The organism is Dyella flagellata (assembly GCF_030160275.1).
GTDB classification, from domain to species: Bacteria; Pseudomonadota; Gammaproteobacteria; order Xanthomonadales; family Rhodanobacteraceae; genus Dyella_B; species Dyella_B flagellata.
Genome location: NZ_BSOA01000036.1, coordinates 1 through 57,671 on the forward strand (window position 1 = coordinate 1; position 57,671 = coordinate 57,671).

Annotated in this window: 42 protein-coding genes, 1 pseudogene and 1 riboswitch (1 of these 44 running past the window's edge); of the genes and pseudogenes, 19 read left to right on the forward strand and 24 right to left on the reverse strand. The window is 61.8% G+C overall.

The window, feature by feature from the left end; all coding sequences use genetic code 11:
• Positions 1 to 188: pseudogene (locus tag QQJ96_RS15500) on the reverse strand (hypothetical protein); the annotation flags it as partial.
• Between the two features lie 483 nt (positions 189 to 671).
• Between QQJ96_RS15500 and QQJ96_RS15505 the strand changes: the two are divergent.
• Positions 672 to 3,935, forward strand: a complete 3,264-nt coding sequence (locus QQJ96_RS15505) for a TonB-dependent receptor (RefSeq protein WP_284332924.1) — start codon at positions 672 to 674, stop codon at positions 3,933 to 3,935.
• 96 nt (positions 3,936 to 4,031) lie between these two features.
• Here QQJ96_RS15505 and queF read toward each other — a convergent pair whose 3' ends face one another.
• From queF to QQJ96_RS15520, 3 genes are read right to left on the reverse strand one after another with little or no spacing between them, the layout of a single operon-like run.
• The gene (gene queF, locus QQJ96_RS15510; RefSeq protein WP_284332925.1) at positions 4,032 to 4,856 is read right to left on the reverse strand and encodes an NADPH-dependent 7-cyano-7-deazaguanine reductase QueF; all 825 of its coding nucleotides are present in this window, start codon (positions 4,854 to 4,856) and stop codon (positions 4,032 to 4,034) included.
• Positions 4,857 to 4,901: 45 nt separating this feature from the next.
• Complete coding sequence (locus QQJ96_RS15515) at positions 4,902 to 5,252, reverse strand: RidA family protein (RefSeq protein ID WP_284332926.1); 351 nt, start codon at positions 5,250 to 5,252, stop codon at positions 4,902 to 4,904.
• A 6-nt stretch (positions 5,253 to 5,258) separates the two neighbouring features.
• Complete coding sequence (locus tag QQJ96_RS15520; RefSeq protein WP_284332927.1) at positions 5,259 to 6,251, reverse strand: aldo/keto reductase; 993 nt, start codon at positions 6,249 to 6,251, stop codon at positions 5,259 to 5,261.
• Between the two features lie 104 nt (positions 6,252 to 6,355).
• Between QQJ96_RS15520 and QQJ96_RS15525 the strand changes: the two genes are divergently transcribed.
• Positions 6,356 to 7,255: a LysR family transcriptional regulator gene (locus QQJ96_RS15525; protein ID WP_284332928.1), complete on the forward strand. Its 900-nt coding sequence runs from the start codon at positions 6,356 to 6,358 to the stop codon at positions 7,253 to 7,255.
• Positions 7,256 to 7,264: 9 nt separating this feature from the next.
• Here the strand turns inward: QQJ96_RS15525 and QQJ96_RS15530 are convergent, their stop codons facing one another.
• Both QQJ96_RS15530 and QQJ96_RS15535 read right to left on the reverse strand, forming a co-directional pair.
• Positions 7,265 to 8,014 (reverse strand): glutathione S-transferase family protein, encoded by a 750-nt coding sequence (locus QQJ96_RS15530; protein ID WP_284332929.1) that lies wholly within the window; start codon positions 8,012 to 8,014, stop codon positions 7,265 to 7,267.
• Positions 8,015 to 8,029: 15 nt separating this feature from the next.
• On the reverse strand, positions 8,030 to 8,443 hold the full coding sequence (locus tag QQJ96_RS15535; RefSeq protein WP_284332930.1) for an acyl-CoA thioesterase: 414 nt from the start codon (positions 8,441 to 8,443) through the stop codon (positions 8,030 to 8,032).
• 158 nt (positions 8,444 to 8,601) lie between these two features.
• On the opposite strand from QQJ96_RS15535, the gene QQJ96_RS15540 reads away from it, so the two are divergent.
• Entirely contained in the window at positions 8,602 to 10,947 is a 2,346-nt protein-coding gene (locus tag QQJ96_RS15540; protein WP_284332931.1) for a S9 family peptidase, read from the forward strand.
• Positions 10,948 to 11,074: 127 nt separating this feature from the next.
• Here the strand turns inward: QQJ96_RS15540 and QQJ96_RS15545 are convergent, their stop codons facing one another.
• The 4 genes from QQJ96_RS15545 to QQJ96_RS15560 all read right to left on the reverse strand — a co-directional run bounded on the left by QQJ96_RS15545 (position 11,075) and on the right by QQJ96_RS15560 (position 15,928).
• Positions 11,075 to 12,289, reverse strand: coding sequence for an ABC transporter permease (locus QQJ96_RS15545; protein ID WP_284332932.1), 1,215 nt, complete (start codon positions 12,287 to 12,289; stop codon positions 11,075 to 11,077).
• 8 nt (positions 12,290 to 12,297) lie between these two features.
• Positions 12,298 to 13,599, reverse strand: coding sequence for an ABC transporter permease (locus QQJ96_RS15550; RefSeq protein WP_284332933.1), 1,302 nt, complete (start codon positions 13,597 to 13,599; stop codon positions 12,298 to 12,300).
• A gap of 117 nt (positions 13,600 to 13,716) precedes the next feature.
• Positions 13,717 to 15,540, reverse strand: a complete 1,824-nt coding sequence (locus tag QQJ96_RS15555; protein ID WP_284332934.1) for a M56 family metallopeptidase — start codon at positions 15,538 to 15,540, stop codon at positions 13,717 to 13,719.
• A gap of 1 nt (position 15,541) precedes the next feature.
• The gene (locus QQJ96_RS15560; RefSeq protein WP_284332935.1) at positions 15,542 to 15,928 is read right to left on the reverse strand and encodes a BlaI/MecI/CopY family transcriptional regulator; all 387 of its coding nucleotides are present in this window, start codon (positions 15,926 to 15,928) and stop codon (positions 15,542 to 15,544) included.
• 192 nt (positions 15,929 to 16,120) lie between these two features.
• Between QQJ96_RS15560 and QQJ96_RS15565 the strand changes: the two genes are divergently transcribed.
• Both QQJ96_RS15565 and QQJ96_RS15570 read left to right on the forward strand, forming a co-directional pair.
• Positions 16,121 to 16,801, forward strand: coding sequence for a DUF2076 domain-containing protein (locus QQJ96_RS15565; RefSeq protein ID WP_284332936.1), 681 nt, complete (start codon positions 16,121 to 16,123; stop codon positions 16,799 to 16,801).
• Between the two features lie 100 nt (positions 16,802 to 16,901).
• Positions 16,902 to 17,384: a GNAT family N-acetyltransferase gene (locus QQJ96_RS15570; protein ID WP_284332937.1), complete on the forward strand. Its 483-nt coding sequence runs from the start codon at positions 16,902 to 16,904 to the stop codon at positions 17,382 to 17,384.
• A gap of 21 nt (positions 17,385 to 17,405) precedes the next feature.
• Here QQJ96_RS15570 and QQJ96_RS15575 read toward each other — a convergent pair whose 3' ends face one another.
• The 6 genes from QQJ96_RS15575 to QQJ96_RS15600 all read right to left on the reverse strand — a co-directional run bounded on the left by QQJ96_RS15575 (position 17,406) and on the right by QQJ96_RS15600 (position 24,220).
• The gene (locus tag QQJ96_RS15575) at positions 17,406 to 17,834 is read right to left on the reverse strand and encodes a GNAT family N-acetyltransferase (protein ID WP_284332938.1); all 429 of its coding nucleotides are present in this window, start codon (positions 17,832 to 17,834) and stop codon (positions 17,406 to 17,408) included.
• 16 nt (positions 17,835 to 17,850) lie between these two features.
• Entirely contained in the window at positions 17,851 to 18,867 is a 1,017-nt protein-coding gene (locus QQJ96_RS15580) for a ribonucleotide-diphosphate reductase subunit beta (RefSeq protein WP_284332939.1), read from the reverse strand.
• Positions 18,868 to 18,937: 70 nt separating this feature from the next.
• The gene (locus tag QQJ96_RS15585) at positions 18,938 to 21,340 is read right to left on the reverse strand and encodes a ribonucleoside-diphosphate reductase subunit alpha (protein WP_404649449.1); all 2,403 of its coding nucleotides are present in this window, start codon (positions 21,338 to 21,340) and stop codon (positions 18,938 to 18,940) included.
• A 303-nt stretch (positions 21,341 to 21,643) separates the two neighbouring features.
• Positions 21,644 to 21,852: riboswitch (cobalamin riboswitch) on the reverse strand.
• 117 nt (positions 21,853 to 21,969) lie between these two features.
• Positions 21,970 to 23,397, reverse strand: coding sequence for a DUF2867 domain-containing protein (locus QQJ96_RS15590; RefSeq protein ID WP_284332941.1), 1,428 nt, complete (start codon positions 23,395 to 23,397; stop codon positions 21,970 to 21,972).
• Between the two features lie 30 nt (positions 23,398 to 23,427).
• A complete protein-coding gene (locus QQJ96_RS15595; RefSeq protein ID WP_284332942.1) occupies positions 23,428 to 23,745 on the reverse strand; it encodes a metalloregulator ArsR/SmtB family transcription factor in 318 nt (105 codons plus the stop codon).
• A gap of 88 nt (positions 23,746 to 23,833) precedes the next feature.
• Complete coding sequence (locus QQJ96_RS15600) at positions 23,834 to 24,220, reverse strand: peptidase C13 (RefSeq protein WP_284332943.1); 387 nt, start codon at positions 24,218 to 24,220, stop codon at positions 23,834 to 23,836.
• Positions 24,221 to 24,577: 357 nt separating this feature from the next.
• Between QQJ96_RS15600 and QQJ96_RS15605 the strand changes: the two genes are divergently transcribed.
• A complete protein-coding gene (locus QQJ96_RS15605; protein WP_284332944.1) occupies positions 24,578 to 25,309 on the forward strand; it encodes an alpha/beta fold hydrolase in 732 nt (243 codons plus the stop codon).
• 51 nt (positions 25,310 to 25,360) lie between these two features.
• Here QQJ96_RS15605 and zapE read toward each other — a convergent pair whose 3' ends face one another.
• From zapE to QQJ96_RS15620, 3 genes are all read right to left on the reverse strand, one after another.
• Positions 25,361 to 26,467 carry a cell division protein ZapE gene (gene zapE, locus QQJ96_RS15610; RefSeq protein ID WP_284332945.1) on the reverse strand — a complete coding sequence of 369 codons (1,107 nt, stop codon included), beginning with the start codon at positions 26,465 to 26,467 and terminating at the stop codon, positions 25,361 to 25,363.
• A gap of 116 nt (positions 26,468 to 26,583) precedes the next feature.
• Positions 26,584 to 27,270 carry an alpha/beta hydrolase gene (locus QQJ96_RS15615; protein ID WP_284332946.1) on the reverse strand — a complete coding sequence of 229 codons (687 nt, stop codon included), beginning with the start codon at positions 27,268 to 27,270 and terminating at the stop codon, positions 26,584 to 26,586.
• 151 nt (positions 27,271 to 27,421) lie between these two features.
• The gene (locus QQJ96_RS15620; protein ID WP_284332947.1) at positions 27,422 to 27,943 is read right to left on the reverse strand and encodes a c-type cytochrome; all 522 of its coding nucleotides are present in this window, start codon (positions 27,941 to 27,943) and stop codon (positions 27,422 to 27,424) included.
• Positions 27,944 to 28,389: 446 nt separating this feature from the next.
• Between QQJ96_RS15620 and QQJ96_RS15625 the strand changes: the two genes are divergently transcribed.
• The 3 genes from QQJ96_RS15625 to QQJ96_RS15635 all read left to right on the forward strand — a co-directional run bounded on the left by QQJ96_RS15625 (position 28,390) and on the right by QQJ96_RS15635 (position 36,331).
• Positions 28,390 to 29,655 carry an efflux RND transporter periplasmic adaptor subunit gene (locus tag QQJ96_RS15625; protein ID WP_284332948.1) on the forward strand — a complete coding sequence of 422 codons (1,266 nt, stop codon included), beginning with the start codon at positions 28,390 to 28,392 and terminating at the stop codon, positions 29,653 to 29,655.
• A gap of 95 nt (positions 29,656 to 29,750) precedes the next feature.
• Positions 29,751 to 32,984: an efflux RND transporter permease subunit gene (locus QQJ96_RS15630; RefSeq protein WP_284332949.1), complete on the forward strand. Its 3,234-nt coding sequence runs from the start codon at positions 29,751 to 29,753 to the stop codon at positions 32,982 to 32,984.
• A 203-nt stretch (positions 32,985 to 33,187) separates the two neighbouring features.
• Positions 33,188 to 36,331 carry an efflux RND transporter permease subunit gene (locus tag QQJ96_RS15635; protein ID WP_284332950.1) on the forward strand — a complete coding sequence of 1,048 codons (3,144 nt, stop codon included), beginning with the start codon at positions 33,188 to 33,190 and terminating at the stop codon, positions 36,329 to 36,331.
• A gap of 51 nt (positions 36,332 to 36,382) precedes the next feature.
• Here the strand turns inward: QQJ96_RS15635 and QQJ96_RS15640 are convergent, their stop codons facing one another.
• The 3 genes from QQJ96_RS15640 to QQJ96_RS15650 all read right to left on the reverse strand — a co-directional run bounded on the left by QQJ96_RS15640 (position 36,383) and on the right by QQJ96_RS15650 (position 44,116).
• Entirely contained in the window at positions 36,383 to 39,619 is a 3,237-nt protein-coding gene (locus QQJ96_RS15640; RefSeq protein WP_284332951.1) for a TonB-dependent receptor plug domain-containing protein, read from the reverse strand.
• 508 nt (positions 39,620 to 40,127) lie between these two features.
• Positions 40,128 to 43,226, reverse strand: coding sequence for a TonB-dependent receptor plug domain-containing protein (locus tag QQJ96_RS15645; protein ID WP_284332952.1), 3,099 nt, complete (start codon positions 43,224 to 43,226; stop codon positions 40,128 to 40,130).
• Positions 43,227 to 43,750: 524 nt separating this feature from the next.
• Positions 43,751 to 44,116 carry a hypothetical protein gene (locus QQJ96_RS15650; protein ID WP_284332953.1) on the reverse strand — a complete coding sequence of 122 codons (366 nt, stop codon included), beginning with the start codon at positions 44,114 to 44,116 and terminating at the stop codon, positions 43,751 to 43,753.
• Positions 44,117 to 44,405: 289 nt separating this feature from the next.
• On the opposite strand from QQJ96_RS15650, the gene QQJ96_RS15655 reads away from it, so the two are divergent.
• Positions 44,406 to 46,631 carry an NADP-dependent isocitrate dehydrogenase gene (locus tag QQJ96_RS15655; RefSeq protein WP_284332954.1) on the forward strand — a complete coding sequence of 742 codons (2,226 nt, stop codon included), beginning with the start codon at positions 44,406 to 44,408 and terminating at the stop codon, positions 46,629 to 46,631.
• A gap of 114 nt (positions 46,632 to 46,745) precedes the next feature.
• Complete coding sequence (locus QQJ96_RS15660; RefSeq protein WP_284332955.1) at positions 46,746 to 47,765, forward strand: TraB/GumN family protein; 1,020 nt, start codon at positions 46,746 to 46,748, stop codon at positions 47,763 to 47,765.
• Between the two features lie 24 nt (positions 47,766 to 47,789).
• Here the strand turns inward: QQJ96_RS15660 and QQJ96_RS15665 are convergent, their stop codons facing one another.
• On the reverse strand, positions 47,790 to 48,740 hold the full coding sequence (locus QQJ96_RS15665) for an aldo/keto reductase (protein WP_284332956.1): 951 nt from the start codon (positions 48,738 to 48,740) through the stop codon (positions 47,790 to 47,792).
• Between the two features lie 376 nt (positions 48,741 to 49,116).
• Between QQJ96_RS15665 and QQJ96_RS15670 the strand changes: the two genes are divergently transcribed.
• The 4 genes from QQJ96_RS15670 (at position 49,117) to QQJ96_RS15685 (ending at position 52,598) form a co-directional block, all read left to right on the forward strand.
• Entirely contained in the window at positions 49,117 to 50,034 is a 918-nt protein-coding gene (locus tag QQJ96_RS15670) for a LysR substrate-binding domain-containing protein (protein WP_284332957.1), read from the forward strand.
• A 179-nt stretch (positions 50,035 to 50,213) separates the two neighbouring features.
• Positions 50,214 to 50,876, forward strand: a complete 663-nt coding sequence (locus tag QQJ96_RS15675; protein WP_284332958.1) for an NYN domain-containing protein — start codon at positions 50,214 to 50,216, stop codon at positions 50,874 to 50,876.
• A gap of 173 nt (positions 50,877 to 51,049) precedes the next feature.
• On the forward strand, positions 51,050 to 51,970 hold the full coding sequence (locus tag QQJ96_RS15680; RefSeq protein ID WP_284332959.1) for a class I SAM-dependent methyltransferase: 921 nt from the start codon (positions 51,050 to 51,052) through the stop codon (positions 51,968 to 51,970).
• 91 nt (positions 51,971 to 52,061) lie between these two features.
• Complete coding sequence (locus tag QQJ96_RS15685; RefSeq protein ID WP_284332960.1) at positions 52,062 to 52,598, forward strand: pseudouridine synthase; 537 nt, start codon at positions 52,062 to 52,064, stop codon at positions 52,596 to 52,598.
• A 29-nt stretch (positions 52,599 to 52,627) separates the two neighbouring features.
• Here QQJ96_RS15685 and QQJ96_RS15690 read toward each other — a convergent pair whose 3' ends face one another.
• Entirely contained in the window at positions 52,628 to 53,413 is a 786-nt protein-coding gene (locus tag QQJ96_RS15690; RefSeq protein WP_284332961.1) for a TatD family hydrolase, read from the reverse strand.
• A gap of 217 nt (positions 53,414 to 53,630) precedes the next feature.
• Between QQJ96_RS15690 and gspE the strand changes: the two genes are divergently transcribed.
• The 4 genes from gspE to QQJ96_RS15710 all read left to right on the forward strand — a co-directional run.
• Positions 53,631 to 55,364 (forward strand): type II secretion system ATPase GspE, encoded by a 1,734-nt coding sequence (gene gspE, locus QQJ96_RS15695; RefSeq protein ID WP_284332962.1) that lies wholly within the window; start codon positions 53,631 to 53,633, stop codon positions 55,362 to 55,364.
• Positions 55,365 to 55,448: 84 nt separating this feature from the next.
• A complete protein-coding gene (gene gspF / locus QQJ96_RS15700; protein ID WP_284332963.1) occupies positions 55,449 to 56,666 on the forward strand; it encodes a type II secretion system inner membrane protein GspF in 1,218 nt (405 codons plus the stop codon).
• Between the two features lie 57 nt (positions 56,667 to 56,723).
• Positions 56,724 to 57,164 carry a type II secretion system major pseudopilin GspG gene (gspG, locus tag QQJ96_RS15705; RefSeq protein WP_284332964.1) on the forward strand — a complete coding sequence of 147 codons (441 nt, stop codon included), beginning with the start codon at positions 56,724 to 56,726 and terminating at the stop codon, positions 57,162 to 57,164.
• A gap of 74 nt (positions 57,165 to 57,238) precedes the next feature.
• Positions 57,239 to 57,671 carry the 5' portion of a GspH/FimT family pseudopilin gene (locus QQJ96_RS15710; RefSeq protein WP_284332965.1) on the forward strand. The gene runs 11 nt beyond the window's last position, so 433 of the gene's 444 nt are visible here — the first part of the coding sequence; its start codon is at positions 57,239 to 57,241; the stop codon falls past the right edge of the window.

A 57,671-nucleotide genomic window follows, 5' to 3' on the forward strand; every position in this document is an offset into this window, starting at 1 on the left:
GGGTGGGCCGGCGCGTCGGCCGTGGCGCTCGGCGCCGGATGCGCGGCGGTGCCGGCGGGAGCCGGTGCGGTACTGGGGGCAGCCGGCTGGTTGGCGGGCTGCTGCTCGTTCTTGCCGCAGGCGCTGAGCGCCAGCAGGCCGGCCAATGTCATGCAATAAAAGGCGGCGGAACGTGCGGAAAGTTTCATGTAGGGGATTCCGAGAGGGATTGGTAGCGTTACCGGCAGGCGGCGTTATCGGGCAGCTGCCAAGGCTAGCGCTCGCGATCTGAAGTGCCGATGACCGGGGGCGCAGAGTGTAACCGGTCAATCGGTTTATGGACGCGACTCACGAAGCTTGTTCGGACAGCGTCTGGTCCGTCCTGCGAACCGGGGAATGTCCAGTCGTATACGCGGCCGAGCTTCTTGCCGGCCAGGTAGGGATTTACCTGCCGCCCCCGTCATGACCAGCACTGCCCGCGTGAAAAACGAGGGGAAAGCCCAGTCCATGCGGGGGCACTGACAAGCTAACGACTTTGTCATTTTCTTGCGGCAATATTTTGCGGTCCTGCGGCCGCCCACAACACCATCGGCCGCGGGTGCAGGGACCACCAGATAAGTGCTTCGCCTTTGACGCCTGTTCGCCGGGAGGGGCGCTTTCGTGGCTATTTCACCCATTACTGGAATTTTTTCATGATAACGACGGCTAGACCCAAGCGGCTTTCGCTGGCCATTGCCTGCCTTTTGCTCAGCACCCCCGTTCTTGCGCAGAACATCACCACCTCCGGCATGAGCGGCCGCGTGGTGGATGGAGCAGGTCACCCGGTGGCCGGCGCCACGGTAACCATCCTGCACCAGCCCTCGGGCACGCGTAAGGACGTCACGACCGACGCGGATGGCCGCTACACCGCGCAAGGGCTGCGCGTGGGCGGTCCGTTCGAGGTCACCGCCAGCAAGTCGGGCACCGCGACAGCGGAAGCGCACGATGTCTACCTGCAACTGGGCCAGGCTTCGTCGATCAACCTGGTGATGGGGGCCGAACAGGCGAAGGCCACGGCCACGCTGGCCGGCGTGACGGTCAGGGCCTCGGCCATGGCGCAGATCTTCAGCAGCGACAACAAAGGGCTGTCGACCAATCTGTCGCAAGGCGAATTGCAGGCCAAGCCGCTGGGCAACCGCTCGATCGACGACATCGTGCGCCTGGATCCGCGCATCAGCGTGATGGACCAGGGCGTGGGCTCGTTCTCCGCCGCTGGCATGAACAACCGCTACAACCTGCTGTCGGTGGATGGTGTGCCGCAAGGCGACCCCTTCGGCCTCAACGCCAATGGCTTGCCGTACCTGAAGTCGCCGATTTCGCCCGAGGCGATCGCCGAATACAACATCGCAACCGCCAACTTTGACGTCGGCTCCGATACCGTGGGCGCGGACGTGAACGCGGTAACCAAATCCGGCACCAACCAGTTTCATGGTTCGGTGTATTACTCCTATCGCAACGCCAACCATATGGTCGGCGACGCCGGCTGGCTGCCCAGCAACAATCCGGGCTACCACTACCACGGCTACAGCAATGACTGGACCGGCGGCTTCAATGTCGGCGGCCCGATCGTGAAGGACAAGCTGTTCTTCTTCGTGTCGGCCGAGCACGAACGCACCAACGGCATCGGCGCGGATTCGGCCAATGGCCTGGACTCCAGCCTGGGCAACGGCGCTTCCACCAGCAACAAGGTTTCGCCCGGCGATTTGCAGAAGGTCATCAATATCGCCAATCAGCTGGGCTTGAAGCCCGGCGAATTCGGCGGCACGTCCGGCTTGACCTATGACGACAAGCGCTACCTGGGCAAGATCGACTGGAACATCAGCAACAATCATCGCGTCAGCTTCGTTTACCAGCGCACGCGGGAAAGCCAGCCGGCGGTCGGTGGCAACGGTCCCAACAGCGTGGGCCTGAGCAGCTACACCTATACCAAGGCGATCAGCACGGACAACTACGTGCTGCACTTCTTCGATGACTGGAGCGAGAACTTCTCCACCGAGACGAAGATCGCCTCGCAGGAGTTCACGCAGGCAACCACGGCACCGGTGCAGCAGCCGGCGGTGGCCGTCAACCTGGCCAGCAACGGCCGTGGTCCGGTGGTGAACCTGGGCGAAGAACAGTTCCGTCACTACAACTACATCAACACCAAGAACCTGCTGCTGTACTGGGCCGGTACTTATGTAATGGGTGACCACACCTTCAAGGCGGGCTTCGATTACAACCGCGAAAAGATCGACAACCTGTTCGGCCGCACCGAGTTCGGCCAGTATACGTTCTGGGGCCTCAACAACTTCGCCGCGGGCAATTACGCGCAATACACCTTGTTCCATCCGGCGCCGGGCTACGCCTTGAACGATATCGCAGGGCGTTGGACGTATAGCCAGTTCAGTCCCTTCGTGCAGGACACCTGGCAGGTCAACGATCAGCTGTCGGTGCAATATGGCTTGCGCGCGGACATTCCGCATGCCACCGGTACGCCGGCGTACAACCCTGCCTTCAGCCAGGCTTTCGGCTACGCCAACAACAGCACCATCAGCAGCCGCAGCACCTTGATCGAGCCGCGCCTGTCGTTCAATTACTTGTTCAACAGCGAGCTGCGCACGCAGTTGCGTGGCGGTATCGGCTTGTTCCAGACCACTCCGCCAGTGGTGTGGCTGACCAATCCGTACCAGAACAACGGCGTGACGCTGCTGCAGTATCAGTCGTTCAACCCGGCGGCGGCGCCGTTCAGTCCGAATCCGTTCGGGCAGAACATTCCTGCCGGCGGCGGCGCCGGCTCGGTCGACGTGGTCGATCCGAACTTCAAGATGCCCAGCGCGTGGAAGTTCAGCCTGGCGCTGGATCGGGAGCTGCCGTGGTGGGGCCTGATGGCCAGCGCCGAATACGAGCATATCCAGGTGAAGGACGGCATTCTGTACCAGGTGCTGAATGTCGGCGCGCCCACCGGCACGCTGCCGGATGGCCGTTTGCAGTACTGGCGTACGCCGGGCGAGGCGGGCAAACCCGCCGATACGCTGGCCAACCAGAATCGCGCCTTCAGTCCGGCATCCACCTTGCTCACGAATACGAACAAGGGATCGTCCGATACGATCACGCTAGCCTTGAGCAAGCCGTTCAACGCGGATTTGTCCGGCAGCTTGTCCTTCAGCTACAACCGCGCGAAGGATGTCGATCCGGGCACCGATACGATCGCCATCAACGGCTATTCGCGCATCGCGCGCGTCAATCCGAACGATGGGGATAGTGCGCCGTCGAACTACCAGACCGGCAAGAGCGTTAAGCTCGCTCTGGACTGGCAGCACGCCTTCTTCGGCGATTACAAGAGCAAGGTGTCGTTGTTCTACTCCGGCCGCGATGGCAACACCTACACCTGGACGTTTGGCAACGACGCCAACGGCACCAATGCCCCGGGCCTGGCGATTGCCGGTTTCGAGCCGGTATACATCCCGACGGTCAACGATCCGAAGGTGGCGTTCGCGCCCGGCACCAGCGCACAGGCGATCCAGCAGTTCCAGAACTTCCTCGGTTCGGACGACTACCTGAGCCATCACCGCGGCGAAATCGCCGGCCGCAATGGGACCCGCACGGCGTGGATCAATCAGCTGGATATGAGCGTGGCGCAGGAGATTCCCGGCATCTTCCCCGGCAACAAGGGTGAGATCCGCCTGGATATCTACAACGTGCTCAATCTGCTCAATTCCAATTGGGGCCAGCAACGCACCACCGGCCTTTATCCGACACGCACGCTGGTCAACTATGCCGGCGTGAATGCCCAGGGCCAGTACCTCTACAGCTTGCCCACCGACAAGAACGGCAACTACCAGCCGCAGCCGCTGCAGACCTATGACGGCGGTTTCTATGATCCGAGTCGTGTGGTATCGCGTTGGTCGGCGATGCTGACGCTGCGGTATACGTTCTAAAGCCAGCCATCAGGACGGGCACTTTTGTATTGTGCCCGTCCTGCGATGGATGGAAGGCAGTGCGGATTGGGGTGCGCGAAATGCGCACCCCGATCATTATTGGCGAGCCCCGCGCAAGTTGCCTGGCATCGCCTGCTGGGTGCTGCGGAATGGATTGATATCCAGGCCGCCACGACGCGTATAGCGCGCGTACACGCTGAGCCGCTCCGGCGCGCAGTGCTTCATCACGTCGACGAAGATACGCTCCACGCATTGCTCATGGAATTCGTTGTGGGTGCGGAACGATACGAGGTATCGCAGCAGGCCTTCGCGATCGATCGGTGCGCCACGGTAAGCGATCTGCACGCTACCCCAGTCGGGCTGGCCGGTTACCGGGCAGTTGGATCGCAGCAAGTCCGAAACCAGCGATTCTTCGACGAGGCCGGCGTGCTTGTCGGTACGCAAATACTCCGGACGTGGCGGGCCATAGTAGTCGATGCTCACCGGCAGCTCATCGATCGACTCCCCCTCCAGATCGGCGAACACATGCTGTGCGGCACGCGGCGGACGAATCGTTACCGTTACTACGGCGCCGGCGGCTCTGGTGAGATCCTGCTGCAACAGCGCGCTCAGCGCCGCCACATTGGCCAGCGGTTCCTGTGCGAAACCGTTGAGATACAGTTTGAAGGATTTCGATTCGATGATGTTCGGCGAATGCGCCGGCACCTGGAATTCCGCCACGCCCGCCATCGGCTTGCCGCGCATGTCCAGCCAGGACAGCTCGTAGGCATTCCAGACATCCACGCCCTGGAACGGTAGCGGTGTGTGCACGCCGATCTCATCGCGCTTGGACTGGCGCGGGATGGGAAAGAGCAAGGAGGGATCGTAGCGGTCGGCGTAGACGGTGTGCTTGCCGAGGGGGGAGTGTTCGGGGGTGGTCATGCGCCTATTCTAATGCGTGCCGCGGAGCTGTCCCTAAAGGCTGCGTTATGGTGCACAAGCCGCCACCGCCTCCACCTCGATCCACACCGAGGGATGAAACAGCTTGGCCACCTGTACCGCCGTACTGGCCGGCGCATGCTCGGCGGCGATGTACTGGTCGCGTACTTCCCGATACACCTGCAGGTCGCGGGAGATGTCCACGAAAAAGGCGCTGAGCTTCATGATCCGGTCGAATCCACTCCCGCGCTCGGCAAGTACGGCGCCCAGGTTTTCGAACACCTGCTCGGCCTGGGCACGAAAATCCCCCACGCCCACCAGTTCGCCAACCCGGACCCCCGCATGGAGGCCCGGCAGGGCGAAGACTTCTTCCGGCTGAATACGCTGGATCGCGTTCATCGTTGGTCACCGTCCGATATGGGTCATGGCCTGGGGCGCATAACGCGCGCCTGCTACAGCCTGCGGCGGGAAGATGCGGTCGATCGATTCCAGCTCTTGCTGGCTGAGCTTTACATCAAGCGTGCCGATGTTTTCATCCAGGCGCGAACGCCGGCGCGTGCCTGGAATCGGCACGATGTCATGCCCTTGCGCCAGCACCCAGGCCAAGGCGAGTTGCGCCGGCGTGCAAGCTTTTTCCGCGGCCAGCATTTCCACCTGTTTCACCAGCTCCAGGTTGCGTGCAAAGTTCTCGCCCTGGAAACGGGGGTTGTTGCGGCGGAAATCGTCCGCTTCGAAATCGTCGGGACTGGTGATGGCGCCGGTAAGAAAGCCGCGACCCAGCGGCGAATACGCCACCAGGGTGATGCCCAGCTTGCGGCATGTCGCCAGCGTGTCGTTTTCTTCCACGTCGCGCGTCCACAGCGAGAGCTCGTTCTGCAAGGCGGTGATGGTGTGCACCTTGGCGGCCCGCTCGATGGTTTGCGGCGCGGCTTCGGACAGGCCCAGATAGCGCACCTTGCCGGCCTTCACCAGCTCGGCCATGGCGCCGACGGTTTCCTCGATCGGCACGTTGGGATCCACGCGGTGCTGGTAATACAGGTCGATGTGGTCTACGCCCAGGCGCTTGAGGCTGTTTTCGCAGCTGGCGCGCACGTAGTCCGGGCGGCCGTTGACGCCGCGCGCCGCAGGGTTGGCCGGATCGCGCACGATGCCGAACTTGGTGGCCAGGAACACCTGTTCGCGACGCCCCTTGATCGCTTTGCCGACCAGCTCTTCATTGGTGTGCGGGCCGTATACGTCGGCGGTGTCCAGCAGGTTCATGCCGCGCTCCAGCGCGTGATGGATCGTGGCGATGGATTCGGCATCGTCATGCGCGCCATAAAACTCGCTCATGCCCATGCAGCCGAGGCCGATGGCGGAAACCTGGGGACCGTGCTTGCCGAGTGTGCGCTTCTGCATGATGAAAGCCTCGTGGGGTGGAGAACAGGCGCATCATCGGCCGCTGCGGCTTCTCGATAAATGCTCAATAATGAGCTTCACTATTTCATTTGGATCAACAATCTGTGGATCGCCTCGACGCCATGCGCTTGTTCACGCGGATCGTGGAGCTGGGCAGCTTCACGGCCGCCGCCGATCACCTCAACCTGCCGCGTGCCACCGTCACCCATACCGTCAAACGCCTGGAAGCCAGGCTTGGCGCGCAGTTGCTGCAGCGGACCACGCGCCGGGTAAGGGCTACCCGCGAGGGTGAGGCGTACTACGGCCATTGCGTACGACTGCTCGCCGACGTGGAAGCGGTGGAGGCTGATTTCCGGCAGGCATCGGCGCAGCCGCGCGGACGCTTGCGTATCGATCTGCCGACGCTGATGGCCCGTTTGTGGCTGATTCCGGCACTGCCCGCCTTCTTCGCCCGCTATCCACTGATCGACCTGGACATCGGTACCAGTGATGGTTTCGTGGACCTGCTGCGTGAAGGCGTGGATTGCGTGGTGCGTGTGGGCCAGCTGCCCGACTCCAGTCTGGTCGGGCGCAGCATAGGAAACCTGGGCCAGGTCAGCCTGGCCAGCGCAAGCTACATCCGCAGGCACGGTACGCCGCGAACGCTGGCGGATCTGCTCAAAGGGCACTATGCCGTGAACTGGGCTTCTCCGACGACTCACCGCGTGGAGCCGCTGGAGTTCATGGTGGGACGCAAGCGACGGGAAGTGACGCTGCCCGGACAGGTTACCGTCAGCGGTGTCGAAGCGTATATGGCGTGTGTCGAGGCCGGGCTAGGTATTGCGCAGTTCCCGCGCTATCGCGTGGCGGACGGGCTGGCCAGTGGCCAGCTCAAGGAAATCCTGTCCTCGACGCCACCGCCCTCGTTGCCGGTAACGGTGCTGTATCCGCCACATCGGCAGATGCCGGCGCGGTTGCGGGTATTCGTGGATTGGCTGGTGGAGGTGATCGGCAAGCAGTTATAGGTTCCAGCCTTACCCGCGCGGCAGGCCATGCCGCGGGGCGAGAGTGCCCATCGTTTCGCGCGTAAGTGGCGCCCCTGCCGCAGCCAATGCGTTGCGTTGCTCTGCCAAGGGCAGCCTCAAGATGCTTTCTTCCAGTCGCGCTAATTTTTGGAACGGTGCCAGCGCATGCATCTTCTGAACAAACGCTGCGGTGCGTGGCCAGCGCTGCGCATCCACCGCAAAGCGCACGAACGAAGCCGTGCGGAAATAGCAGGCGATGCTGATGTCGGCGATGGACAGCTCTCCGAAAATAAAGCCTTCCGCCGGCAGCTGCGTTTCCAGGTAATCGAGTATCGCCGGAATTTCCACCTCGCGCGCACGTTGCACGATGGCTTCGTCGGTGGATTCGCCGAAGATGTATTTGCGTATGGCCAGTTGGTAGAACAGCCGCCAGATCAGTACGTCCGCCAGATGGGTGTCTGCATATTCCTCCAGCCAGCGCGCCTTTGCGCGATGGGCGATATCGGCAGGATAAAGCGAAGGCTGCGAATGCTTGTCTTCCAGGTACTGGCAGATCACCGAGGAATCATTCAGCACCAGAGTGCCATCGACCAGTACAGGAATGCGACGCAAGGGGCTGAGACGGCTGAATTCTTCGTTGCCGATAAACGGCGTGATGGGGTCGATATCGTAATCCAGACCCTTCAGGTCCAGGCACACCAGCACTTTGCGCACATAGGGGGAGATGTAGTTGCCGATGATGGTGTAGCGTTGTGACATGCCTGGTACTCCGAGCTAATCCTCGTGCAACGGCGGCACCTGCGTCGGCGAGCCATTGGAATCAAGTGCAATCATAACGAAGCGACCGGTAGTGCAGACGCGACGGTCGCCCGTGAGCGGATCCTCCGCGGTCATTTCCACTTCCACCTTCATCGAGCTGCAGCCGACGCTAACCACGCGCGCGATCAGTTCCACCAGCTGGCCTTCGCGCACCGGCACGCGGAAATTCACCTCTTCGGAGCGGGCCGTGACCACCGTGCGCCGTGCATGGCGCGAGGCGACGATGAAGGCGGCTTTATCCATCCAGGCCAGCGCTTGGCCACCGAATAAGGTACGCATGTGGTTGGTATGGTCTGGGAACACCATCTCCAACATACGTGCTTCAGGCAACTGGGTGGCTGCCAAAGCGGATTCCATAACGGTCGACATGAAGAGCCCCTGACAAAGAAATGTGCCTCACCATAGCTTCGTCTAGTGCGATGCACAATAATCACCCCGACCTTTGGCAGGGGTAGGGTATGGCTCGCCTGGATACGATCAAGGGTCATGCCTGGAGCCACCGGTTCCGCATTTTAGTGGGAGCAAACATGCATTTGATCTTCGGCACGTCGCGTCTGTACGGCGCATTGGTGTGTGGGCTGCTGGCCCTGGGGGGCGCAAACAGTGCGATGGCGGCGGGCCGCACGCTCACCGCGCAGGATTACGCGCAGGCCGAGCGCTACATGGCATACAACACCGTTCCGCTGGTCGATCACATGGTGCGCAGTGTGCATTGGCTGGACGGCACGCATTTCTGGTACCTCGATCACGACGCCAGCGGTGATCACTACCTGCGCATGGATGCCACCAATGGCAAGGCTGCACCACTGCTCGACCAGGCAAAGCTTGCCGCGGCGCTGGTCAAGGCCGGCAAGAAAGACATCAAGGCTGACAAGCTGGGTATCACCGACTACCGCGTGGCTGCCGACGGACGCGACGACATCCAAATCGGCGGCAAACACTACCTTTGCAACCTGCAAGCGGCCGGCGAATGCGTGGATAAGGCCAGCGTGGTGAAGACCGGCAAGGAGCCCGGTGTGCTATCGCCCGATCGCAAGCAGGAAGCCTTCATTCGCAATTGGAACTTGTGGGTGCGCGACGTCGCCACCGGCAAGGAAACCCAGCTCACCACCGACGGCGTGGAGAATTTCGGCTACGCCACCGACAACGCCGGCTGGAAACACACCGATAACGCGATCCTGGAATGGTCGCCCGATTCCAAACAGATCGCGACATTCCAGCAAGACCAGCGCAAGACCGGCGACATGTACCTGGTCACCACCCGGCTGGGACATCCCGAACTGCAGTCGTGGAAATATCCGCTGGCCGGTGACGAGCACGTCACCATGATCCAGCGCGTGATCATCGAGGTGCCTACGCATAAAGTGGTGCGCCTGAAGATGCCGCCGGACCAGCACCGCTCCAGCCTGTGCGACGACGTAAGCTGCGGCGACGACGGTGGTTGGGACGATGTGAAATGGGCGCCGGACAACAAGACGCTCGCGTTCGTTTCCACCTCGCGCGACCACAAGCACGAAACCTTCCGCATCGCCAATGCGAAGACTGGCGAAGTGCGCACAGTCTTCCATGAAGACGTAGCCACGTACTATGAAAGCGGCAACGGCGCGGTGAACTGGCGCTATCTGCCGGCAGCGAACGAGGCGATCTGGTTCAGCGAACGCAACGATTGGGGCAACCTGTACCTGTATGACCTCAGCAACGGCCAGCCCAAGCACCCCATTACCACCGGCGAGGGCAATGTCACTGAAGTGCTGAAGGTGGATGCGAAGACGCGCACTGTATGGTTCCGCGGCGTGGGCCGCACAGCTGGCGTCAATCCGTATTACCAGCAGTTCTGGAAAGTGAGCCTGGACGGCGGTGAGCCGGTGTTGCTTACGCCGGAACCGGCCGATCACACCATCACCCTGTCCGATGACGGCAAGTACTTCGTCGACAGCTATTCCACCACCACCAATCCGCCCGTCACCGTGCTGCGTGACGCCAACGACGGACACACTCTTGCGACCGTAGCCAAGGCCGATATCAAGCGCTTGCTTGCCACCGGCTGGCAGCCGCCCGAGCAGATCGTGGTGAAGGCGCGCGACGGCAAAACCGATTTGTATGGCCTGCTGTTCAAGCCTACGCACTTCGATTCGAGCAAGAAGTATCCGATCGTCGACTATGTCTATCCGGGTCCGCAGACCGGCTCGGTGCGTACCTTCGGCTTCAGTCCGGCGGAGGGCGACCATCAGGCCTTGGCGGAGCTGGGCTTCGTCGTGGTGGCGCTCGACGGCATGGGTACACCGTGGCGTTCCAAGGCGTTCCACGATACGTGGTTCGGCCAGATGGGCGACAACACGCTGCCGGACCAGATCACCGCCATCAAGCAGCTCGGCCAGCGCTACCCGTGGATCGATCTCGACCGCGTCGGCATGTGGGGCCATTCCGGTGGTGGCAATACCACCGCTGACGCCATGTTCCGTTATCCGGACTTCTTCAAGGTCGGCTGGGCGGAGAGCGGTAACCACGACAACCGCGAATACGAGGACGATTGGGGCGAGAAGTGGCAGGGTCTGCTGGTCACCAACAAGGACGGTAGCACCAACTACGACAACCAGGCCAACCAGCTGGTCGCCAAGAACCTCAAGGGCAAGCTGATGCTGGTGCATGGCTCGATCGACGACAACGTGCCGCCGTACAGCACGCTGCTGGTCGTGGATGCGCTGATCAAGGCGAACAAGGATTTCGACATGCTGTACCTGCCCAACCAGCATCACGGGTACGCTGCCGACACGCCCTATGTCACGCGTCGCCGCTGGGATTACTTCGTGCAGTACCTCGCCGGCGATACGCCGCCGAGGGAATACGCGCTCAAGCCCTGGCCGTGGCGGTAATGCCATGGAGGCGAGCAGCAATGCCACATACGTGGCCTGCTGCTCGCCTTCCGGCAGCGGCTCGTAGGCTGGGATGAGAATCCCAGCTTCTTTCGTGGATTCTCGATGCTGGGATTATCATCCCAGCCTACGCGGCTCGCGTTGCCACTACCGGTGGAACGGAAGCGGCTCGTAGCGCGGGACCGAGCACGGCAAGCTGGCCGAGCAGCCAAAGCGCCATGGCGCCTATCGCAAGGTAAGGCAAGGGCAAGCGGGTCTGCTCGTAGTGCCACATCAACAGCATGTTCAAGCCATAGGCGAGCACGCTACCCAATGCGATGCCGGTAGCCACGATCAGGAAATTCTCCAGCTGGAAGTAATGCAGGATATTGCGGCGCGTTGCCCCCACCGCACGACGAATGCCGATGGAACGCCGGCGTTGCTGCACCCAGAAACTGGCGAGGCCTGCAATGCCAAGCGCGGTGACGACCAGCAAGCCAGCAGCTGCGGCGACCAACAGCCCGATCATGGTGTGGTTGCGATGGAAGTAATCGGCGCGCAGTTGCTCGAAGCTCTGCGCGTGCCGAAGGATGCGATTGGCATGCAGATGGTCGAGCAGGACGGTGGCTTGCTTCAGCACGCGATCGCGGTCCTGGGGCGCGGTGCGCAACACATAGGTCACGTCGTTGGCGTCCGGCAGCAACGGCAGCACAGTGGCGTAGTCATTGTCGGCACCTTCGTGCCCCTGTGGGCGCAGCAAGTGCTCGACCACCCCGACGATGCGTACCGGCTTGTCGCCCGGATAGATGTCTTTACCCAGCGGGTCCTGGCCCGGAAACAGCTTTTCGGCCAAGGCACGTGTGACGATAGTGACGGGCACCTGGTCGATGCCGTTCCAGTCATGCGCGCTGCCCATCGGCACATATTCGTCCGGCAAAAAATCGCGTCCTTCAAGCAAATGCAGGCCGAGCGTGGTTAGTTCGCCGGTTGTGCCGTTGAACACTGTGGCGGTGTTGCGGGCGGGACCGTCTGGTACGACAGCTATGCCGTTGCTCCAATCGTGATGATTGAACGGCAACGCATCGACCGCTACCGCCGATTGCACGCCTACGATGGTGCGCAAGGCTGCCAGGTCGGCTTGGTGGCGAACCAGCGGCTTCGCATCCTGGTCGAGGTCCGTGCTCTCGATCATCACCAGTTCGCTTTCCGCCACCCCGCTGGGCTGGCGCAGCTGTTGCACGCGATCGACGATCATGAAGGCGACGTTGCAGACGATGGCGCAGGTCAGGCCGACCTGCAGCGCTAGCAGCAAGGCGGTGAGCTTGTGACGAGTAAGGCTGGCGATGAGCGGTGGCAGTGACATGGTGCGCCTCACTGGGTTTTGAGTTGCAGAGCGGGAGGGATACGGCAGGCGCGCCAAGCCGGTACCATTCCGGCGCACAGGCCAGCGATAAGTGCGAGCAGAAAAGTGCCCAGCAGCATGGCGGCATCCATCTGGGCCAGGTGTGCGTAGCCGTCTGGCCGCTGGCGCACGCTCCACAGACCTAGCTCGGCCAGACATAAGCCCAGCGCACCACCGACGAGCCCGATCATGCCGGCTTCGACACCCAATTGCGCAAAAACGTCGCGCCGCCGCGCGCCTAGGGCGCGCCGTACGCTGATCTCGCCGCTGCGGCGCAAGAACTTGGCCAGCAGCAGGCCGACGATGTTGAGCATGCACACGCCCAGAAAACCCAAAGCAAGCCATAACTGCAGGCGCAGGTCGGCAGGCACTACATGCTGGTTGCCGAGCCAGTCCATCAAGCCAAACAGGCGCGCGTTCTCCGGACGTGGGAAGCGGCCGTGCCGCTGCTGATCGCGCCAGTAATCGGCGAGGAAACCACGGTAGGCGCTCGCCTGGCTCGCGCTGTTCAATTGCACCCAGAACTGCAGCCAGGCGCAGTGATCGCTCAGGCGTGCATCACCACTGTTACCCCAGCACCACATCCGGCCGGCGATGCCGAAATTCAGCTCCTGCGCAGTCTCCAGCGGTATGAAGAACTCATCGGTGCTGCCGAAGGCGGCATTGTCGATCTGCGCATAGAAGGTGGGTTGCGGATGCCAGTCATCCAGTACGCCAACCACGCGGAAGTCGGTGTTCTTCAGGCGTACTGTATGGCCAATACCCGACGCATTGCCGAACAGCTTGCGATTCAAGTCGGCGTTGAGCACGACCACGCGCGCGTGGTTTTCATCGTCCCGCGCACTCCATCCACCGCCGGCGTGAAACGGGGTGCCGAACATGGGAAAGAAATCGGCGGTGACGTAATGCCCCGATTCGAAGAACGGCCGCACCGATCCTTGCGCAGGATGCACCGGCAGCGAGCCGGCGGCCATCGCGGCCTGTCGGTCCGCGCGCGCGGTATGCAACAGATACATCGCATCAATCCAGGTCACGGCGCCATCCACGACGTTGTCTTTGGGCTTGGCGGGACTGACCGGATGCGGATCGATCACCGGCACATACAGGTGCGCGCTGCGGCCTGGCAGCGGATCGCCGGACATCACATGCAGCACGGTGATCATAGTCATGCTGGCGCCGATGCCCAGCCCAATGGCGAGTACCATCAAGGCAGTGATGGTCTTGCTGCATTTGAAGCTGTAAAGAGCGAGCAGGCAGTAGTAACCGAGCATCGTGAATTTTCCTTACACGTAGGGTGCAGTACACCATCCGCCTACGTCGGTGGCGGTGTATGCATGGCTGGATGTGCTACTTGGACGCCGGGTGCGCGTTGGTGCGCACCCTTACCGTCATCGATCCACTGGTTTGGCCAAGCCCTTGGCGATCGCGTTGCGCAGCAATTCGTCAAGTTGCTTGTCCATCTGTTGCGAACTTAGTTGCTGTTGCTTTGACATCTCAGTCTCGTGCTGCGACAGCTCGGCTTCCTGCCTGGACAAGGATGCAGCAGACTGGTCGATGGCCTTGCTTTCACGCTGTACTTCGGCCTCTTCGGAGTCAATGCCGCGCAATTGCCCTTCGAGGCTTGCCGCGTCGCCGATGTGGTCAGGCGATGCCGATGCCGCACGTAATGCTTCGCGTTGCGCCTGGATGGCGGCGCGGCGGCCAGCGATCTCGGATTGTCGTGACGCTAGCGCACCCTGGCGCGCGGCCAAGCCCGCCTGCTCGCCGGCTAGCTCGCCTTGTTTGCCGGCAAGCTCACCTTGCGCCTGCGCCAATTGCGCGCTCTGGGCATAGATGTCCTTGGCTTGCCGGATCGCGTCGGCGTTACGGATCACATAGGATTTGCCGTTCTCGCGCAGCCAAAGCAACGAGCCATCCGCTTTGCTCAGGCGCCGCGCCTGGGCGAGGTCCGCGTCGCTGCCGTCGACTACCACAGTGTCGCCATCCAGCAAGACTAGGCCACGATCCGCGTTGGGCTGGGTGTCGATATCCACATGATGCGCGTGGAAGCCGAAATTGGGTGGTGTCGGTGGTGCGGGCGGCGGCGGTGCGGGTGGTGGTGGCGAGGGCAAGGCCGGTGGAGGAGGGGGCGGTGCGGGAGGCACATAGGCGAAATTGCCGGTAGTAGGTGCGGTCGCCGCTGCCGTCCCCGCTTGTTCGGCGCCGGCCGCGGTTACGCGATATGGCAGCACGCCGACCAATGCAATGACCGCGACCAGTAGCCAGCCACGCATGCGCGGTGTCGTTTCGCTTTGCTGCAACATGATCAGTCGCCTTTTCAGGTTCTGAAAGGTGGAGGACGCACCGGCGAGGCTGGCGTGCACGGGATCGACCACGCCCAGGCGCACCAGCAGATGGCCATAGCTGTGCGGTGCGGCGCCATGTCGTTGCAATACCTGAGCATCGCACGCGGCTTCTCGATAGACGGCGTATTCGCGCACTGCCCAGCGCACTAGTGGATGGAAGAAGAACAGGCGTTGCGCGATCGCCGGTATCCAGCCCAGCCATAGGTCTCCACGCCTGATATGCGCCAGCTCGTGGGCCATCGCCATCGCCAGTTCATCGGCAGACAGTGTTTGTTCGGCAGGCAGCAGCACCACGGGGCGCCACAATCCGCTGACCTGGGGCGACACGATGGCTTGCGACATGCGCAGTGCCGGCAGACGGCGCATGCCCAATGCGCGTGCCTGTCGCGTGCGCAGCGCTTGCAATGCGACATCTGTGATTGGCGTGGCATGGTGCAACAGGGCGCGGCTTTCGAACCATTGCCGTATCGTCAGGCAGGTCTGCAGCAGCACAACGCAAATCCACGCGATCACGATCGCTAACGGCCAAGACCAGGCCGCTTGTTCCGTCGCTAGCGGAGCAGTAGGCGTAACAAGTGTGGCTGCGGCGCCGCCATGTAGATGCACGTGGGCGACAGCATGCCCGATCGGCGTAACAGGCATGGATGCTTTAGGCGTCAACCAGTGCAATTGCACCGGCGTGCTGATCAAAACGCCGGCTACTAGCTGTGCAGCAACCAGCCACCAAAGCATGCAACGGATGGAGGGCGAGAGTCGCGGCAGTAGTCGCATCACCAGCCATAGCACGGCGATCAACAAAACGGCCTGCGCTGAGGTCCAGGCAAGGCGGGCTAGCAAGGTATCGGCAAGCATGGTGAGGGAGTGCATGTCAGGATTCCTTACGCCGCGATTGCAATTGCGAAACGAGGGCTTCCAGTTCGGCCAGTTCGCTGTCGCTCACTTCCCCTTTCTGCGACATCCAGGCCACGAACGGTGAGAGTGAGCCTGACAAGGTTTTCTCGACGAACTGCCCCACGGCGTTGTTCAAGGCTTCGTTTGGCCGGGTTGCCGTGTTGTAGCGGTACACGCCCTCGACATGATGGCGCTTCAGATAGCCCTTGGCGCGTAGGCGCTCCATCATGGTCAGCACGGTGGAGCGGGCGAGGTCGCGCGCCTCGCCGAATCCGGCGGCGACCTCGCCTACTGTGGCGTTCTCGTGTTCAGCGAGGTAATGCAGGAGCGCGAGTTCCTGGTCCCCGATGCTTGCTTTGGCCATGACCGTCCCACGTGTGTGACTACAAGTGTAGTCACGCTACTCCATGACTACATCTGTAGTCAACAGCCCTAGCCCAAAGCGTTCGTGAACCGGCGGCAATGGATAGGACGACCGGCACTCTTGAGGTCACACATCGCGCTCATACTTCCATCTTCGCCGGCAGCGTGCCGGCACTAGCAACCCGGTGATTTCATGACTCCCCAGGAACAACTCCTCCTCGACGATTTCCTCCAGCGCCTGGCCGCCGTGACCGGCGTGAACAAGGACGCGCAGGCCGATGCGTTGATCCACCAGCGCCTGGCCAACCAGCCTGACGCGGTGTACCTGCTGGTGCAGCGCTGCCTGTTGCAGCAGCATGCGCTGGACGCGGCCAAGGCGCAGATTGCGCAGTTGCAGTCGCAAATGGCCGGACAGCAGGGTGGCGGCAGCTTCCTCGGCGGCCAGCCTCAGCAATCTTCCTGGGGTGCAAACCCGCCGCCGTTCCCGCAGCAGCAGGCCGCTCCCGCTCAGGCGCCCACTTGGCGTGAGCGTTTGTTCGGCAGCAGCGCGCCGGCCGCTCCCGCTCCGCAGCAGGGCGGCGGTTCGAGCTTCCTTGCCAATGCGGCTACCACCGCGGCCGGTGTAGCGGGTGGCATGTTCCTGTTCGACGGTATCGAAAGCCTGCTGGGCGGCCATCATGGCGGCGGCATGTTCGGCGGTGGTTTCGGTGGCGGGCAGCCGGAAGTCATCGAAAACGTCACCGAGAACAACTTCTTCGACAACGGCAGTAACAACAACCTGCCCAGTGGCGGCGACCAGGATTTCGCCTCCAACGATTTCGATGATGCGAACTTCGATGGCAACAGCGTCGACGACGACAACAGCTGGACGTGAGCGGGGCAGCGCGGCAAGCTCAAGCAACCCCACCCCAACCCTCTCCTGCCTTGGCAGGGGAGGGAGCATTTAGTCCTCGGCCAACACAGAACGGACCGGCATGGGCGAGCAAGTAAGGAATGCGCTTGTCAGTGAAGCAACTGCTCTGGCGCAGCTGTGGTTCGACGGCTGGCAGGATGCGCACGCCGCCATCCTGCCGACAGAACTTGCTCGACTGCGCACGCGGGAAAGTTTTGAGGAAAGACTGCTACGCGGGCTTGCCGAACTGCGGGTGGTGGGTGCGATCGGTACGCCGCTCGGCTTCTGCATGTTGAAAGAAGACGAGCTTTATCAACTGTTCGTCTCACCCCAGGCGCGAGGTGCAGGTGTCGCCGCCACGTTGATGGCGGATGGCGAGGCGCGGCTCGCCGCAAAAGGCGTCCAGACAGCATGGCTGTCCTGCGCCATCGGCAATGATCGGGCGGTGCGGTTCTACGAGAAGCATGGCTGGCACAACACCGGCAAGTTTGTTACCCCGGTGGAAACCAGCAGCGGACCCTACGATCTGGAAGTGTGGCGATTCGAGAAGCGTTTGCTGGCTTAGGGATTTGCAAATCCCTTGGGTTCAGTCCAGCTCTTTGGTGAAATAGATCCGGCAGGTACCCGGCGGATCGGTGGGAAAGCGGCCGAACTCGCGCCAGCCGTGTTTCAGGTAAAACCCGGGCGCCTGGAAGTTGTTGGTGTACAGCAGGCCGATGCGGCAGCCGCGACGCAGGCCTTCTTCTTCGGCCATGCGCAACAGCCTGCTGCCAAGGCCGGTGCCGCGCATCGACTCGGGCAAAAAGAACACGTCGATATACAGCATGCCGCGCGAGCTGCGTCCATTGAGCCCGCCTAGCACTTCCCCGGTGGTGGGGTCGCGCACCAGCAATGCCAGCGGACGCTGGTCACTGATGCCACAGGCGGCCCGGTTGAATTGATCGAGCTGGCGGCGGATCGCCCCCAGCTCGTCGGTCGTGGGGGCGTCGGTAAGAACGATAGGCGGCAAGTCCATGGCCGTCGATTATGCGTCAGAACGCCATGTCGAAGGCGACTTCGCCTTGCACGCCCACCTGATACGCCGACACGCGACGCTCGAAGAAATTGGTCACTTCCTGCACGTCCTGCAGGTCCATGAAGTCGAACGGATTCTTCGCACCGTATTTCTTTGGCAGGTCGAGCTGGGCGAGGCGTTGGTCCGCGCAGTATTCCAGGTACTGACGCATGTCCTTGACCGACAGTCCGGCGACGCCGCCGGAGAGCACGTCTTCGGCGAATTGCGTTTCGCAGGCAATCGCTTCTTCCAGCATGGCCTCCACTTGCGTGCGCATGTCTTCGTCGAACAGATCCGGCTCCTGGGCACGCACGGTGCGTACCACGTCGAAGGCGAAGGCCATGTGGCCGGATTCGTCGCGGAACACCCAATTGGTACCCGAGGCCAGGCCATGCAGCAGGCCGCGCGAGCGCAGGAAGTATACGTAGGCGAAGGCGGCGAAGAAGAACAGTCCTTCGATACAGGCAGCAAAACAGATCAGGTTGAGCAGAAACTGCCGGCGCTGCTCGCGCGTTTCCAGTTTCTGCAAGTTCTGGATGGAGTCGATCCATTTGAAGCAGAACGCGCCTTTCTGGCGAATCGATGGAATGTTCTGGATCGCCGCGAACGCCTTGTTGCGCTCGTTCGGATCGGGGATATAGGTGTCCAGCAGGGTGAGGTAGAACTGCACGTGCAGCGCTTCCTCGAACAACTGACGCGAGAGATACATGCGCGCTTCGGGCGCATTGATGTGCTGGTACAGGTTGAGCACAAGATTGTTCGCCACGATGGTGTCGCCGGTAGCGAAGAACGCGACCAGGCGATGAATCAGGTGGCGGTCCGCATCCGTCATCTTCGACTTGAGATCGGTGACGTCCAGCGAGAAATCCACTTCCTCCACCGTCCAGGTGTTCTTGATCGCATTGCGATACATCTCGTAGAACTCGGGATAGCGCATCGGGCGCAGGGTGAGTTCGAAGCCGGGGTCGAGGATGTGGTGGGGCTGGGCGGACATGGATGTTCCTTGACTCGCAACATGTAGGAGGTCACTGGGTCCCGGCGTTCGCCGGGACGACGAGTTATGGTTACTGGCAAGCCTCGCAGTATTCCGGGTTTTCCAGCGAGCAGAACACCGCAGCCGTGGCTGCCTCCTGTGCGTCGGGAGCTGGCGACACAACAGCCGCAGCCGAAACCGTGGTCTTGGCGATCTTGGTAGCCGGGCGCGAGCGCAAGTAATAGGTAGTCTTGATGCCCGCCTTCCACGCGTACATGTACATGGAGCTGAGCTGGCCGATGTTCGGGTTTTCCATGAACAGGTTCAGCGACTGGCTCTGGTCGATGTAGGCACCGCGGGCCGCGCCCAGGTCGATCAACGCTTTCTGGGGCAGCTCCCACACGGTGCGATAGATCGAACGCAAGCGCTCCGGAATCGCGCTGATACCCTGGATCGAACCCTCGGCCAGCTTGATGGCGTCGCGGATTTCCGATGTCCACAAGCCCAGCGCCTTTAGCTCGTCCACCAGGTGACGGTTCACCACCAGGAAGTCGCCGGACAGCGTCTCGCGCTTGAACAGGTTGCTGACCTGCGGCTCGATGCACTCGTAGCAGCCGGCAATGGATGCGATCGTCGCAGTGGGAGCGATCGCAATCAGCAGTGAGTTGCGCAGACCCTTGGCCTTGATCGCTTCGCGCAACGCATCCCAACGCGCTGCATCATGCGGCTTGGCATCCGGCCAGTAGTCGAATTGCAACTCGCCGTTCGCGGCGCGGCTTTCATCGAAGCCCGGATGCGCACCTTGCTGTTCGGCCAGGGCGTTCGACTGCGCCAATGCGTTGTAGTAGATCTCTTCGGCGATGCGCGTGGACAACTCCAATGCTTCCGCCGAATCAAACGCCAGGCGCAGCTTGAAGAACACATCCTGCAAACCCATCACGCCCAGGCCCACCGGGCGCCACTTGCGGTTGGCGGTGGCGGCGGTGTCGATCGGGTAGAAATTCAGGTCGATCACGCGATCGAGCTGGCGCACCGCGGTGCGCACGGTGGCAGCGAGCTTGGCGAAATCAAATTGGCCATCCACGACATGCCGGGCGAGATTGACCGAACCCAGGTTGCACACCGCTGTTTCGCCGGCGTTGGTCACCTCCAGGATCTCGGTGCACAGGTTCGAAAGGTGGATGACGTTTTCGGCCTTGGCGGTCTGGTTGCTGGTGGCGTTGCTGCGATCCTTGAAGGTCATCCAGCCATTGCCGGTCTGCGCCAACGTGCGCAGCATGCGCGCATACAGCTCACGTGCCTTGACGGTCTTGACTGCCAGGCCCTCCGCTTCCGCCTTGTGATAGGCGCGCTCGAAGGTTTCGCCCCAGCTGTCCACGAAATGCGGCACCACCTTCGGGTCGAACAGCGACCAATTGCCGTCGTGCTCCACCCTGCGCATGAATTCGTCCGGGATCCAGTTGGCCAGGTTGAGGTTGTGCGTGCGGCGCGCCTCATCGCCGGTGTTGTCGCGCAGTTCGAGGAACTCCTCGATATCCGCGTGCCACGGCTCCAGGTACACGCAGGCCGCGCCCTTGCGCTTGCCGCCCTGGTTCACCGCGGCCACCGAGGCATCCAGCGTCTTCAGCCATGGCACCAGGCCGTTGGAGTGGCCGTTGGTGCCCTTGATCAGCGAACCGCGTGAACGCACGCGTGTATAAGCCAGTCCGATGCCGCCGGCGAACTTGCTGAGCTTGGCCACGTCGCCATATTTCTCGTAGATCGATTCCAGCGAATCCTGCGGCGAGTCGAGCAGGAAGCAGGAGCTGAGCTGTTCGTGCGCAGTGCCGGCGTTGAACAGCGTAGGCGAGCTTGCAATGTATTCCAGCGAGGAGAGCAGGCGGTACAGCTCCAATGTCTCGCCGATCTCGTTGCCGCCCAGCGCGCAGGCGATGCGCATGAAGAAGTACTGAGGCGTCTCGATCACTTTGCGCAGCTGTGGATGACGCAACAGATAACGGTCGTACACCGTGCGCAAGCCGAAGTATTCGAAGCGGCGCGAGGCGTGCGGATCGACCGCGTCGTTGAGCTTGCGCGAGTTCTCGGCCACGAAATCGCGCAGGCGCGCATTGGCGATGCCCAGCTCGGCGCCGCGTGCGATGGATTGCGAGAAGCTCTGGATCTCCTGTCCGCTCACTTCCTTGTCGATGAAGGCGCTAAGCAGGCGCGCAGCGAGCTGGCCGTATTCGGGTTCTTCCGCCGTCAGCGCCGCGGCGGTGCGGATGGAGAGCTGATCCAGCTCCTGGGTGGTGGCGCCATCGTACAGGCCACCGATGGTCTTCAGCGCGACGCGCAGCGGATCGACCGCGTGCAAGCCTTCGGCGCTGCGCGTGACCGCGCGGACGATCTTGTTGACGTCGACCACTTCGTGTCGGCCGCTGCGCTTGGTGACGCGCATCTGACCGGGGTTGTGCGGGGGTGTAAGGGTGAAAGGTGCTTCGGCGGTAGCGGACATCGTGACAGGAGTAGTTAGGGCCGACGGACTGGCGTCGGCGGAAAAGACGGCTGTATCCGCGCGGTCGGCAGTGCGCTCGCGCGATTCGGTATCGACAGGCTGCATGTCGGATGCTCCGGGCTGTGGAACCTGGCCGTACCGGAAAAGATCCGGGTCAGGCGGACAGGCTCCGAGTTTCAACCGCCTGCTCCCGCGCGCAGGGCTGAAGATGGCGGTTGCCGCGGTCGTGCTCGCTCGACACAGGTATGACATCCGCGTCGCGTGGCACCCCCTCCGCGGAGGCCGTCACCAGCAGCATGGCGCTCCGGCCATGCCGTGTCGGCAGGTCTTCGGACTTGCGGATGTGCATCTTGCGATGCGCCTACTCGCCTTGGCTTCCCGGCCGGTAAAGGCCAGTGCGTACTTAAGGCTTTCGTCTCCGCTAACCGCTGCGCGGCAGTTCCGGACTCGCACCGGATTCCCTAGCCAAGCCGAACAGGTTCGGCTTGGCGACCGACGCGGCACAACATATCGGGGTCGCCCGCGGCGGTCAACCCAATAATTTGTGGATAAGCCGGTGGATAAGCGGCAGGAGTCCAGTCGCCATGCGGGCTGCGGGAAGTTCGGCTTTTTTTCGTTCCGCTTGCCCACTAGGGCCTGGGGCGTACCGACTCGTGCTCGCGCAGGTGTTCGATCGCCTGTCGTAGCAGGGTGGGGGTGATGTAGCGCCGGTGAACGTGCTCGATCAGCCCCATATAGATGTGTCCGAACGGGTTGGTGCAGCGCACGCGAGTCCCTAGCGTGAAGCCGATGCGATCGCCGTTGATGGCTACGCCCACGCATGAGCGAAACAGCAGATGCTTGTCGTTGGCGCCAAGTACGACCTGGCTGTCCGCGTCCCGGGCGTCGGATGCCTGTTCGCGTACGGGAAAACGGTCGGCAAACATGTTCGCGCAAGGCGGCGAGAGCAGTGACGATACGGGGCACCCCAGCGGCGATGTGCGCAGGCCCAGCGGCTTGACCAGCAGGTTGCGCAGTTGCATCAGGAAGCTGACGCTCACCGGCGGGCTTTGCACGAAGGCTTCGAGCAGTCCGGCCAGCAGCCGAGTTGAGCCAAGTCGCGCCAGCGCGGGGTCGACCAGGTCGATCAGGCAGTGGTCCTCGTGGTGGATCGGCCCATCATTCATTTGCTGATGCAAAAGCGAGCCGGCCGGCGCTACGGCCAATGCGACGGCGGTGAGTTCATTGCTCCACCTATAGCCGCGACTGCTTTGCAAACGTGCTGCATAGCCACGCAAGCCGCCGAGCACGTGCCGCGCGGCAGCGCAAAGCCTGCTTTGCCACGTCCCGGCAGGCGCGTCCAACGACAAGGCAATGGTGGGAATAGGCAGCTGATCGAGCGGGGTGTGCCGCACGAGTTCGGTGACGTTGAAAGGCGGCAGCTCGGTCAGTGCGTGGAGCGTTCCGTGGTTCGCGAGCACTTGTTGCTTCAAGGCATCCGGCAGGTCGCCGCCCAGTTCATTGGTGTGGCATGAAATGGCGAACAAGGCAGGATGCCGCGAACGCTCCCTCAACGGTGTGAATTGATGCCAAGTGCCGCCGCCGAAGCGGACGGTGAAAAGACAATCCGGCGGTATCTCCACGCAGCGCATGGCTTCGATGAACCGCGCCGGGTCTCGCTCGATCTCCGCGTCGCTTGCCGTGGAAAAACGCAGCCGGGTGCCGCCGCTGCCCGAAACGGCAGTAAACACGCGGTGCCCGGCGTGCCGATGAAAGGGATGCCCTTTGGCGCCGACCGTGAACGTATACAGTGCAGTAGCATCGCCTTTGCTGAAATCGGTGTCGCCGATCCGCGCGGACGGCTCATCCAGTTCGTCCCGGTAAGTGTCGTGCTTGCTTTGCCTGGCCATTACGCCGGCAAGCAGTTGACTGCCGGCGCCATGTCCAAGTTGCGCGATCAGCGACACCTCGATGGGCAGGCCACCGTGCGGGGACGGCAGGCGTGCCGATGGAAAACCTTGCACGGTGCGCCGGAATGGCGAAAGCGGCAAACCCAGTGCAGCTTGTGTAACCGACATGTTTCACCTTCCGGCAAACCAGCTTGACGTTCAGGACTTGTGCTTGGCGGCGCGCTGACGCGATTCGCGCTTCAACGGCCGTCCGCGTGGGCATATCTCGAAGGCAAAGCTCGTTAGCGTGTTGACCAGGTTGTCGCTATTGAGCCAGTAGTAGACGTATTGCCCGCGCCTTTCACTCCTGACCAGGCCGGCCGTTTCCAGGATCGAAAGGTGGCGGGAGACCGCGGGAGCGCTCATGGCAAAGCGCCCGGCGATTTCGCCTGCCGTCAGCTCCTGCTTGGACAAGTAGGCAAGAATTTCGCGCCGTGGACGTGACGCGAGCGCCTCGAAGACCAGGTCGATAGCCATAATGATTTAAGCAATTAACACAATAGTTAATTCTTTACTCGTGCGAAGCCTGGCGTCAAGTGCCGGTGTGGCGGCCAGACAGGCCCCACTACATGCTTACGTCGATTTCGATCGGATAGTTCACCGAGTCGGGAAGCTTCGGTGGCGCGGGAAACGTCCAAGCCGAGAACTGGCCGGCGAGACATTTGGCAACCGGCGTGGGGGCGCGTACTTCGACGTTCTGTGGATGCCCGTCAGGCGTGATGTCCGCCACCAGCGTGAAAGGCGACTTGTCCGCGGGGGCGCTGCTCGCCAGGCAGGCTTTCAGCGCATCGGTCATCGGGTTGCCGGTCTTGGCCCAGAACTGTTTCTGATAGGCCGGCCCGGTAGAGCCGGCCTCCACCATCTTGGCGTGCTGCACGCGTGCGGTGAAAGTATCTGTCGATGTGGCGGGCTGCGCACCCGCGAGCAGGGCAAAAGCGATGCTGGTCAGCATGGTGACAATTCTATCGCGAGGTGAAGGCTACACCGTACCAGCCGATGCGGGGCAGGTGAAGCCTCCTGGTTTCGTGCGCATTGTGTACGCGCATGCCGGTATACGCCGGGTTCTTTGTACTGGATGCGCTATTCGGGACATGGATTGAGAAAAATCCTAGTGACCGGCTGGTGCCACTGGAAAAAAATAATCAAGGTGCCGTTGCGATTGAGTCGCCTTGCTGAAGCGATTTCAGGCCGTCAACGGCTACTTCGTGCAAAGGCGCGATCTGAAATGCAGTAGTGGCTTCGCGGGTGCACCTAAGACCGAGCACGTTCATGCCCCTGTGTGATGCCTATGTCTGAGGAGAGTAGTCAAATGCCTGGTCGTGAAAAATTGGTCATCCTGCCTGGGTGGAGCAACCACGGCGATGAAATGTGGGATTACCAAATCAGGCATCTGAAAGACAGATTTGATATCGAATGTATCGTGGTCACCGAAAGGGCTACAGCTGAAGGTGCGGCAGTAGAGGTGCTTAGCAAGGCGCCGCCAAAGTTTGTGTTGTTAGGACATTCGATGGGCGGATTGATTGCGCAACATGTGGCACTCAGGGCACCTGAGCGGATCAAGGGCCTTATTCTTGTCAGTACTTTTCCGGGAAATGCCTCTGCCAGGCAAAGTGAAGTCTTTGAACAGAGCATGTTGCAACCGCTTTTAACAGGCGAGCTTTCCGAGGCATGGTGGCAAAATGCCAACCAATCAGGCGTTGCGCCAGCGCGCATCAACGACCAGGCATTGTTCAGCAGGCTACGTCGCATACAGGGTTTGTCACGTACGGCCTTGATCAATCAAAGCAAAATCTTGATCAGCTCTCGCGATATCTCGTATGAATTACGTAGGCTGTCGATCCCGGCGTTGATTATCTATGGCCGCCAAGACTCGACTTTTTCGTTTGAAGCGCAGCAACTAATGCGACACGCCCTGGGGGCTGATCTGGTGGTCCTTGAAGACTGTGGCCATTTGCCCGCGTTGGAGCAGCCTGTTGCCGTTTTGAGCGTACTGTCGTTGTGGTTGTCGATGCAGCATTCTTTGCAGGCTATCTTCGCGTAAAGCATCCCTAGACGACCGGATGTGAGGTAAGCGTTGGGGTTTGTACCCAACCTACGGGCGATGCGCCAGCGCGAGATATTCCTCGCTCTGCATCTCGATCAGGCGCGACTCGGTGCGCCCGAACTCGGCGCGCAGGCGCTCGCCGTCGTACAACTCGGTGATCGGCGTGGCAGCGGAGAGGATCAGCTTGACGTGCCGGTCGTAGAACTCGTCCACCAATTGCACGAAGCGCTTGGCTGGATCTTCGCTATAGAGGGTGAACTGCGGCACGTTGGAAATGATGATCGCTGGCGCCGTTTTCGCCAGTGCGATGTAATCGGCTACGGCACGTGGACCGTCGCATAGCGCGGCGAAGTCGAACCAGAGGATATTGCTCGCGCGCTTGCGCACAGGAATCGAGCGATCGTTGATGACGATCGCGCCGTCTTCGGCAACCTCACCCTGCGCCTGGCTGGCAAAGATGCGCGCGAGTTCGCGCTCGGCTTCTGCACCCGGCGGTGTGTGGTACACCGGCGCGTGGGTGAGCGCACGCAGGCGCCAGTCGTGCGAGGAAACCATTTCCAGCACCTGGCACTGCTGCTCGATCGAGGTGATTGCCGGCAAGAAGCGCGCACGCTGCAGGCCATCCTTGTAAAGCTTGTCGGGTGCGGTGTTGGAGGTAGTCACCAAGGTCACGCCGCGTGCGAACAAGGCTTTCAGCAGATTGGCCAGGATCATCGCATCGCCGATGTCGTTGACCAGGAATTCGTCCAGGCACAAGACGCGGCAGCGCTGTGCGATGCCCGCGGCTACCTCGACCAGCGGATCCTGCCGTTCGCCCAGCTCGCGCAGGTTTTCGTGCACTTCGCCCATGAAGCGATGGAAATGACGCCGCAAGACGAGGCCATGCGGCAAGCTGGCCGCAAACAGATCCATCAGGAAGGTCTTGCCGCGACCCACGCTGCCCCATAGGTACAGGCCGGGCACGGCCTCGCGCTCTTCACCCCCCAGCAAGGATTTCAGGCGGCCAAACAGGCCGTTGCCGTTGCTGGTGGAGGCGCACAGCGCCGTATGCATGCGGTCGAAGGCCGGCAACACGGCAAGCTGCGCGGGGTCGGAGTTCCAGCGGTGGGCGGCTACGCCTTCCTGGTAACGCGCGCTGGGGGAGAGTTCGGTCATGAAAAAACTATCTTGCGTAGGCGTTGATCTGTACAAGCATGGCCATCATTCCCGCATTCGCGAGTGTGATGGCCATGAGGATGCTTGGTGCGGTCTTAGGTGGCTGGGCGGGCCCGTCAATCGCGCGCGGGCGGCAGATAATCCTGCACCCAATGCTTCACCGCGCCGCGCAGGTCCATCAAGCGCCGGTGGAAGAAATGCCCGGTCTCGGGCATGCGCACTAGTTCGGGCGGCGGCTCCAGGCTGTCGATCCAGTCGAACACGGCTTGCGGTTCCACGATCTCGTCTTCCTCGCCCATCACCACCAGCCATGGGCAGGCGGGCAAGGCAAGCGTTTCATGCGACCAGCGGCCTACCGGTGGCGCGATGCTGATCAGCGCATCGGCTTGCAGTTTTACCGCGTTGCGCAGCGTGACATAGCTGCCGAACGAAAATCCGGCCAGCCACAATGCATCGTCGGGGCGCACCTTGCGTACCCACGCTACCGCGGCGGCCAGGTCGTCGCTTTCGCCCCGCCCTTCGTCGTAGTCGCCGGCCGATTCACCGGCGCTGCGGAAATTGAAGCGCAGCGTATCGAAGCCGCTTTCGCGCAGGCTGCGCTCCAGCATGGTGACCACTTTGTTGCGCATGGTGCCGCCATCCTTGGAATTGGGATGGCAGATCACCGCCACACTGCGGCGTGCGCCGGGGCGCTCGGCCACGTCACTGATGGCTTCGAGTGGGCCGACGGGGCCTTGCAGGGTGAATTCGCTGAGGGCGTCCGGGAAAGCGGACGGATTGGGGGAGGGGGCAGCCTGGGTCATACGCTAATGATAGCTGTCCAGCCCGGTTCCCGTTTCTGGCGGCCGGCGACGGTACCGGGTCGCAGGGGCGGCTAACCAATTTGCAAGATTTTGGGCGAGGGCGGATCAAAAACGCCGCCGGAAGGCGGCGTTCATGGGCAACCCAGGGGTGCTATTTCGCCTGATCCACGATCCACTTTACCGCCGCCTGCACCTGCGCGTCGGTCAGCGAAGGATTGCCGCCCTTGGCCGGCATCGTGTTGCCGTCCGGGCCGTGGTAGCCGTCGATGGCGTGCTTAACCAGCGTGTCCACGCCCTCGGCGATGCGTGGCGCCCACATGGCCTTGTTGCCCAGGACGGGCGCGCCGGCCACGCCGGCGGTATGGCAGCTGTGGCAAAGATTGTCGTAGATGGTCTTGCCATCGGTGCTGCCGCCGTAGGCGACCTGCGCGGCGGCGGCCTTGGCGGCGGCTTCCTGCGCGGCCAGCATGGCGGCGCGGCCGGTGTTACCCGCGTAGACGGCGCCGTTCGGGGCAAGGCTGGTGGAAAGCTGTTGCGCGGCGTTCGGATCGGTTTCCTTCGGCTCGTGCTCGTAGATCGTCCATGCGGTGAAGATCAGGACCAGGGTCAGTACGCCGAGGCCGGCGATAAGCAGCGAGAACTGACGCAGGAAACTCTGGTCGGATTTGCTCATGGAACCGCTCACGCAAGTACTCCAGTCATCGAATGATTAGTCTGGAAAGCCGCCACGTTTCCCCCGTGACGTACCTTGGCGCCCCTGGCGACCACGCCATCGCAGCTCGGGATCGCTCCGAAAGCCACGGGCAACAAGGCTCCGAGTATAGACGAAGCCCGCGACAAGTTGAGCTACCGAGCCGCCGTATCGCAGCCGCCGCACCGCGGCGATTTGTCCGAGGAGGTAAAGTTATGTAGAGCCGTGCCGGCATGGAAGGCATACCGTCATGCCTGGCTGCTATGTTCGGCCGCGACCGTGCCATCGGTCATAAGGCACCCGTGTCGACTGGCATTGTCCAAGCTCGCAGAGCAACGCCTATGCTTGTTCGCAAGCCATAAGGCAACAATTCATCGTTCGCGCCGGCGGAGTCGGGTGGTTTCGCCGTTTTAGTCCAGGAGTTTCACATGTCGCGTTTTTGGAAGATCGCGTTGACCGTGATCGTGGTGCTCGTGGTGGGTGGGGTCGCCTTCCGCTTGCTGCATAAGCCCGCGGAAGAGGGGGCGGGCGGCCATCACAAGGAATCGGCCCAGAACGGCGATGCCCCGGGCAAGCCCGGCGCCAATGGCCAGGACAACACGCCGGTGCCGGTAACGGTGGAGCCTACGGTCAAGCAGAACGTGCCGGTCTATCTCACCGCGCTCGGCACCGTTACCGCGCTCAACAACGTCACCATCAATCCCCAGGTCGGCGGCCAGCTATGGGCCATCAACTTCAAGGAAGGCCAGGACGTGAAGAAGGGCGACGTGATCGCGCAGATCGATCCGCGTACCTACCAGGCCGCCTATGACCAGGCCGTGGCGAAACAGAAGCAGGACGAAGCTTCACTGGCCACCGCCATCAGCACGCTGGATCGCAACCAGAAGCTGGTTGCCAGCGGCTATGTGGCCGCGTTGAACATCGATACCTATCGCAACAACGTCAATCAGCTCAAGGCGACGGTGGTGGCGGACGAAGCGAGCGTACGCTCGGCCAAGGTGCAGCTCGATTTCACCAAGATCGTTTCGCCGATCGACGGCGTGGCCGGCATCCGCCAGGTCGACCCGGGCAACGTGGTGACCACCAGCACCGCGATCGTCACGCTCACGCAGATCCACCCGATCTACATCGTGTTTCCACTGCCGGAGCAGAGCCTTGAGGCGGTACGCGATTCCTTCCAGAACGGCAGCAACAAGCTGGAGGTGATCGCGCTGGACCGCGCCGATGCGCATCCGCTCGATACCACCGGCACGCTACAAGTGGTCGACAACCTGATCGACACCTCCACCGGTACCTTCAAGCTGCGCGCTATCTTCAACAACCCCAGCAGCGCCCTGTGGCCGGGCCAGTTCGTGAATGTGCGACTGCGCGTGCGCACCGTGGCCGGCGGCCTGGTGATTCCCGCCCAGGCGGTGCAGCGCGGTCCGGATGGTGATTTCGTCTACAAGCTGCAGCCGGATCAGACGGTGGCGATGCAGCCGGTGGCCGTGGCGGGCGAAGTGGGTGAAAGCCATGTGATGGTGAGCAACGGCCTGAACGACGGCGACCAGGTAGTGACCGAGGGCCAGTTCCGCCTCAAGCCCGGTAGCAAGGTGAAGGCCTTGAAGCCAGGCGAAGTGCCGCCGTTGCCGGTGGCGTCGGATGGAAAGGACAAAGGCAAGAAGGGCGATGGGCACCGTGCCAGCGCTGGCTGATGCCAACACTTTCCCCTCTCCCCGGAGGGAAGAGGGAGCAATGACGGCGCTCTCCACGGAGGAGAGCGCGGCTCACACTTAAACGGTATTCCCCCATGGGCTTCTCAACCCTCTTCATCCGCCGCCCCATCGCCACCTCGCTCTTGATGGTGGCGGTGATGCTGCTCGGCGTGCTCGGCTATCGCGAGCTACCCGTCTCCGCGCTGCCGGAAATCGAAGCCCCCAGCCTGGTGGTGACCACCACGTATCCGGGCGCCAGCGCTTCCACCATGACCTCGCTGATCACCACGCCGCTGGAGCGCCAGCTTGGCCAGATATCCGGCCTGGACGTGATGACTTCCGATTCCTCGGCGGGCCTGTCGACCATCGTGTTGCAGTTCAACATGGACCGCGACATCGACATCGCTGCCCAGGATGTGCAGGCGATGATCAACCAGGCGCGCGGCACGCTGCCCAGCACGCTGCCGTATCCGCCGGTCTACAACCGCGTGAATCCGGCCGACGCGCCGATCATGACCTTGATGCTCACTTCCGACAGCCGTCAGCTGCGTTACGTGAACGACCTGGCCGACTCGATCCTCGCGCAGAAGCTTTCGCAGGTGCCAGGGGTGGGCCTGGTGTCGATCGCCGGCAACGTGCGCCCGGCGGTTCGCATCCAGGTGAATCCATCGCAACTGGCCAACCTTGGCCTGACCATGGAGGACGTGCGCAGCGCGCTGGCCCAGGCCAATGTGAACGCGCCCAAGGGCACGCTCAACGGCGCCACGCAGTCCTACACCATTTCCACCAACGATCAGCTGGAAAAGGCGGCCCAGTACAAGGACATCATCATTTCGTACAACAGCAGCAAAAATGCGCCGGTGCGCTTGTCCGACGTGGCGAAGGTGGTCGATGGCGTGGAGAACGACCAGCTCGCCGCATGGGCCAACGGCAAGCCGGCGGTACTGCTGGATATCCGCCGTCAGCCGGGTGCCAACATCGTGCAGACGGTGCAACACATCCGCGACATCATGCCGCAGCTGCGTAGCGTGCTGCCGGCGGACGTGCATCTGGATGTATTCGCCGACCGCACCATCACCATCCGCGCCTCGGTCGAAGACGTGCAGTTCACGTTGCTGCTGACCATTGCCCTGGTGGTAGCGGTGATCTTCGTGTTCCTGCGTCGCCTGTGGGCCACGGTGATCCCGTCGGTGGCGGTGCCGCTGTCGCTGCTGGGCACCTTTGGCGTGATGGCGTTTGCCGGCATGTCGCTGGACAACCTTTCGCTGATGGCGTTGACCGTGGCCACCGGTTTCGTGGTGGACGATGCGATCGTGATGATCGAAAACATCGTGCGCTACATCGAGCAGGGCAAGGAGGGCAAGGAAGCGGCGGAAATCGGCGCCCGGCAAATCGGCTTTACCGTGCTGTCGCTGACCGTGTCGCTGATCGCGGTATTCCTGCCGCTGCTGCTGATGCCGGGCGTAACCGGCCGCCTGTTCCACGAATTTGCGTGGGTGCTTGCCACCGCCGTGGTGATCTCCATGCTGGTGTCGCTGACGCTGACGCCGATGATGTGTGCCTACCTGTTGAAACCGGATGCACTGCCCGAAGGCGACGATGCGCATGAGCGCCACGCAGCTGCCGGCAAGCGCACGGTGTGGGCGCGCACGGTGGGCCTGTACGAGAGCACGCTCGACTGGGTGCTGGATCACCAGCGCCTGATGATCGTGGTGGCCTTCACCGCGGTGGTGGTGACGGTGTTCCTGTACGTGGTGATTCCCAAGGGCCTCCTGCCGGAACAGGACACCGGCCTGATTACCGGCGTGGTGCAGGCCGACCAGAACGTTGCGTTTCCGCAAATGGAGCAGCGCACCAAGGCGGTGGCCGACGCGCTCAAGAGCAATCCCAACGTGGCGGGCGTGGCGGCGTTCATCGGCGCAGGCACCATCAACCCCACGCTCAACCAGGGCCAGCTAAGCATCGTATTGAAGGATCGCAGCAAGCGCGCCAACCTGGAGGACGTGGTGGCGAGCCTGCAGAATGACGCGGCCAATATCCCCGGCGTGGCGTTGTACTTGAAGCCGGTGCAAGACGTTACGCTGGATACGCGCGTGGCTGCCACTGAGTATCAGTACTCGATGTCAGCCGTGAGTTCGCAGGAACTCGCCGATGCCGCCACCAAGATGACGCAGGCGTTGCGCCAGCGGCCGGAGCTGGCCGATGTGGACAACAATCTGGCCGACCAGGGCACGGCGCTCAAGCTCACCATCGATCGCGACAAGGCCAGCACGCTGGGCGTGCCGGTGCAGGCTATCGACGACACGCTGTACGACTCCTTCGGCCAGCGCCAGATCTCTACCATCTTCACGCAGTTGAACCAGTACCGCGTGGTGCTGGAGGTTGAGCCGCAGTTTCGCACTAGCACGGCGCTGCTCAACCAGCTCACGGTCAAGAGCAACGGCGGCGGTGCGCTGACCGGCAGCAATGCCACCACGTTCGGCCAGGCCGCATCAAGCAACTCCTCAACGGTCACCGGCATCGCAACCGCGAACACCGGCATCATCATCGGCGCCGGTGGCACGATCCCGTTGGCCTCGCTGGTGAATGCACAAGTGACTACTTCGCCGCTGGTGATCAGCCATCAGCAGCAACTGCCGGCGGTGACGCTGTCGTTCAATCTGGCGCCGGGCTATTCGCTGTCCGAAGCGGTCGAGGCGATTCACCAGGTCGAACAGCAGCTCAACTTCCCGCCGCAGGTTCGCGGGCAGTTCATCGGCAAGGCAGCGGAGTTCTCCTCCTCGCTAGGCAATGAAGCCTTGCTGCTGTTGGCCTCGATCATCGTGATCTACATCGTGCTGGGCGTGCTGTACGAGAGCTACATCCACCCGATCACGATCATCTCCACCTTGCCGCCGGCCGGCGTGGGCGCACTGCTAGCGCTGATCCTGTGCAATATGAGCCTGTCGGTGGACGGCATCGTGGGCATCGTGCTCCTGATCGGCATCGTTAAAAAGAACGCGATCATGATGATCGACTTCGCGATCGAGGCGCAGCGTACCGGCATGACGCCGCGCGAAGCGATCCACCGCGCCTGCCTGCTGCGCTTCCGCCCGATCATGATGACCACCGCCGCAGCCATGCTTGGTGCGTTGCCGCTGGCACTGGGCAACGGCATCGGCGCAGAGCTGCGGCGCCCGCTGGGCGTGTCGATCGTCGGTGGCCTGCTGCTATCGCAGCTGGTGACGCTATACACCACGCCGGTCATTTATCTCTATATGGAGCGGTTCTCGGCGTGGTTGCAGGCGCGCAGGGAGCGGCGGGCGCTCAGGGAGGCGCAGCGCGCTTGAGCGAGGAGGGGGTAAAGAGGGGACGGAGATGTTGGGCAAGAGCACGGCATGGCCGGGCTTTGCTCTTCTTTACAGCACTTGCTGCTTATTTCTGCTCTGATGTAGCACTTCCATCGTGCCGTGATGTCGATCAGTTACGTGGCTCCCAATAGTCGCGCCGCGTCTCTCCCCCGCATCACCCCTCACTACTCGCTTCCGGCTTGATGAACATCTCCGCTCCCTTCATCCGTCGCCCGATCGGCACCTCCCTGCTGGCGATGGGCGTGTTCGTGCTTGGCGCCATCTGCTACTCGCTGCTTGGCGTCGCTGCCTTGCCGAACATGCAATTCCCGGTGATCTTCGTGGGCGCCAACCAGGCCGGTGCAAGCGCGGAAACCATGGCGGCCACCGTGGCAGCGCCATTGGAGCGCCATCTGGGGCAGATTCCCGGCATAGACACCATGCGCTCGGTCAGCTCGCTGGGCCGTACCATCGTGTTCGTCATCTTCGACGGCAGCCGCAATATCGACGACGCGGCACGCGACGTGCAAGCGGCGATCAACGCGGCGCAGCCGGACCTGCCTCCGGGTCTCAATAGCCCGCCGTGGTATGAAAAGGCCAATCCCAACGACGACCCGATCATCGCCTTTGCACTGACCTCCGAAACGCAATCCGCGCGCGATCTGTACGACGTGGCTGACTCGCTGCTGGCCCAGCGGCTGCGCCAGCTTGCCGGCGTCTCGGAAGTGGATATCCTCGGCGCCGCCACGCCGGCCGTGCGCATCGACGTCAACCTGCGTGCGCTCAACGCCATGGGGCTTTCCCCCGATCAGGTGCGCAATGCGCTGACGGCCGCCAATGTGTTCCAGCCGAAGGGCTTTCTTTCCGATGGCAGGACCACCATGGCGGTGGAGGCGAACGATGCGCTGCATACGGCCAGCGATTTTGCCAACCTGGTCATTTCGACCAGCGGCAAAGGGGTGCCGGTGCGCCTGAAAGATGTCGCCCATGTCTACGACGGCCAGCAGGATGCGTATCAGGCCGCCTGGTTCCAGGGCAAGCCCGCCGTGCTGATGTATGTGTTCCGGCAATCCAATGCCAATATCATCGACGTCACTGATCGCGTGAAAGCGGAAGTGCCGCTGCTGCGCCACTATTTGCAGCCTGGCACCACGCTGACGCCCTATTTCGACGGGACGCCCACCATCCGCGCATCGCTGCACGAGGTGCAGGCCACGCTGTTGATCAGCCTGGCCATGGTCGTGCTGGTGATGGCGCTGTTCCTGCGCCGTTTGGCGCCCACGCTGATCGCCGCCGCAGCGGTACCGCTGTCGCTGGCTGGCGCGGCCGTGGTCATGTATGCGATGAGTTTCACGCTCAACAATCTCACCCTGCTCGCCGCCGTGATCGCGATTGGCTTCGTGGTGGATGATGCGATCGTGGTAATCGAAAACGTCGTGCGTCATATCGACCAGGGGATGACACGCATGCAGGCCGCACTGGTCGGCGCGCGCGAGATCGGCTTCACCATCGTTTCCATTACCGCCTCGCTGGTGGCGGTGTTCATCCCGCTGCTGTTCATGCCGGGCGTCGTCGGCATGTTCTTCCAGGAGTTCAGCTTGACCCTGGTGGGCGCCATCATCGTGTCCGCCCTGGTTTCGCTCACGCTCACGCCATCGTTATGTGGACTGTTCCTGCGCGGCCACCCCAGCACGCAGACGGCATCGTGGCTCGGTCGCGCGATCGATCGCATGCACGAGCGCATGCACAAGCTCTATGAGGTGTCGCTGGATTTCTCGCTGCGCCATGCCTTGCTGTTGTCGCTTACACCACTGATCCTGATCGGCGTGACGGTGGCGATCGTGATGTCCGGCCAGATCAAGAGCAGCCTGTTTCCGATGCAGGACACCGGCCTGCTGCGCGGCCTTGCTACCTCCGGTGCCACCATTTCGTTTGAGGATTCGATCAGCCGCCAGCAGCGGCTGATCGACATGCTGCTGCAAGACAAGGACGTGGCCGTGGTTGGTTCGCGCCTGGGTAGCATGCGCATCGGTACAGCCGGCTCATTCGACATCCAGCTCAAGACTCACGCGCAGGGCCGCGTGGACGACACCTTCGCGGTGTTGACGCGGCTCAGCAAAAAAGCGGCGGAATATCCCGGCCTCAATGTACGCCTGCGCGCGGTGCAGGACCTGCCCAGCTTCGGCGGTGGCGGCAGCAGCCAGGGCGCGCAATACCAGATGTCGCTGCAGGGCGACGATCCGGCCAAGTTGCGCGAATGGCTACCGAAGCTGGTCGATGAATTGCGCAAGAATCCCGCTTTGCGGGACGTCGGTAGCGATCTGGATGACGCCGGCCTACAACAGAACATCGTGATCGACCGCGATCGGGCGGCGCGCCTGCAGGTGAGCGTCGGCAGCATCGACTCGGCCATCTACGATTCCTTTGGACAGCGCCAGATCAGCAACATCTACGCCGACCTCAATCAATACAAGGTGGTGGTCAATGCGTTGCCGGGGCAAAACTCCACCCCGCGCTCGATCGACGACATCCTGGTGCGTTCAAGCAGCGGCAAGATGGTGCGGCTATCGGCCGTTGCGCACCAGGAGCCGGGCCTGGCCCCGACCCAGGTGACGCACATGAACCAGCACACGGTGATGAATTTGAGCTTCAATCTCGCGCCCGACGTGGCCATGAGCGATGCAATGCAGGTCGTGCAAGCGACTGCGAGCAATATGCGCATGCCGGGCGACATCAAACTCGACATGGGGGCGGACTTCCGCCGCTTCCAGGAATCGCGCAGCGGTGGCGTCTGGCTGATATTTGGCGCGATCCTTACCGTGTACATCGTGCTGGGCATTCTTTATGAAAGCCTGATCCACCCCGTCACCATTCTCTCCACGTTGCCTGCCGCAGGCGTTGGCGCACTGCTGGCATTGTGGTTGACCCATACGGATCTGTCGGTGATCGCGCAGATCGCGCTGGTGCTGTTGATCGGCATCGTGAAGAAAAACGCGATCATGATGATCGACTTCGCTCTGGTCGCACAGCGGGAACATGGCAAGACGGCGCTTGAGGCGGCGCGAGAGGCAAGCCTGGTGCGCTTTCGCCCGATCATGATGACCACGATGGTGGCGATCCTCGCCGCGCTGCCGATCGCCATCGGCCTGGGCGAAGGTTCGGATCTGCGTCGGCCGCTGGGTATCGCGCTCATTGGTGGCTTGCTGATTTCGCAGAGCCTGACGCTGCTGAGTACACCGGCGCTGTATGTGATCTTCTCGTGCCTGAGCGAGCGCTGGGCTGCTTGGCGTGAGCGCAAGCAGGAGCGAAAAGCAAACAGGCCACGCGCATTCGCGCGCGAATCCTGATTGCGCAGGTTGGGAGATGCACCCCAACCTGCGTCGCTTTTGCCCTGGTCTTCAGAACAACTTCTGGTCGTACTTCAAATACACCACGCGGCCGAAGTCGTACTGCGGGTTATACGCATACTGTGTAAAGCCGTCCGTGCCGGTCGGGCCCAACGGACCGATCACGCTTTCCGCGCCGGTATAGCTGAGCGGAGCATGGCGATTGAAGAGATTGGTGGCGCCCACCGAAAACTGGCCGTGCCAGGGCGCTTTCCAGGTGACCTGCAGGTCATTGAAAGCCAGTGCGCCCTGGCGATACGCCCCTTGCTGACCTTGCACGAAGGCGTTGGGCTCGTTGCACGGGAAGGTCTCGGCGAGGTTGGGTGCGCCGGGCCGGCAGGGTTCCTTCAAGGACGAGAAATAACGCACGGTCCAGGTGGCGCCGAAGTTGCCCCAGTTCCAATTGATATTGGTGGTATCGCGAAAGCGCCACACCGGGCCAAGGACCGGGTCATAAGTACCTACGTTCCAGCCGACCACCGGGCCGCCGGCTACTGTCTGTTCCTTCAAGGAGTTGATGTAAGTGCCGGTGGTGTCGATCTTGAACTTGCCCACTGGCGTGTCGGGGAACAGATAGCTCAGCGACACGTCGGCTCCGCGTTCGTCTACGAAGCCCTCGTTGACCAGGGCTTGCAGCAGATTGGCAATCTGGCCGTTGGCGGGCGATCGTTGGAACTGCGAGCATTGCTGCGCTTCGCCCAGCTGATAACAGTTGTTGAGAATGCTGTTGGCCGACGGCAGCGTGATGATGTTGTCGACCCGAATGCGATATCCATCCAACGTCAGGTTGAGGCCGGTCAGCCAGTTTGGGCTGTAGACGATGCCGGCGGTGTAGTTCTTGGAAGTTTCCGGCTTTAGCCTGGCATTGGCGCCGGTGAAGAATGGCGTCGTACTGGGACTGTTGGGGCCGGTAACCGGCACGCCGGTGGTAGTGAGCTGCGTAAAGCCTGGGCCAACGGGAGGCAGTCCGGCAAAACCGCTGAGACAGCGCTGCGCTACGACCGGGTTGCTGGTCAGGCCGAAGTTGACATCGCACGGATCGGTGTAGCTGGTAAAGCTTTGCATCGTGCCTCCGAACAGATTGGAGATCGACGGTGCGCGGAAACCGGTGCCGTAGCTGGCGCGAATCAGCAGGTCCTCGGTCGGCTTGTACGAAAGCTTGTAGGAATTGTTGTTGGTCGTACCGAAGTTGGTGTAATGCGACAGTCGATGCGAGACGTCGAAGTTCAGCAGCGACGCCCCCGGGAGATCCTTGAGCAGGGGCAGGTTGATTTCGGCATAGGCTTCGTTGATGCCATAGGAACCGCGACCTGGATTCTGTTGCAAGTTGGTGTTGAGCCCAAGCTCCGTATAGGAATCGGGCGTGACACCACCAGAGATATTGCGGTGTTGCGCACCGACGGCGAAGGTTACGTCACCCTCGCCCATCGCCTGCGGCAAGGTGAACATGTCGCCGCTGATATTGGCTTCGAGGTTGCGTGACTGGCTCCATGCGTGCGTGGAATAGTCGAAGTTGAGATAGTTGATCTCGTCCGGCGTAAGGCCGCCCGCACCCGAGAAGGGGTTGAGCGGTACGCACCCGGCGATGACGGCGGCTGGCGTGCCGCAATGCACGGTGCCGTCCGCTCCCAGGAACGAGGGGCCGATCGCATTGTACAAATGCACCAGGTTCAAATTGCCGGGGCCGCCGGTGTCTTCGAGGTAGCGGTACAGGCTGTAGCCCACGTTCCAGTTGAACTCGTTCTGGCCCAGCCCGAATTCACCTTCCAGTCCCACGCGGAACCCGTATTGCTTGATCTTGTTGTTCGTTACGCGGTTGGGTTCATACAGCGGCAAACTGAATGCGAGGGTGTTGCCTGGCAATGGGTTGTAGTAGCTGTTCGGCGAGAGCATCGGAAACCACGCGGCGCCGAGACTGCCTGCCGGCAGGCCGAGCGCTGCGGCCAGGTTCGCACCGTTGGCCGGGGTCAACGAACTGAGCGGATAGCCGCCGATGAAGTCGGTGGCGTCATTGCTGTTATAGGTGCCGGTGAATACCGCCTTGATATTGTCAGTGATCTTGAAATCGCCCTTCAGCGTGTACGACTTCAGGCGATTGTTCGGCACGAAGGTTTCGAATGCTGCCTGATTGGCGTAGTCATTGGCGTAGAAGGGGGTGGGATAGATCACGCCAAACGTATTGGGATGGTAGTTGGCGATGTTCAGGCCGTTCTGGCCCGCGTTCACCGTGAGCGGAAAAGTGAAGGCGGTGCCGGCGGGCCCGGTGGCGCTCAGGATGGTGCCGTAGTCAGAGGGCTGCACGGACTGCGGATACTGCGGAAAGCTGCCATACCCGTAGTGGCTGACCCACGTCTGAGGCGCCATGATCTGGTTCTGGTTCTGGATCGAGATGTTGAAGGTGAACGATCCGCGCGAGAATTTCTTGCCACCGGTCAGGCTGAACTGATTTTGCTTGCCGAAGTTGCCCGGGGCATAGGTACTGTTGTAGGTATCCAGGTACAGGCCGTCCACGTTCCTGGTGTGAATGTTGATCACGCCGGAAATGGCGTCGGAGCCGTAAATCGACGAAGCGCCGTCCTGCAGGATCTCCACGCTGTCGATCAGCGAGCTGGGTATCGTGCTGAGGTCGGTCTGGCCGAAGATGTCAGTGGTGTAGCGTTCGCCATCGACGAGGATCAGGGTGCGTGGTGCGCCAAGGCCACGCAGGCTGGCGTACTGGCCGACGATATCGCCAAGCGAACTTTGGTTGCTGGTGCCGGGCGAACCCACCGAAGAAACATTCTGCAGGATCTGTCCTACGCTGACGAAGCCTTGTTGCTGCAGTGCTTCGTGCGAAATTTCGGTGACTGGCTGCGCCGTTTCCACGTCCACGCTGCGAATCATCGAACCGGTGACGGTGACCGTTTGCAAGGTTTTTGTGTTGTTCTGCTGGGGAGTCGACTGTTGCGGAGTTGCCTGTTGTGGCGCCACCTGCTGCGGTGCAATTTGCGCTGGCGCTGTCGTCGACTGTGATTGTGTGGTGCCCTGTGTCGCCTGGTTCGTCGCCGGCGGCGTGGTGTCTTGTGCGGTGGCGACTGTCGCCAGTGCGCCTCCTCCCAATGCCAAGGCGATACGAATCGCCAGGACGATGTTTTGATGCTGCAAGTTCACGTTCAAATCCCCTTTCGCTATGGGTGGAGCCATTGCCTGCAGGCTTTCCCGCGCCTGTATCTGGCCTTGCATGCCAAGCAGCACGTGTGGGGTTTTCATGCGCTTGGTTCGTCGAACCTGGACGAAAGCCATTTGTCCGCAAGCGGTCAGGTGATGCGAATGGCCGTTACGTGTTTTGTTGCGAATCCAAATAAGCGTCGCAATTTAATTCGCTGGCCTCGCGTCACGAAGCATTTCGCATTGAGCATCATGCATGAATAACCGCATGCCGAGGGTGGTATAAGAAATCGAATGAGAATTTCATGTGTTTTTTGCAGAAAGATGGCTTGATTGGCTGCAAGCGATCGCTGCGCGACGATGCGTGCATGCATGAATAAAGGCTGTGTTCGACCGTTTGTGAGTTACGTATCGGCTCATCGCGGCACCGCGCCGCATCCCGAGCGCAAATAAAAAAGCGGCGCTCAAGCGCCGCTTCTTCCGACTCTGTTACATAATTTTCATTCGCTTGATCATTCACCCGCGGCCGATTGAATCGCCTAATCGAGGGCTACAGAAAAAAGAGGAGGCCCCTCGCTCATGAAGAGGGGCTTCCCGCTGTCTCGTGGACCTAGAACAGCTTCTGGTCGTACTTCAAATACACCACGCGACCAAAATCGTACTGCGGGTTATAGGCGAACGACGTATAACCGTCGGTACCGGTCGGTCCCAACGGGCCGATTACGCTTTCCGCGCCGGTGTAGGTGAGCGGTGCATGACGGTTGAAAAGGTTGGTGGCGCCTACCGAAATCTGTCCATGCCACGGTGCCTTCCAGCTCAGTTGCAGATCGTTGAAGGCCAGTGCGCCCTGGCTGTATTTACCCGGTGATCCTTGTACGGTGCCGTTGGGATCGGGGCAATAGAAGTATTCGGACAGCGCCGCCGATGCCTGGGTATTCGGACGGCAGGGTTCCTTCAGCGACGAAAAGTAGCGGATGGTCCAGGTCGCGCCGAAGTTGCCCCAGCTCCAATTGAGATTGCTGATATCGCGGAAGCGCCATGCCGGGCCAAGGACCGGATCGTAGGCGCCCAAGTTCCAGCCGACTGCCGGACCGCCGGCCACCGCCTGTTCTTTCAAGGAGTCGATATAGGTGCCGGTAGTGTCGATCTTGAATTTGCCGATCGGCGTATCGGGGAACAAGTAGCTCAGCGATACGTCGGCGCCGCGTTCATCCACGAAGCCCTCGTTGACCACGGCCTGCAACAGGTTGATGACCTGGCTGTTGGCGGCCGAACGCTGGAATTGCGAGCATTGCTGTGCTTCGCCCAGCAGATAGCAGTTGTTGAGAATGCTATTGGCCGATGGCAGCGTGATGATGTTGTCGACGCGGATGCGATACCAGTCCAGCGTGAAGTTGAGGCCGCTGAGCCAATGGGGACTGTACACGATGCCGGCGGTATAGCTCTTGGAAGTCTCCGCCTTCAGGGCGGGATTGGCGCCGGTATAGTACGGCGTGGTACTGCCGCTATTGGTGCTGGAAGCCGGCGCACCGGTGATCGTGAGTTGCCTGAAGCCCGGGCCGACCCCAGGCAGGCCGGAGAAACCGTTGAGGCAACGCTGCGCCACGACCGGATTGCTGGTGAGGCCGAGGGTGACGTCGCACGGATCGGTGTAGCTGGTAAAGCTCTGCATCGTACCCCCGTACAAATTGGAGATCGATGGCGCGCGAAAACCGGTGCCATAGCTGGCGCGAATGAGCAAGTCGTCGGTCGGCTTGTAGGAGATCCTGTAGGAGTTGTTGTTGGTGGTGCCGAAGTTGCTGTAATGCGACAAGCGATGCGAGACGTCGATATTGAACAGCTGTGCGCCAGGCAGATCCTTCAGCAACGGAACATTGATTTCCGCATACGCTTCGTTGATGCCATACGAACCCCGGCCGGGATTCTGCTGCAGATTGGTGTTGAGGCCCAGCTCCGTATAAGAATCGGGCGTGACGCCGCCGGAAACATCGCGATGGTCGCCACCCACGGCAAAGCTTACGTCACCTTCGCCGATGGACTTCGGCAGGGTGAACATGTCGCCGCTGATATTGGCCTCGAGATTGCGGGTCTGGCTCCAGGAGTGGGTAAAGAAGTTGTAGTTGAGATAGCCGATCTCGTCCGGTGTAAGCCCGCCCGCAGCGGAGAATGGGTTGAGCGGCACGCAGCCGGCAATGACATTGCCGGGGGTGCCGCAATGCACGACACCGTCGCCACCCAGGAACGAAGGGCCGAGCGCGTTGTACAAATGCACCAGATTCAAATTGCCCGGGCCGCCCATGTCCTGGATGTAGCGGTACAAGCTGTAGCCGACGTTCCAGTTGAATTCGTTCTGTCCCAGCGAGAAGTCGCCTTCCAGGCCGGTGCGGAAGCCGTATTGCTTGATGTTGTTGACGGTGACGCGATTGGGGTCGAACAGCGGCAGGATGAATTGCACATTGTCGCCAGGAAGAGGGTTGTAATAGCTGTTCCCGGACAACACAGGCAACCATGCGCCGCCCAGGCTGCCTGGCGGAAGGCCCAGTGCCGCCGCCAGATTGGGGCCATCGGCCGGCGTCTGCGAACTCAACGGATAGCCACCAATGAAGGCTGAAGCATTGTTGCTGTTATAGGTACCGGTAAACACGGCCTTGACGTGGTCGGTCAATTGAAAGTCGCCCTTCAAGGTGTAGGACTTCAACCGATTGTTCGCGAACAAGGATTCCAGTGGTGCAGAGTTGGCGTAATCGTTGGTGAAGTAGGGCGAGGGATAGAGTGCGCCAAACGTATTGGGGTGGTAATTGGCGATGTTCAAACCGTTCTGCCCCGCGTTCACGGTGAGCGCGGAAGGCAGGTTGATCGGAGTCCCGGTGGCCGCATTGGTGGCGCCGACTATGGTGCCGTAGTCCGAAGGTCCCATGGATTGCGGATACTGCGGCAGGCTGCCGAAGCCGTACTTGCTGAACCAGACTTGGCTTGCGCGTAAGCCGTTGAGATTCTGGATCGTCACATTGAAAGTGAACGAGCCGCGCGAAAACTTCTTGCCGCCGGTCAGGCTGAATTGGCTCTGGTTGCCGTCATGCCCCGGCACATAGGTGCTGTTGTAAGTATCCAGGTACAGGCCATTCACGTTCCTGGTATGGATATTGACCACGCCGGCAATCGCGTCGGAACCATAAATGGACGAAGCGCCGTCCTGAAGGATCTCCACGCTGTCGATCAGCGAACTGGGAATTGTGCTGAGGTCGGTCTGGCCGAAGATGTCGGTGGTATAGCGCTCACCATCCACCAGGATCAAGGTGCGCGGCGCGCCAAGCCCCCGCAGGCTGGCGTATTGGCCGACGATATTGCCAAGGGCACTTTGATTGCTGGTGCCGGACGAGCCTACCGATGAAGTGTTCTGCAGGATCTGCCCAACGCTGACGAAGCCTTGTTGCTGCAGCGCTTGATGAGTGATTTCGGTAACGGGTTGCGCCGTTTCGACATCCACGCTGCGAATCAGCGAACCGGTGACGGTAACGGTTTGCAGGGTCTTGGTATTGTTCTGCTGTGGCGTAGAGTTCGTTGGGGACTGTGTGTTGTCTTGCGGCGGCTGGCTGTTTGCCGCCGGGGGTGTGGTGGTTTGTGCGGTAGCGACTGTCGCCAGTGCGCCTCCTCCCATTGCCAGGGCTATGCGTATCGCCAGTGCGATGTTCTGATGCTGCAAGTTCACGTTTTAATCCCCTTTCATTATGAGTGGGCTTAAGTGCCTGCAGGCCTTTCCTCGCCTGTATCCGATCGCCCCGCCGAGTCGTATGAGTGAGGGTTTTCATGCGCTTGGGTTTATGGGGCTTGGATGAGCACCGTTTGACGTGCCTACGGCCAAATGACGCGATTAGCCAATCGCTTGCAAATCGGGGAGATGTCGTAAGTTCATTCGTTGGCTTCGCATCGGTTATGCACTTCGCGGCGAAGCGAAAGCGCATGAGTCGCCAAATAGCCGAAGGTGGTCCATGAAATCGAGCGCCAATTTGTTTGGTTTTTTGCAAAAAGTGGCTTGCTTGGCGCTAAGCGGCGGATGAATGCCGTGCGCGGTCCTTTTCAAGTCCGGCTTCAGTTCACGCATCGCAAAGCCGCAGGAGTCAATGCGCGCTATGGGTGATGCTTGGTGGATAAACGCGTTCGCGAATGAAAAGACGGCGCCTCAAGGCGCCGTGTCATGGACTATCTGGATCGATGTGCGTTTTAGTTTATGGCTCAGGTACGCAAAATCGCTTCAAAGCTTGGCAGGCCGCCACAAATGGCCCGCAAACGGGCCAACAGGATTTCGAGGTGAGCGGAAACCTCCCACGGCGGCTTCCCGATGCCGTGCAATTGGGCACAACGCAAGGCGGCCTGATAGGCAAGCAATGGACCGGGCAACTCCGATCGCCGGTGCGCGTCGCCTTGCCAAAGCACGGTAACCCAGCCCTCTTCCTTCTCGTGGCCCGATTCGTCCACCGGCATATATAAGCTGCCGTCCGTCAGCGACAGTGCACAATCGTGGCCGTCGGCAAACTGGAAGGTAAACAACGGCGTCAGTTCGGCGACGTAGTCGACGATGCGCTGGCTCAATCCGGTCATGCGGCTTCCCTATGACACGAGAGGGGGCGCATCGTAGCGGTAAACCGGGCCGGGCAACTGAGATGCCGCCGGCAGTCCGGGCCACGGGCGGCTGCCGGTTGCCTGATCCTCGCGCTTCCGCCCGCTGCCTGAAAACGCGACAATGGGCGGATTGCATGCCCCGCCAAGCCGAAAGCTTGAATTTGGCGGGGCCGACGCCACTAGCGTGGGGCGCGTCGTCTGTCCCGGGCCAGGGCCCTGCGGCGTCCCCTTTACGTACCATGCCGTAGCCAGAGAGGTTGCCCGTTCCATGTCCCAGACGCCGAAGATCATCTACACGCTGACGGATGAAGCTCCTTACCTTGCCACCCAGTCCCTGCTGCCCATCATCAAGGCCTATACGGCCACGGCGGGTATCGAAGTGGAGACGCGTGACATTTCGCTGGCGGGTCGCATCCTCGCGCAGTTCTCGGACACCCTCAAAGACGGCCAGAAAGTTTCCGACGATCTCACCGAGCTCGGCCAGCTGGCCACCACGCCGGAGGCCAACATCATCAAGCTGCCGAACATCAGCGCCTCCATGCCGCAGCTGAAGGTCGCGATCAAGGAACTGCAATCCCAGGGTTATGCGCTGCCGGACTATCCGGAAGAGCCTAAGGACGTCAGCGATTGGAATATCCGTGCGCGCTACGACAAGGTGAAGGGCAGTGCGGTCAACCCGGTGCTGCGCGAGGGCAACTCCGATCGCCGCGCACCGCTCTCGGTGAAGAACTACGCGCGCAAGCACCCGCACAAGATGGGTGCGTGGAGCGCGGATTCGAAAACGCACGTGGCGCACATGAGCGGCGGCGATTTCTACGGTAGCGAGAAATCCACCACGCTTGAGCAGGCCACCGTGGCCAAGATCGAATGGATCGGCAAGGACGGCAGCAGCACTGTCTTGAAGGAAAAGACCAGCCTCACTGCCGGCGAGATCATCGACGCTGCCGTGATGAGCAAGAAAGCGCTGGCCGGCTTCATCGACGCGCAGATCGAAGAAGCCAGGCAACAGGGCGTGCTGTTTTCCGTGCACTTGAAAGCCACCATGATGAAGGTCTCCGACCCGATCATGTTCGGCCAGGTGGTCAACGAGTTCTACAAGGACGTGCTCGCCAAGCACGCCGATACGCTCAAGGGCGCCGGTTTCAATCCCAACAACGGCATCGGCGACCTGTATGCGCGCATCGGCTCGTTGCCGGCCGACAAGCAGGCCGAAATCAAGGCGGACGTTGAGGCCGAATACGCCAAGCGCCCAAGGCTTGCGATGGTCAATTCCGACAAGGGTATTACCAATCTGCACGTGCCCAGCGACGTGATCATCGACGCATCGATGCCGGCGATGATTCGTGATTCCGGCAAGATGTGGAATGCGCAAGGCAAGCTTGAGGACACCAAGGCGGTGATTCCCGATCGCAGTTACGCCGGCGTGTACCAGGCCGTGATCGAGGACTGCAAGGCGCACGGCGCCTACGATCCCACCACCATGGGCAGTGTGCCCAACGTGGGCCTGATGGCGCAGGCGGCGGAGGAATATGGCTCGCACGACAAGACGTTCCAGATCGTCGGCGACGGCGTGGTACGCGTCACCGACGCCAACGGTAACGTGCTGTTGGAACACCATGTCGAAGCCGGTGACATCTGGCGCATGTGCCAGACCAAGGACGCACCGGTCCAGGATTGGGTCAAGTTGGCCGTCACCCGCGCGCGTTTGAGCAGCACCCCGGCCGTGTTCTGGCTGGACGCGAACCGCGCGCACGATGCGCAGCTGATCAAGAAGGTGGAGCGCTATCTGAAGGACCACGAGCTGCATGGCCTGGACATTCGCACGCTCGCGCCGGTGGATGCCACCCGCTTCTCGCTGGAACGCATCCGCAAGGGCCAGGACACCATTTCGGTGACCGGCAACGTGCTGCGTGACTACCTCACCGACCTGTTCCCGATCATGGAGCTGGGGACCAGCGCCAAGATGCTTTCCATCGTGCCGTTGATGGCCGGCGGTGGCCTGTTCGAGACCGGTGCCGGCGGTTCGGCGCCCAAGCACGTGCAGCAGTTCCTGGAAGAAAACTGCCTACGCTGGGATTCGCTGGGTGAGTTCCTGGCCATGGCGGCATCGCTGGAACATCTAAGCAATCGCTACGGCAATAAGGCGGCCGGCGTATTGGCCCGGACGCTGGATCAGGCGAACGGCAAGTTCCTGGACAATAACAAGTCGCCGGCGCGCAAGGTCGGCGAACTCGACAACCGCGGCAGCCACTTCTACCTCGCGCTGTACTGGGCGCAGGCCCTGGCCGAGCAGAACGACGATGCTGCGTTGAAGGCGAAGTTTGCGCCCTTGGCCAAGTCGCTCACCGAAAACGAGGCCAAGATCGTGGCCGAACTCAATGGTGCGCAGGGTAAGGCGGTGGATATTCATGGCTACTACCATCCGGATCTGGCGCTAGTGAGCAAGGCGATGCGCTCGAGCGAGACCTTCAACAAGGCCTTGGCGGCGCTGTAGTACATTGCTGATGCGCAGGAATAAGGGGCCTTCGGGCCCCTTTTGCGTTACGTCGCGAGGTAGCGGTTAACATTAGAATCGCCCAGAACGACCCATCATGCGGGAACTCTCACCATGCGAGTTTCATTGGCCATAGGGTGCCTGGCTCTGCTAACAGCCGTGCAGGCATGGTCTCAGTCAACGCCCGCTTCGTCCAGCAGCGCGGCTCCCGGTGGTGACGCTACCGTCCTTCCGGCCGTTACCGTCACTGGCGAGCAACCCGGTCCGGGATTGTGGAAGGTAAGCAAGGGCAATCACGTGATGTGGGTGCTTGGTACGCTCACGCCCTTGCCCAAAGGCATGGAGTGGCGCTCCAAGGAGGTCGAGCAAGCCATTGCGCGTTCGCAGGAAGTGCTGGAAGCGCCTTCGGCCGAAGTCAAAGTGGACGCTGGCTTTTTCGGTAAGCTGGTGCTGCTGCCCTCCGCCTATAGCGCGCGCAAGAATCCGGGTGGCGCCACGCTGCAGCAGATCCTGCCAGCGCAAATATACAGCCGTTGGGAAGCGGTCAAGCCGCAGTATTTTGGCAACGATCGCCGCGTCGAATCCTGGCGTCCGATCCTGGTGGCGTTGAAGCTTTACCAGAAGGCCTTGGAAAAATCAGGGCTCACCGGCAAGAACGACATCAACAAAGCGGTGTTCAAGCTGGCCGACAAGCACGACGTGAAGCGCGTGCCGGTGAAATACAAGCTGGTGGTGGAGCATCCGCGCGAACTGCTGGATACCATCAAGCAGACCAACCTGCATGATGTCAGCTGTTTCAACCAGACGCTGGAAACGGTGCAGAACGACATGAGCCATTTGGCTGAGCGCGCCAATGCGTGGTCAACCGGCGACATCCAGTCGCTGCGCGGTTTTGCCCAAAACGACCGCTACCAATCCTGCCTGGTCGCGGTGCTCAATGCGGACTTTGCCGAGCAGATGGGATTGCATGACCTGCCCGAGCGCATGGAGCAGGCGTGGCTGCAGGCTGCGCAGATCGCATTGGCGGGCAACGCACAAACCTTTGCGGTGCTGCCGATGGAGCAAGTGCTATCCGCCGATGGCTACCTGGTTCATTTGCAGGCGCTTGGCTACACGGTCCAAGCGCCCGAGTGAGCAGGTTGGGATGGTCATCCCAACCTACAATCCTGCACTGGCTCCGTTTAACGCCGTTATTTCCTCCGGCGTCAGCGAAAGCTCCAGGGCGCCAAGCAGTTCCCGCAACTGCTCCACAGAGGTGGCACTGACGATAGGGGCAGTGATACCGGGGCGCGCGATCTGCCACGCCAAGGCAATCTGTGACGGCGTCGCCTTATGGGCCGCGGCAACTTCATCCAGGGCGCTCAGCACTTTCAAGCCTTGTGGAGTCAGGTACTTCTGCACCGCACCGCCGCGTACCTTGCTCTTGGCAAGATCGGTCGCGTCGCGGTACTTGCCGCTGAGGAAGCCGCTGGCCAGCGCGTAATAGGTGATCACGCCGACGTTTTCCTGGCGGACCAGTGGTTCGAGCTCACGCTCGTAGCCGCTGCGGCTGACGAGATTGTATTCGGGCTGCAGGCTTTCATAGCGAGGAAGCCCGTGTTCGCGGGAAATTTTCAAGGCTTCGGCAAAACGGTCGGCGGTGTAGTTGGAGGCGCCGATTACGCGCACTTTGCCTTCCTCGATCAGCCTGGCGAACGCGCCCAGCGTTTCGCTCAGCGGGACGTCGGCGTCGTCCTCGTGTGCCTGATAAAGATCGATGTGATCCGTTTGCAGACGCTGCAGGGAAGCCTCGACCGCCTGCCGGATATTCAGCGGCGACAGGCCCCGATGCTCGACCCATTTGGCCACTTTAGTGGCGATCAGCACCCGATCGCGCTTGCCGCTGCGCTTGAGCCATTTGCCGATAATGGTTTCCGACTCGCCGCCACGGTTGCCGGGCGCCCAGGCCGAGTACACGTCCGCGGTATCGATCAGGTTGACGCCGGCATCTGCGAATACATCCAGCAGTTCGAACGAGCGCGGCTCGTCCGCGCTCCAACCGAATGTGTTGCCGCCCAGGACGAGCGGTGCAATGGAGAGGGTGGAGCGACCTAGTTGGCGCAGTTGCATGGACTTTTGATCCTCAGCAGGGAAATGGGCGGCAAGCCGCGTCGCGGCGGTCCGCACTCCCTGTTGAGGTGGGTGCAAGCCTGCTTTAGTCAAGCGCAGCTTGCGCAGTCGCCGCGGGGGGCCTCAGGTAGTGGCAGCGGCAGCCGCGCCACGTCCACCTCGACTTTTGCGCGTGCCTTTTCGCGGCCGCAAGGCGATGCATCGACGTGCCAGCTCAGCGTGGACGGGGTTATATGGCCGTGAAGCAACAGCAAATCGACCCATGGCGAGCGCATGGCGGCGAGTTCCTGGGAGAGAGAAGGTTGACACAAGCTATCGGCATAGACGTACAAGAAAAAGCGATATATTCGCAAGCCAGCTTTGAGGGAATTTCAAGATGCTCCGGGTTCCGCTGAGTCTTTTGCAGCAATTCGTGCAGGTGGCGCGATTGGGCAATCTCTCTCGCGCTGCCGAACAGGCCAATCTTACGGTTAGCGCCCTGAGCCATCAGATGCGCCAACTGGAAGAGCGCCTGGAACGGCGCCTGTTCGAGCGCGGTCCGCGCGGTGTGACGCTGACGGTGGAAGGCTGCAGCCTGCTCGAGGCGGTCGGTGAGCACTTCGACGGCATCGAACACGCGCTGGCGCGTTACCGCCTGCGGCGCCACGATGCGCTGTCGCTCAGCGCCAGTCCCGGCGTCATTTCCAGCTGGCTGATGCCGCGGCTGCCGCGCCTGCTGGCGGCGCATCCGGAGCTGGAGCTGAATCTGCAATCCACCAACTTGCTGGTGAATTTCGAGCGTGAGGCGGTCGATGCTGCCGTGCGCTATGGCAAGGGCGAGTGGGAAGGCTTGCGTAGCGAATATCTGTTTGGCGAGTGGATTGCGCCGGTGGCGGCGCCTTCGCTGATCGAGCGTATGGCTGGCGCCGATCCGTTGGACCTGTCGCAGTGGCCGTTGATCGGCGATCCCAATCGCAACAATCGCTGGATCGACTGGTTCGCACATTACGGCGGCGAGCCGCCGCATCGCTATGTCGCGCACGTGGATACGATCGACGCATTGCGCCAGGCCGCGCTGGAAGGACTGGGCGTGGCTCTCGGGCGCATGATCACGACCAAGTCGTGGATCGATGCGGGCCGGCTGGTGGTGCTGGGCGATCGCTACCTGCCGGTGCCGGAGGCGTATCACCTGGTATATCCGCCGCGTTCGGAAGATCACCGCGGTATGGCGACGTTCCGCGGTTGGCTGCTGCAGGAGGCTGAGGCATATTGCCGGGAGATGCCGCAGCCGCAGCGAGGTGAGGCTGCGGTATAGCGAAGCCTTAGGTGCAGTTGAGCGCAGTTGTAGTCGCGACCCACATGTCTCCAGTCCGAACGCGTCCGAGCAGCGCCGACGCGGTTACGGAGTTCTTGCACTTATCGTAAACTGCCGATGGCCGAGCATTATCCATCGGCCCTACATTCCGTTTTCGTGGCACTTCATAAGGATTTCCTATGCCAAGCACCGCCATCCTTGTCGACGGCGCTTTCTTTCTTGCTCGCTATCGCAAAGTGTGGGGCGATCGCGACGTCAACGATGCGCGCACCGTTGCCAAGACGCTGTTCGGCATGGCGTTGGAACACCTTAAGTCGCTGGATCGTCCCCGCGAAGCGCTTTACCGCATCTTCTTCTACGACTGTCCGCCGCTGGAAAAAGTGCTGATCAAGCCGATCAGCGGCGAAAGCATCGATTATTCGCGCACCGGCGCCGCGGCTTTCCGCCGCGATCTGCATGACCAGCTGCGCCGCCAGCGCAAGATGGCGCTGCGCCTGGGCCGCCTGACCGACCGTGGCGAGTGGAAACTCAAACATCAGGCCTATCAGCAGCTGCGCGACGAGTCGTTGTACTGGGACGAACTGACCGACGAGCATTTCGAGCCGGACATGCGCCAGACCCAGGTGGACATGAAGATCGGCATCGACATCGCCGCGCTCGCCTACAAGAAGCAGGTGGACCAGATCGTGCTGGTGGCGGGCGACGCCGATTTCATCCCGGCGGCCAAGCTGGCCCGCTATGAGGGCATCGATTTCATCCTCGATCCGATGTGGCAAGGCATTGCGCCGGACCTACATGAGCACATCGATGGCCTGCAGTCGGTGTGTCCGCGGCCTTTCTGATCCACGGCACTGGCGCGTAGGCTGGGATGCCAATCCCAGCTTGCCTGGCGGCATCCCGATGCCGGGATCGTCATTCTTGCCCGGTGCGCGATTCGTAAACTAATCGTAAAATGGCGACGCGCGCTGTACTACGCTTGCTGCAGGCTGCAGCGCATCCCTCATAAGGAGTCGTCATGAAGACCCGCTTCGCCTTCGGATTGTCCGTCGCCCTGTTGCTTGCCGGCGTGGCTCACGCGCAACAGGCGGGGCAGGATCAGCCCACCGGCGACTTGGTCCCACCCACCAGCGCCAGCGACTTCACCGCCGGCCAGCTCGACTCCGTGCTGGCCGGCTCCTGGCGTTCCGCCCCCAATAAGGCGCGCGACGTTTATCGGCATCCCAAGGCCACTCTGCAATTCTTTGGCTTGCAGCCGGACAAGACGGTGATCGAAATTACCCCCGGCGGCGGTTGGTACAGCGAGATCCTGGCGCCGGTGCTGCGCGATAACGGGCACTACATTGCGGCGGTCCCTGCAGGCAACGGTGCCGAGGAAAGGCAGGATGCCGACGCGTTGCGCGCGAAGTTCAAGGCCGACCCCGCCGAGTACGGCAAGGCCAGCGTCATCACCTTCAACCCCAAGGCGCCCGTGTTCGGGCCGCCCGGTTCGGCGGACATGGTGCTGACCTTCCGTAACGTGCACAACTGGGTGATGGCCGGGAATGCCGAAGCCATGTTCAAGGCGTTCTATGCCGTGCTCAAAACCGGCGGCACGCTGGGCGTGGCGGAGCATCGCGCGGCGGCCGGGGCCACGCTCGATGCGGCCAAAGGCAGCGGTTACATGCCTACCGATTACGTGATCAAGCTGGCTACCGACGCGGGCTTCAAGCTGGACGGGCAGAGCGAGATCAACGCCAACCCCAAGGACACCAAGAATTATCCCAAGGGCGTGTGGACCCTGCCGCCCACCTTGGCCCGGGGTGATCAGGATCGCGACAAGTACCTGGCCATCGGCGAATCCGATCGCATGACGCTGCGTTTCGTAAAGACCGGCGTCAACAAGGCACCGGCCGTCCCGGCGCCAACGGCCACCGTCGCCAATCCGGGCGCACACTGAAACGGTAGGCTGGGATGACATTCCCAGCTCCGCCATGCATGCAACCCCGCCATGCTGGGATTGTCATCCCAGCCTACGATTTTCGTAGACCATGCTCATTGCGCTGAACAAGCCGTTCGGTGTGCTGTGCCAGTTCACCACCGATGACGGCCGTCCTACGCTGGCCGATTACGTGCGGCAAAAAGATGTCTATCCGGCCGGTCGCCTGGACCATGACAGTGAAGGCTTGTTGCTGTTGACCGACGATGGTGCACTCGCGCACCGTCTTACCGATCCAAAACACAAGCAGCCGAAAACCTACCTGGTGCAAGTCGATGGGGCGCTCACCGATGAGGCGGTGCAGGCTCTGCGCCAGGGTGTCCGATTGAACGACGGGCCGACCTTGCCGGCGCTTGCGGAGCATGCGCAAGCGCCGGCATGGTTGTGGCCACGCGATCCGCCGGTGCGTTTTCGCAAGAGCATTCCCACCAGCTGGCTGTCGATCACCTTGCGCGAAGGGCGCAATCGCCAGGTGCGCAGGATGACGGCGGCGGTGGGATTTCCGACCTTGCGGTTGATCCGCGTACGGATCGGCAACTATGCCCTGGATGGACTGGCGCCCGGCGCCACGCGCGAGCTTTCGCGATGACCGGCGGCTTGGGGGGAGCCCCAGGCCACTCAAATGCCGAAGAATGCCCGGGCCGCGGCGGTACTGTTTGCCGCCGTCACTTCCGCCGGTTCGCCGCGATCGCGCGCAATCTCTTCGCAGATATGTCTGAGATACATCGGCTCGTTGCGCCGGTGGCTTGGTTGCGGGCGCACGGTACGCGGCAGCAGATACGGCGCGTCCGTTTCGATCAGTAGGCGGTCGGTCGGAATTTCCCGTACGAATTCACGCAGGTGGGTGCCGCGTCGCTCGTCGCAGATCCAGCCGGTGATACCGATGTGGCAATCCAGGGCGAGGTAGTCGTTGAGCGCGTCGCGCGTATCGGTAAAGCAGTGCACCACGACTGCCGGGACCTTGTCGCGATAGCGCTTGAGCAGGGCGAGGAAATCGTGATGCGCATCGCGCTGATGCAGGAAAACTGGCTTGCCGACTTCCACGGCGATCCGCCATTGCCGTTCGAACACTTCCAGCTGCACGTCGCGCGGGGAATAGTTGCGGTGATAGTCCAGTCCGGCTTCGCCCACGGCGCGCACCTCCGGCATGCGAGCCAGCTCGCGCAGATGCGCGTCGGTCAAATCGCTGTAATCGACCGCATGATGCGGATGCACGCCTACCGTAGCGTACAGAGTGCCGGGGCGGCGGCGGGCGAGCTCCAGGGCGTGGTCGCTACCGGCATGTGACGCACCGGTGACCACCATTTGAACCACCCCATGCGCCAGCGCGCGCTCCAGCACGGCATCGAAGTCATGCCGGAAAGATTCGTGGGTGAGGTTGGCGCCGATATCGACGAGCTGCATGGAGAACCCTTCAAAGCTTCCATTGTCTCATCGGTGAACGGCCCGATCCATGCCGGTGCCTGCGCCTTCACAGTCTCTTAGCACGTGAACACCGTCGCGAAGTTAGGCTCGCCAGCCCCTTTGGTGATGTGTTACCAATGGGAATCGCCTTTCAAAGCGCTGGGCGAAGCGGAAGACAGCCATTGTGATGAGTAGTAGAACCTTACGGGGTGAAACCATGTCGGCAGCCTTGAAGCCGGCGTCCGGCGGGACGATCCAGGCCACGGAAGACCACGAAGCGGCCGTATGCGCGCTGCTGGTTGCGCGTGGGCGCCTCAAGGACAACGATCTGGCTCGTGCCAGGCGGCTGCATGAGGAAGCCCCGGAGGGCACCCTTACGGCCTTGCTCGCCCGCCTCGGGCTGATGTCCGAGCGCGACCTGGCCGAAGCCTGGGCCGAACTCCTGCATGCGCCGCTGCTGGCGGCACGCGATGCGCCCGATATGCCGCCGGCCGATCTGGACGTATCGGTGCGTTTCCTCAAGCAGCAGCACGTGGTGCCGGTACGCGTGGGCGAGGACGGCCTGGCCCTGGTCGTCGCCGACCCCGCCGATCCCTATCCGCTGCATGCCGTGCAGCTGGCTTCGGGCAAGCCGGTGTCGCTATGCATCGGCATTCGTTCGGAGATCGACGACCTGATCGAGCGCTACTATGGCCAGGGCCGTTCGGCGATGGGCGCCATCGTGGAAAACCTCGATGGCAGCGGCGCGCAGGAAGAGGACGTGGAGCACTTGCGTGACCTGGCTTCCGAAGCACCAGTGATCCGCCTGGTGAACCTGATCCTGCAGCGAGCGGTCGAACAGCGTGCTTCGGACGTGCACATCGAGCCGTTCGAGAATCGCCTGAAGGTGCGCTATCGCATCGACGGCGTACTACATGAAGTGGAAGCGCCTCCGTCCAGCTCCACGGCGGCGGTGATCAGCCGCGTGAAAATCATGGCCAAGCTCAACATCGCCGAGCGCCGCTTGCCGCAGGACGGGCGCATCCAGCTGCGCGTACAGGGCAAGGAGTTGGACTTGCGCGTATCCACCGTGCCGACCAGCTTCGGCGAGTCGGTGGTGATGCGTATTCTGGATCGCGAAACGGTGGTGTTCGATTTCGCCTCGCTGGGTTTCACCAATCATTTTCAGAAGCGTTTCATCGACGTGCTGGAGCGCCCGCACGGCATCCTGCTCGTCACCGGTCCCACCGGTTCGGGCAAAACCACCACGCTTTATACCGCGCTGTCGAAGATCAATACGCCGGGCGTGAAGATCATCACCGTGGAAGACCCGGTGGAATACCAGCTCGAAGGCATCAACCAGATCCAGGTGAAGCCACAGATCGGCCTGGATTTCGCCAATGCGCTGCGCTCGATCATGCGCCAGGATCCGGACGTGATCATGATCGGCGAAATGCGCGACCTGGAAACCTGCCGCATCGCGATCCAGTCCGCGCTGACCGGTCACTTGGTGCTGTCCACGCTGCACACCAACAGCGCCTCCGGTGGCGTGACACGTTTGCTCGACATGGGCGTGGAAGATTACCTGCTCGGCTCCACCGTCAACGGCATTCTTGCGCAGCGCCTGGTGCGCCGGCTCGATCCGGAAACCGCCACGGCCTACGAAGCGCCACCGGAGGTAGTCAAGGAATTCGAGTTGGAGAAGTACACCGACGAGCGGCCGATTCGCTTGTGGAAGCCGGGCAGCAGCGCGTCTAATCCCACCGGTTACCGTGGCCGCCGCGCCATCATGGAATTCCTGGTGATGAGCGACTCCCTGCGCCGCCTGGTGATGCAACACGCCGACGCCAGCGAAATCGAACGCCAGGCGCGCGCCGAAGGCATGCGCACCATGTACGAGGACGGCATCGCCAAAGCCGTGGCGGGCATCACCACCATCGAGGAGGTGTTGCGTGTCACGCAGGAGGGGTAATCGCTACCTGGACGCAGGTGGCGCGGCAAGCTCGTGCAACCCCCTCACGGCCTCCCCCTGCGCGCAGGGTGGGGGGCAAGCTTTATGAGCCAATTCCGCTATCGCGCCGTCAGCGCCTCGGGCGAAATCGTGCAGGGGCAGATGGAGGCGTCGAGCCTGGACGAGGTGATCACGCGCCTGCAGGACCAGGGCCACACGCCGCTGGAAGCCAAGCTCGCCGATGCGCAAGGCGCCAGCGGCGGCCTGGCCGGTTTGCTCAAGCGCGGTCCTTTTAGCGGCGATCAGCTGGCGCAGTTCACGCACCAGCTCGCGACCCTGCTTGGCGCGGGGCAGCCACTGGATCGCGCGCTCGGCATCCTGATGGACCTGCCCGAAGGCGAACATGCGAAGAAGCTGATCGAGCGTGTGCGCGATCGCGTTCGCGGCGGTACGCCGCTGTCACAGGCCATGGACGAAGAGCACGGCGTGTTTCCCAAGCTGTATATCGCGCTGGTGCGGGCGGGCGAAGTTGGTGGCTCGCTGGAAGATACGCTGCGCCGTCTCGCCGACTACCTCGAACGCACGCAGCAATTGCGCGGCAGCATCATCAATGCGCTGATCTATCCGGCGTTCCTGATGGTGGGTGTATTCGGTTCGCTGTTGCTGCTACTTACCTACGTGGTACCGCAATTCGTGCCGATCTTCCAGGACATGCAGGTGCCGATTCCCTTGATCACGCGTGCCGTGCTGGCCCTGGGTACGACGTTGCAGGACTGGTGGTGGCTGCTGGCCGTTATCGTGGTCGGCGGCATCATGGTATGGCGGGCGCGCATGCGCGATCCGGCCCTGCTCCTGGCCTGGCACGAGCGGCTGTTGAAGATCCGCATGGTGGGGCCATTGGTGCTGAAGGTGGAAACCGCACGTCTGGCACGCACGCTGGGCACCCTGGTGAAGAATGGCGTGCCGCTACTTTCCGCCTTGGGTATCGCGCGGATGGTCACCTCCAATCGCGCGCTGGATGAAGCGCTGGTGCAGGCCACCGACATGGTGAAAGGCGGCAACGGCCTGAGTCTTGCGCTTGGACAATCGCAGCGCTTCCCGCGCCTGGCTATCCAGATGGTGCAGGTCGGCGAGGAAGCCGGGCAGCTCGACACCATGCTGCTGAAGGTGGCCGACACCTTCGAGCTGGAAAGCCGGCGCTCGATCGATCGTCTGCTGGCGGCGCTGGTGCCCGCCCTTACCATCGTGATGACGGTGTTCGTGGCCATCATCATGGCGGCCATCCTGCTGCCGCTGCTCAGTCTTACCAGCAACATCCAGTGACGGGTGTTGTCCCAAGCCATGGCTTTTCATTTCGCTTCGCTACGGAGAAACCAACCTATGCAGTACAGAACCATAAGGATCCGGCAGCTGCGCCGCCCCAGTCGCAACAGGGGTTTTACGCTGCTGGAGATGCTGGCGGTGATCGTGCTGATCGGCATCGTCGGCGCCATCGTCGTGCGCCAGGTCGGCAGCAGCGTGGACAAGGGCAAGTACGGCGCCGGCAAGGCGCAGCTCACCACGCTGAGCCAGGCGGTCGACTCGTATGCGCTGGACAACGGTTCACCGCCCGCGCAGCTGACGGACCTGGTCAGCAAGCCTGCCAATGCCACCAACTGGCAAGGCCCCTACGTCAAGCCGACCCAGCTCAAGGATCCCTGGGGGCACGACTTTGGCTACAAATATCCGGGTGAACACGGCAACTACGACCTGATTTTCTATGGCCGCGACGGCAAGCCCGGTGGGGAAGGCTATGACGCGGATGTGGGGAATTGGCAGTAATGAAACGGCGCATCCCGCCTCTATTCCCCTTTGGGGAGAGGCTTCCGCCCCCGGCTCGTTCGGGGGGCAGGGGGGTGCGCGGTTTTACCTTGTTCGAAATGCTCGCCGTCATCCTCCTCATCGGCATCGCTGCCGCGGCGGTGTCGATCTCGGTGTCGCACGGACTGGCCAGTGCGCGCATCAATGCGGCGGCAGGTGAACTTGCAGCATCGCTGCGCGCCACGCGTACACAGGCCATCGTGCACGGCGAACAGCGTGTGTTCGAGGTGGATACGCGTGGCGAAACCTACCGTGGCGCCGACAAGCGCGACATGCACCTGCCGAAGGGGCTGCAGCTGTCGGTCACCAGCGCCACCAGCGACCAATCCGGCGGCGATATCGCCCGCATACGTTTTTTCCCCGACGGCAGTTCCACCGGCGGGCGCATTACTTTGCGCAGTGGTCAGCGTGAATGGCATGTCAACGTATCCTGGCTGACCGGCGCCATCACCCTGTTCGATACGGCCA

Bases quoted from the DNA above. Each gene is read 5' to 3' on its own strand.
- QQJ96_RS15505 (WP_284332924.1), top strand. From the start codon at position 672: ATGATAACGACGGCTAGACCCAAGCGGCTTTCGCTGGCCATTGCCTGC.
- queF (WP_284332925.1), bottom strand. From the start codon at position 4,856: ATGACCACCCCCGAACACTCCCCCCTCGGCAAGCACACCGTCTACGCC.
- QQJ96_RS15515 (WP_284332926.1), bottom strand. From the start codon at position 5,252: ATGAACGCGATCCAGCGTATTCAGCCGGAAGAAGTCTTCGCCCTGCCG.
- QQJ96_RS15520 (WP_284332927.1), bottom strand. From the start codon at position 6,251: ATGCAGAAGCGCACACTCGGCAAGCACGGTCCCCAGGTTTCCGCCATC.
- QQJ96_RS15530 (WP_284332929.1), bottom strand. From the start codon at position 8,014: ATGTCACAACGCTACACCATCATCGGCAACTACATCTCCCCCTATGTG.
- QQJ96_RS15535 (WP_284332930.1), bottom strand. From the start codon at position 8,443: ATGTCGACCGTTATGGAATCCGCTTTGGCAGCCACCCAGTTGCCTGAA.
- QQJ96_RS15540 (WP_284332931.1), top strand. From the start codon at position 8,602: ATGCATTTGATCTTCGGCACGTCGCGTCTGTACGGCGCATTGGTGTGT.
- QQJ96_RS15545 (WP_284332932.1), bottom strand. From the start codon at position 12,289: ATGTCACTGCCACCGCTCATCGCCAGCCTTACTCGTCACAAGCTCACC.
- QQJ96_RS15550 (WP_284332933.1), bottom strand. From the start codon at position 13,599: ATGCTCGGTTACTACTGCCTGCTCGCTCTTTACAGCTTCAAATGCAGC.
- QQJ96_RS15555 (WP_284332934.1), bottom strand. From the start codon at position 15,540: ATGCACTCCCTCACCATGCTTGCCGATACCTTGCTAGCCCGCCTTGCC.
- QQJ96_RS15560 (WP_284332935.1), bottom strand. From the start codon at position 15,928: ATGGCCAAAGCAAGCATCGGGGACCAGGAACTCGCGCTCCTGCATTAC.
- QQJ96_RS15565 (WP_284332936.1), top strand. From the start codon at position 16,121: ATGACTCCCCAGGAACAACTCCTCCTCGACGATTTCCTCCAGCGCCTG.
- QQJ96_RS15570 (WP_284332937.1), top strand. From the start codon at position 16,902: ATGGGCGAGCAAGTAAGGAATGCGCTTGTCAGTGAAGCAACTGCTCTG.
- QQJ96_RS15575 (WP_284332938.1), bottom strand. From the start codon at position 17,834: ATGGACTTGCCGCCTATCGTTCTTACCGACGCCCCCACGACCGACGAG.
- QQJ96_RS15580 (WP_284332939.1), bottom strand. From the start codon at position 18,867: ATGTCCGCCCAGCCCCACCACATCCTCGACCCCGGCTTCGAACTCACC.
- QQJ96_RS15585 (WP_404649449.1), bottom strand. From the start codon at position 21,340: ATGTCCGCTACCGCCGAAGCACCTTTCACCCTTACACCCCCGCACAAC.
- QQJ96_RS15590 (WP_284332941.1), bottom strand. From the start codon at position 23,397: ATGTCGGTTACACAAGCTGCACTGGGTTTGCCGCTTTCGCCATTCCGG.
- QQJ96_RS15595 (WP_284332942.1), bottom strand. From the start codon at position 23,745: ATGGCTATCGACCTGGTCTTCGAGGCGCTCGCGTCACGTCCACGGCGC.
- QQJ96_RS15600 (WP_284332943.1), bottom strand. From the start codon at position 24,220: ATGCTGACCAGCATCGCTTTTGCCCTGCTCGCGGGTGCGCAGCCCGCC.
- QQJ96_RS15605 (WP_284332944.1), top strand. From the start codon at position 24,578: ATGCCTGGTCGTGAAAAATTGGTCATCCTGCCTGGGTGGAGCAACCAC.
- zapE (WP_284332945.1), bottom strand. From the start codon at position 26,467: ATGACCGAACTCTCCCCCAGCGCGCGTTACCAGGAAGGCGTAGCCGCC.
- QQJ96_RS15615 (WP_284332946.1), bottom strand. From the start codon at position 27,270: ATGACCCAGGCTGCCCCCTCCCCCAATCCGTCCGCTTTCCCGGACGCC.
- QQJ96_RS15620 (WP_284332947.1), bottom strand. From the start codon at position 27,943: ATGAGCAAATCCGACCAGAGTTTCCTGCGTCAGTTCTCGCTGCTTATC.
- QQJ96_RS15625 (WP_284332948.1), top strand. From the start codon at position 28,390: ATGTCGCGTTTTTGGAAGATCGCGTTGACCGTGATCGTGGTGCTCGTG.
- QQJ96_RS15630 (WP_284332949.1), top strand. From the start codon at position 29,751: ATGGGCTTCTCAACCCTCTTCATCCGCCGCCCCATCGCCACCTCGCTC.
- QQJ96_RS15635 (WP_284332950.1), top strand. From the start codon at position 33,188: ATGAACATCTCCGCTCCCTTCATCCGTCGCCCGATCGGCACCTCCCTG.
- QQJ96_RS15640 (WP_284332951.1), bottom strand. From the start codon at position 39,619: ATGAAAACCCCACACGTGCTGCTTGGCATGCAAGGCCAGATACAGGCG.
- QQJ96_RS15650 (WP_284332953.1), bottom strand. From the start codon at position 44,116: ATGACCGGATTGAGCCAGCGCATCGTCGACTACGTCGCCGAACTGACG.
- QQJ96_RS15655 (WP_284332954.1), top strand. From the start codon at position 44,406: ATGTCCCAGACGCCGAAGATCATCTACACGCTGACGGATGAAGCTCCT.
- QQJ96_RS15660 (WP_284332955.1), top strand. From the start codon at position 46,746: ATGCGAGTTTCATTGGCCATAGGGTGCCTGGCTCTGCTAACAGCCGTG.
- QQJ96_RS15665 (WP_284332956.1), bottom strand. From the start codon at position 48,740: ATGCAACTGCGCCAACTAGGTCGCTCCACCCTCTCCATTGCACCGCTC.
- QQJ96_RS15670 (WP_284332957.1), top strand. From the start codon at position 49,117: ATGCTCCGGGTTCCGCTGAGTCTTTTGCAGCAATTCGTGCAGGTGGCG.
- QQJ96_RS15675 (WP_284332958.1), top strand. From the start codon at position 50,214: ATGCCAAGCACCGCCATCCTTGTCGACGGCGCTTTCTTTCTTGCTCGC.
- QQJ96_RS15680 (WP_284332959.1), top strand. From the start codon at position 51,050: ATGAAGACCCGCTTCGCCTTCGGATTGTCCGTCGCCCTGTTGCTTGCC.
- QQJ96_RS15685 (WP_284332960.1), top strand. From the start codon at position 52,062: ATGCTCATTGCGCTGAACAAGCCGTTCGGTGTGCTGTGCCAGTTCACC.
- QQJ96_RS15690 (WP_284332961.1), bottom strand. From the start codon at position 53,413: ATGCAGCTCGTCGATATCGGCGCCAACCTCACCCACGAATCTTTCCGG.
- gspE (WP_284332962.1), top strand. From the start codon at position 53,631: ATGTCGGCAGCCTTGAAGCCGGCGTCCGGCGGGACGATCCAGGCCACG.
- gspF (WP_284332963.1), top strand. From the start codon at position 55,449: ATGAGCCAATTCCGCTATCGCGCCGTCAGCGCCTCGGGCGAAATCGTG.
- gspG (WP_284332964.1), top strand. From the start codon at position 56,724: ATGCAGTACAGAACCATAAGGATCCGGCAGCTGCGCCGCCCCAGTCGC.